Consider the following 57671-nt stretch of genomic DNA (forward strand, 5'->3'; position numbering starts at 1 on the left):
ACATACGTATTCTTTTCGGATTTATTTTAATTTAGAAGAAATGGACTTTTCTTTCTTGGATGATCTTTTGCATCTTTTGAAGGAACAAAGCCAGACACCAACGTTTAAATTGAGTCCAGCGGCAAATTGACTGAGTATCCTTCAATAAAAAAAGGTAAAATAAACAAAAGCCCGTAATTTATCGGGCTTTTTTTGTTATACTATTTTCAGACAACAGAAAGGATACGATTATGCTATTTACGAAACAATCATTTGATGCTTTTTCTTTAGAAACGTTAGACGAACGAATGGAAAAAATCCGTGCCGAGATTCAGCCGATTTTTCAAACGATCGGTGAGGCAGCGATCCCATTAATTGAAGAAAGCTGCCAAGAGCCTTTTTATTTGCATATTGCTCAGCACCGACGCAGAACCGTCTACCCTCCTGCCGAAACCTGGGCAGGGATCGGTCCGAACAAACGAGGCTATAAAATGGATGCCCACTTTCAAATTGGGATCAATCAAGCGTATGTCTTTGTTTGGCTCAGCGTGATCGATCAACCGAAAAATCAGGCAACGATCGCTGAATCCTGGTTGGCCCAAAAAGAATTATTCGATCAATTACCAGCTGACTTTACACTTTCTCCTGATCACACAAAATACGACCACCACCCTATCGCCATGTGGCCAACCTATCTGGAACGATTGAAGAAAGTCAAAAAAAGCGAGCTTCAAATTGGAAAGATTTTTCCGAAAGAAATGATCGAAGACGTTGAGATGGCGGATATTTTAGCAGTTTATCAAACGCTGTTGCCGCTTTATCATGCCCGTATGACGGCTTTGAAGGAGGAACAATAATATGTCAGAAAATCGGCGCTCTCGCAACGAAAAGCCAGCGAAAAAGCCCAAGCGCTTCGTCTGGTTGGCACTTCCTGCCGCCTTATTGGTACTAGGCGGCGGCTATTATGGTTATACCGTCTATCAGGATCGGCAAGAAGAAGCCGCTGCTAAAAAAGCCCTCACTTCCTTTATCGACGCTTTGGCCGATCAGAAGTACAGTGACTTGCCTGCCTTCGTGTCTGAAGACAGTTTAGCATCAACCGGCTTTACCGCAGACGAAGTCTCTGCAAAATACGAAGCGATCTTCACTGGTATCGGTGCTGAATCATTTAAAGCCTCTGGGATTGAGGTAACTCCTAATGACAAGGATTCCGATCAATTCAATTTCCAATACAACGGTTCCTTGACCACCTCGTTAGGTGAATTAACCGAGCTTTCTTATAGCGGCACGATCACTGTAGCTGATAACGAAGCCAAGATCGATTGGTCCCCTCAGTTGATCTTTCCAGGAATGGAGGGACAAGACAAAGTCAGTATTTCCGTAGATAATGCCACTCGCGGTGAGATTCTCGACCGAAACAACGAACCACTAGCAGAAAATGGCACGCTTTATCAGTTAGGCGTCGTTCCGGGGCAACTGGGCACGGGAGACGAAAAAAACGCCAATATCAAAGCGATCGCGGAACGTTTCGACCTGACAGAAGAAGCCATCAATCAAGCGTTGGGGCAATCTTGGGTTCAAGATGAGTTGTTCGTCCCCTTGAAGATCATCGAACCAACGGATGAGATGCCAACTGGAACAAGTTTAAAAGAAACGACTGGACGCACTTACCCACTTGGGGAAGCTGCCGCCCAACTGATTGGTTACTTAGGAAATGTAACAGCGGAAGATATCGAAAAAGATGAAACACTAGCAAGCAACGGACAAATTGGTCGTAGTGGTCTGGAAGCTGCCTTCGATAAAGAGTTGCGAGGAGAAAACGGCGGAAAAATCGCCATCACAGATGAAGATGGTGCTGAGAAAGCCGTCCTGTTAGAAAAAGAACGCGCAGATGGCAAGGATATCCACTTGACCATTGATGCCCAAGCCCAAAAGACGGCGTTTGACTCCTTACAAAACCAAGCAGGAGCAACGGTCGTTACCGAACCCAAAACTGGCGATCTGTTGGTACTTGCCAGCTCGCCAAGTTATGATCCCAATAAAATGACCCAAGGGATCTCACAAGAAGATTATGATGCGTATGAACAAAATGAAGACCTGCCTTTCATCAGCCGCTTTGCTACGGCCTATGCACCTGGTTCGACCTTTAAGGCCATCACTGGTGCGATCGGCTTGGAAAATGGCACGATCGATCCTACGCAGAGTATCGCGATCGATGGATTGAAATGGCAAAAAGATAGCTCGTGGGGCGACTACTTTGTGACGAGAGTTACTGATGTAGCTTCTGTGAATCTCAAGGATGCACTGGTATACTCTGATAATATTTACATGGCGCAACAAACCCTATCTATGGGCGAAGATGCCTTTCGTGACGGCTTGTCGAAGTTGATTTTTGGTGAAACATTGGATTTACCGATCGCGATGAATCCTGCTCAAATTTCAAATGAAGACTCCTTCAATTCGGACATTTTACTGGCAGATACCGGCTATGGCCAAGGAGAATTGTTAATGAATCCAATCCAGCAAGCGGCTATTTACTCCGTCTTTGCCAATCAAGGGAAGCTGGTCTATCCCCGTTTAGTGAAAGAGGCAGAGCAAAAAGACAAAGAAGTCTTTAAAGCAGAAACGATCGATCAAATCAATCAAGATTTGACCGCCGTTGTTTCCGATCCAAACGGAACTGCACATTCCTTGGCAGCATTAAACATTCCATTAGCTGCTAAGACAGGAACAGCTGAAATCAAAGAAAAGCAAGATGAAAAAGGCCAGGAAAACAGCTTCTTATTTGCCTTTGATTCGCAAGACCAAGGATTTCTGATGGTCTCCATGCTAGAAGATCGCCAGGAAAACCAATCAGCAACTGGTTTAGCACCTGAACTATTGACCTACTTAGCTGAACATTATTAAAAAAAAAGCTGCAACCTTCAGACAAGGATCTGAAGGTTGCGGCTTTTTTCTTATTCGGCTAAACCGACACGTTCAAAGATCGTGTCGACTTGTTTTAAGTGATGGTTGTAATCAAACGCATCGTCTAAGTCTGCTTTGGACAACACATCCGTAATGGCTGGATCAGCTTCTAATAGTGGACGGAAATCCGTTTGCTCATCCCAAGCTTGCGCTGTTTTTGGCTGAACCAAGTCATAGGCTTGCTCTCTTGTCATACCGTGATCGATCAATTTCAACATCACTCGTTGGCTGTAGATCAATCCAAAGGTCGCATTCATATTGCGCTTCATATTCTCTGGGAAAACAGTCAGATTTTTGACGATATTGCCAAAGCGATTCAGCATATAATCGATCAAAATCGTCGTATCCGGAATAATGATCCGTTCTGCCGATGAATGTGAGATATCCCTTTCATGCCACAGTGAGACATTTTCATAAGCTGTCACCATATGGCCGCGAACGACTCGTGCAAGTCCCGCCATATTTTCAGAACCGATTGGGTTACGCTTATGGGGCATGGCAGAAGAACCTTTTTGACCTTTTGCGAAGAATTCTTCAACTTCTCGGGTTTCTGATTTTTGTAAGCCCCGGATTTCGGTTGCAAATTTCTCAATGCTAGTTGCGATCAACGCCATTGCAGAGAAATACTCTGCATGCAAGTCACGAGGTAGTACTTGTGTGGAAATATCTTGCGCACGAATCCCTAATTTTTCACAGACATACTCTTCGACAAACGGTGGAATATTTGCAAAGGTTCCAACTGCTCCGCTGATCTTTCCTGCTTCGACCCCTTTTGCTGCTCGCTCAAAACGCTCGACATTGCGTTTCATTTCCGCATACCATAAGGCTAATTTCAAGCCAAAGGTCGTTGGTTCCGCATGTACACCATGGGTACGTCCCATCATTACGGTATGTTTGTATTCTTTGGCTTTTTCACCAATGATCGTCACAAAACGATTTAAATCTTCCCGAATCAAGTCGTTGGCTTGTTTCATCAAGTAGCCATACGCAGTATCAACAACATCCGTCGACGTCAAGCCGTAGTGGACCCATTTACTTTCATCACCTAAAGATTCAGAGACTGCTCGGGTAAAAGCAACCACATCATGTCGCGTTTGCGCTTCGATCTCTAAGATACGGTCGATATCGAAGGTTGCTTTTTCACGAATCAAAGCAACATCCTCTTTCGGTATCTCCCCTAGTTCCGCCCAAGCTTCATCCGCCAATATTTCTACTTCTAACCACGCTTGGTAACGGTTTTGATCGGTCCAAATAGCACCCATTTCTGGTCTTGTGTAACGCTCTAACATGTTATTATCTCCTTTAATCCCAAATATTGGTTTGATAGATTTCTTCAGTGGTCTCTGCGATATCTTCTGTCAAAACAGTGATATGACCCATTTTACGCCCGGTTTTCGCTTCTTCTTTGCCATAGTAATGGAATTGCCAAGCAGGTTTTGTGGCAATCAACTCATACGTTTCTGTCAATTCATCGCCTAAGACATTGACCATGACTGCTGGTGAAAGCAATGACACTTCTGGTAATGGCCAGCCACAGATCCCCCGGATATGGGCATCAAACTGACTCATGGAACAAGCTTCGATCGAATAGTGACCAGAATTATGTGGTCGCGGTGCCAACTCATTGACATACAAGCCGCCACTTTTAGTCAAGAACATTTCGATGGCTAAAACGCCTTGCAGATCCAAGGCCTTCGCAATAATATGAGCGATCCGTTTGGCTTCTTCGGCAACTTCTGGATCAATGCGCGCAGGAGCGATCGTTTGATGCAAAATATTGTTGCGGTGGATGTTTTCTACCACTGGGAAAGTGGTAAAGGTTTCTCCATTACCAGCAACTAAAATCGACAATTCTTTTTCAAAAGGAATCCACGCTTCTAATTCGCACGTCCCTTCACGCAGTAAGTTCATCGAAGGCGCTAAGTCCGCGGTACTGTATAACACGTGCTGCCCTTTTCCGTCATAACCGCCTCTAGTCGTTTTTAACACACAGGGATAACCGATACTGTCGATGGCATCTTGGATATCCGTTGGACTGATGATCGTGGCATAAGGTGCAATCACGATATTGTTAGCCTCTAGAAATGACTTTTCTAATAAACGGTCTTGAGTGATTGCTAACAGGTCAGTCCCTTGAGGGATATGGGAATAAGGCAAAATGGAATTCAATGCCTCGACACTGACATTTTCGAATTCATAGGTAATCACGTCGGCACGTCGAGCCATTTCTTCTAAAGCAAACACATCATCGTAGGCAGCAACAATATGCCAATCAGCGACTTGGGCTGTTGGACAATTGGCAGTAGGGTCTAAGACGCCAACCCGAAAGCCCATTTCTTTGGCACTCATTGCCATCATACGACCTAGCTGTCCTCCGCCAACGATTCCGATCGTTGCGTTGGGCATTAAAGGTTTAATCAAGTTGATCACTACTTTCCAATACAATTTCTTTTAATGTATTTCTTCGCGCGTTTAATTTCTCCGCTATCTCTAAATCATACATGGAAAGCATCTGCGCTGCAAGTAGTCCTGCGTTAGTTGCGCCAGCTTTTCCGATCGCTGTTGTTGCCACTGGTACCCCAGCTGGCATCTGCACGATCGATAGTAGGGAATCCAACCCGTTTAATGCGCGAGATTGTACAGGCACACCAATGACGGGCAACGTTGTTTTCGCTGCGACCATTCCTGGCAAATGAGCTGCTCCTCCTGCTCCTGCGACAATGACTTTGATTCCTTCTGCACGAGCAGTTTCGGCAAATTCGAACATCAAATCTGGTGTACGATGTGCCGAAACGACTTTTTTCTGATAAGGTATCGCTAACTCATCTAAAATCAAGCAGCACTCCTTCATTGTTTCCCAATCTGACTTGCTCCCCATAATCACTGCAACTGCTGGTTTCATTTGATTTTCCCTCCAACGATTTTTTACTAGTTTCTTCTGAAACAAGCTCAGAAGTATTTTCTCACGAAATTAGTTTGTTAGCAGCAGTTTGTCACTGCAACCCAACGCCCCTTGCATAACACGTTATGACTAACAATCACTTTCCCCTTTAAATAGTAACGAGTTGCCGGAGCAATGTCAAAATATTTTCGAACTATTTGCTAGTTTAACTTTGTATCGTTCGTTTTTATGGCTAAGAAAACTATTCAGTCTTTCTGTTTGGTAGGAAAAAGACAAATAAAGGAACAATACAAAAAATCCAGACGAATCCTCGTCTGGATCAAATCAACTTACTGTTGCAAGCTCAATTCCGTCACTTCGTCTGTTTCTTTCGGCAATCCGTTGAAGAACAGATTCAAAACAATGGCTGTCAAACTACTCATGACGATCCCATTGCCTGTAAACATTTGGACGGTTTCAGGCATCTGACTGAATAAGGTTGGCATCATATTGAACCCTAAACCAAAACCGATCGATACCGCAATCACTAACAAGTTCTTGTCATTCATAAAATCAACTTTGCTTAGCATTCGCATCCCTTGAACAGCGACCATGCCAAACATCACTAACATGCCGCCTCCCAGTACTGCTTCTGGAATGATTTGCGCAATGGCACCGACTTTTGGAAACAGCCCTAATACGATCAAAAAGATAGCTGAAAAGAAAATCGGGCGTCGCGTCTTAATACCTGAAAGTTGAACTAAACCTACATTTTGTGAAAATCCAGTATAAGGAAATGTATTGAAGATCCCCCCAAGGATCACCGCCAAGCCTTCCGCACGATAGCCGCGCTTTAAGTCATTGCCTGTAATCGGTTTTTCAGTAATATCTCCCAGCGCAAAATAAACACCAGTGGACTCTACCAGACTCACGATGGAAATAATGATCATCAAAACGATCGACCACAGATCAAAGGTTGGTAAGCCGAAATAAAAAGGCTGAGGCAAATGAAACACAGGCGCATGGGCGATGGCAGAAAGATCCACCAATCCTAAGAGCGCTGCTAAAATGGTCCCACCGATCAAACCGATCAAAACGGCAATCGAGCGAATAAAGCCTTTCCCAAAGACCTGCACCCCAATGATCAAGGCAATCGTCACAAAGCCTAACAATAAATTCGTTGGATCACCAAAGTTAGCAGCTGCAGCATCGCCGCCACCGATTTTAGTGATGGCGACTGGAATCAAGGTCAAGCCGATGACGGTAATCACGGTTCCCGTCACCAATGGGGGAAACAAGACTTTGATTTTCGAAAAAATGCCAGCGATCAGAACAATGAAAATCCCAGCGGCAATGATCGCTCCGTAAATCGCACTGATCCCTGATTTGGTGCCAATCAAAATCAATGGGGAGACAGCTTGAATGGCACAGCCTAAAACGACTGGTAGGCCGATCCCGAAAAAGCGGGTAACAACTAATTGCAAAAGCGTAGCGATTCCGCACATGAAAATATCGATCGAGATCAAATACGTCATCTGAGCTTCATTGAAGCCCAGACCTGTTCCAATCAACAAAGGAACGGCAACAGCTCCTGCATACATCGCTAGTAAATGTTGCAAGCCTAAAACTGCTGAACGGCTATTCGTTTCTTTCATTAGGCATCTCCTTCTAAAAAGCTGACTTGTCCCTCAGACAATGAGGCGATCCGTGCTAGTGAAACAACAGGAATCCCCATTTCTTCAAGTAATTGTCGACCACTTTGGAATGATTTTTCAATCACGATACCGATACCGACAACGTTGGCTCCTGCTTGTTGGCACAGTTCGATCAAGCCTTTTGCTGCTTGTCCGTTTGCTAAAAAATCATCAATAATCAAGACCGTATCCTCTGAAGACAAAAATTTCTTGGAAATCGATACTTGGCTGGTCACTTGCTTGGTAAAGGAATAGACAGATGCAGTCAGCAGCTCTTCATCCATTGTCAAACTCTTTGCTTTACGGGCAAAGATCATTGGTACTTGTAACTGTTCTGCAGTATAAAGGGCTGGTGCGATCCCTGAAGCTTCGATGGTCACTACTTTTGTGATGCCGCTTCCTTGAAACCGTTCCGCGAAGACTGCACCGATTTCTTTCATCAACTCATAATCCACTTGGTGGGTCAAAAATTGGTCCACTTTAAGAACCCCTTCGCCCAGCACATTTCCGTGTGTTTTGATACGCTCAACTAATTTTTCCATCCTAGCTCTCCTCGTTCCTTTCTATTCCATCCTGAAAAAAAAGACACTCTTTTTGCCAAAGCAAAAAAAGTGTCTAACAGGCACGATTTTTACTTATAGTCCGATATTTACGGTATCGGGTAGAGACTGTCGACCATATTTCGACGATATACAAGTAATTTTTAAATGATAGATTCGATTATGCCTGTCTTTGATTAAAAACACAAGCATGGAATGCCCTTTATAAATAAAAATATTCTCATTTGTGGATCATTTCCTACTCTGGCTTCTCCATATCGCGATAGTGTTCCATCTTTTTACTGAAAAGCTCCCCATTGGACGGCGGCGTGTAGGTGATGGCATTAGCGCCTGCTTCAATCGTTTCTAAGATGCTTTCATCGGTTGGTCCACCGGTTGCGATGATCGGCAGCTTCGGATATTTTTTACGGAAGAAAGCCACGGTATCTGCTGTGTCCTTGCCAGCACTGATATTGATGACTTTCACACCAGCTTCAAGCTTGGCATCAATTTCGGTATACTTACTCGTTACGGTACTGATAACGGGAATATCTACAACTTTACAGACTTGCTCCACAGTTTTCAGTGGCGTTGGTCCGTTTAAGACGACCCCGATCGACCCTTGGGCTTCAGCAAACATGCTCATATAAGACGAGCGAAATCCTTGGGTCAAGCCCCCGCCGACACCAGAAAACACTGGAATGTCCGCTGCTTCGATGATTGCTTTCGTAATTGCTGGGTGTGGTGTAAAGGGATAGACCGCAATCACAGCATCCGCATTTGTATTACGGATGATCGCAATATCCGTTGTGAAAATAATGGAGCGGATTTGTTTTCCAAATATTTGAATACCGCTAGCCTCTCGAATAACTTTAGGCACTTTCACGATATCTTTACGCAAATCAGTGGTGATTTTTGGCATATATTTTTCTTCCATAAGCAGCCAACTCTCTTTTCTTATTGATCAAATCGATTCAATTGGTAGGTTTCAATTACTTGAATGATTTTGCTGGCATAATCCGGATCTGTTGCATACCCTGCATCTTGTAATGCTTGTGCGGCACTGCGGTAGTCGTTTGCTGTCAAGACATTTACATAAAGTGCAGGATTCCAATCCACACCATTTACAAACAACATCGTATGATCATCCATTGATTCTTCCCAAGTATCATAGACACGAAAATCTCCTTGAATCGTGACCCATTCTCCATTATAAAACTCTTGGGTATCTAATGTCACCTTTTTTGAATGGCCAAACGACTTAATTCCAAATAAATTATTGTATTCACTGGCTAGAGAACTTTGACCCCAATCTGATTCAAGGATTGCCTGTCCAATAATGATACTTGGTAAAATCCCGTAGCCCTTTTGCAGTTCTTGTGCGTAAGGAGCGATGCGATCAATAAATTCTTCATGGGAGATGGCTTCCGTGTTTGTTTCTTCCTCTTTTGGAAGGGGGTCTGCCAAACTATTCAAGGAAAAAATAAAAGCAATCCCAATCAAGAATAACCCTAGAAAGACTAATGGGAAACGAGTCTTCTGTTTTTTTCGTCTTGCGCTCATTTTTTCACTTCCTTTGTCTGACTAAACACATTTTCAGAAAACAAATTGCCTCCATTCAGCAACAACTCATCTTGTGGAAGCTCACTGCTTTCCTGACTTTTAGCAAGAGACCCCTCATAGATCCAGTCCTCTGCCAAAGGATCTTCCCATTCGTGAGAGGACAGTTCTGCTTCTTTTCGAGCGATGTGTTCTTTTGCTTCTTCCAGAAACTCTTCAAAGGTCAACTCCTGCTCCTCAATGTAGGTTGCCACTTCAACCCCTACATATCGTAGATGCCAAGGCTCATAATCGATTTGCGTAATAGCATGTTTTCCTTTCGGGTAACGGATGATAAACCCATACTCCCTTGCATGAGCTTGTAGCCATTTTCCACCCTCAGTATCACCGAACCCCTCATTGAGCAGTTCTCCTGTATGATTTTGATACCAATCCTGATCCACAACATCAACAGCAAGCCCAGTATGGTGTTCGCTATAGCCAGGCTCAGTAAAGGTCAGTTTCGTGATCCGAATTGCTTCTTCTTTTGTATGACCTTGACTCATTAGGGTGTTGACATTGGCATTGAATATCTCCTCTTGATACGCGACTGAACGGTAGGCAGAGACCATCACCAAAGGATATCCTGCAGCTTTTGCGGCATCTGCCAGCTTTTCATAAGCTGAAACGATGCGTTGATCGACGAGATAGCCATTCGACAATTTCCCTAAATCTTTTTGGGCAATTTCGCTTTTGATTTTATTGTTTGGGCCTACCAAAACCAGTGACCAATCATCCAATGAAACAGTTGGAAAATCCTCTTCGTTCACTTCATCACTAGCACTTGCTTGTTCTTGTGACTCTTGCGTGTTCCCATTTGGGTCTTTTTCATTTGTTTCTGTTGTTTCACCCGTTGTTGCTTGATCTGTTGAACGAGCGATACTTGCACTCTTTGTTGGGGTGACTGCGGTCACTCGGTTCACTTGAATGGTTAAAAGAACCATAAACAAGAAGCCCGCCGCCGCAGCCATTCCATAATACTTTTTCAAAAAATATCCTACCTTTAGTTGTAAGTTTCTTCCAGATTTTCTTTGACCCACTCCAACAGTTCGATTTTTTCATTGCGAATTTGCTGCTGAACAAAAGCGGGCAATCGGAAGTTTAGTATATCATCATAACCCCACTCATCATACGTAATACTGACTCTCAAATCAAGGTATTGGGCTGTTTCTTCAGATTCTGTTAACAATTCGACTTTCGCTAAATCGCTTGCTAACCACGTTCTGGCGATTTGAGTCTTCATTTTTTTGAACTCGACGACCGCTTGATTGCGTTTTTCTGGATAAATGACGGTTTGCCGAATGATTTTTTGGATCAACATCCATTCATAATCTGAAAACAGCAGCTTCACTTTCTGATTTTCAGCAGGTGACAGACTCATTGTGCCATTTTTCCATGCCTCCCATTGCTCCTCGGTGATGCCTAATTGTGTTTCATAAAACTGTTTTTCTGATGCGTATTGCTCGATGATGGTATTTAAAATAATTGCAATTGATACATTATGCATATGTTATCCCTCCTCTTCTATATTTTACTGAAAGTCAGCCGTAATGGAAACTTTTTGCGATTGTTTTTGATTATTTTAAAGAATTGATTTCTTTTGTTATACTAAATACGAAGGAGATGATCAATGATGAAAAAATACCGTTGGGGAATGATTGGCCTCGGAGATATCGCAACGCAATTTGCTGCTGGCTTTTCTAATGAAGCAAGTGAACTATATGGGGTCAGTGCCCGGAGTTTCCCTAAAGTCCAAGCATTTGCTGAGAAACACTCTATTCCCCATGCCTATGAAAGCACAGATGCCATGTTAGAAGATCCGCAAATCGATATTGTTTATATTGCAGTACCTAATGATCTTCATCATGAATTTATTATGAAAGCTCTGATGGCAGGAAAACATGTCCTCTGCGAAAAAGCCATCACCACCAGTGCCGATGAGCTAGCGGAAGAACTAGCCTTAGCCAAAGAAAAAAACCTAATCTTAGAAGAAGCAATGACGATTTTCAATATGCCGGTTTATGCTCGGTTGAAAGAAGAGATCGATGCCGGACGCTTAGGAAAATTAAAAATGATCCAAGCACCATTTGGCAGCTACAAAGATCCAGACCCAAGCAATCGTTTCTTCAATCCAGATTTAGGTGGCGGTGCTTTATTGGATATCGGTACGTATGCTGTTTCATTTGCCCGCTTTTTCATGACGGATACACCAGAAGTGACGTTTAGCAGCATGAAGCCCTTCTCTACAGGTGTGGATGAACAATCAGTCACGATCCTACAAAATCCAGCCGATGAAATGGCTAGTGTCACACTGACTTTTCAAGCGAAAATGCCTAAAACCGGTATCGTCGCTTTCGAAGAAGGATACATTACCGTAGATGAATACCCTCGTGCGGACAAAGCCGTGATCCATTTCCGAGATGGAACAAATGAAGTGATTGAAGCTGGCGAAAGTAGTCAAGCCCTTAATTATGAAATTGCCAATATAATCAAAGCCATCGTTGGCGAGATCGCAGGATCGATCCATTTGACCACCGATGTCATTGACGTTCTTGATCAAATGCAAGCTTTTTGGGAACAGCAGTAAAATGAAAAAGACTCCTTTTTAGGAGTCTTTTTTTAGTGTGCCATTGTTTGCATTTGATCAGAAAAATCGGCTTTGATTTCAATAAAACTTTTAAAGGTTTGCAGAAACTGAAACAGCTGAGCGCGATTTTCAAACTCTGCTCTTGTTTGGGGCAATGGCTTTTGTCGATAATCTTCATAAAGCGCAGCAATTTTTGCCAAGATCTCTTTCCCATCGTTATTTTCGTGAAAGGACTCGGCAGTAAAGGATAGCAACTCTTGAAACGCATTTGTATAGGCTTCTTCTACCCAAAACAACTGCAATAAGTCAACCATTTCTAAGAGTAAGCGTGCCTGACTTTGGCGCATGGTAAAGTACTCTTCATAATAGGAGGCTTCTCCTCGCCATTGATTTTCACTATGCACCATTGCTTGTTGTTTGCCTTGCTTGATATCCCCCAAAAGCGTTTGGCAGACCTGGGGAAGCGTCGCCTTTTCTTTTTCAGTTAAGGCAATCGACATGTCTTTTAAAAGATTTTTAAACGTTTCTTCCACTACTTGCTGTCTTTCTTTCAATGCTCGTTCGCCATCTGGCATATATAAATTGAACAAAAGTGCAAAGCCAATGCCAATACTCATCAATAAAAAAGCATTCCCAATCAGTGGCCAATCAAACGAACGTTCCATCATATAATGGGTCACCAAGACAGAATTGACGACGATCCCATCGGTCAAATTGAAATAGACAGCGGTTGGGATAAAGAGAAAGAGAAAAAGAACAAATCCTATCGGCCCAAAGCCTAATAAATGGAAGCTGACAAAAGCTAAGAGCGTAGCGATCGCCAAAGAGATCAAACGCCCGATTCCCGTAAAAAGTGACGTTTTCTTTGTATTACCGACGCTTAAAATGGCGATGATCCCTGCGGCTGGCGCATACAAAAGACCGATCTGTTGTGCCAGAAACATTGATAAACCAGCAGCAATCGCCGTTTTCACGGTCCTCATTCCGATTTTCATTTTTGTCACCTCCTGTGAAAAGTATACTAAATTGTGAGGAATAAGACTAGAATTTCTCAACTGCTTTGGGTATGATTAAGTAAAGGGGGCATTTGACCATGAAACTGGGGCGTTTTCGCTTGGGTATGCGAACGATAAAAACAGCCATTGCTGTCATGCTTTGTATTCTGCTCTTTCATTTTCTTGATCGTGGCCAACCATTGATTGCTGCCTTGTCGGCTGTGTTTTCTTTGCGACAAGACCTGACCACAACGATCTCTTTTGGTAAGTCACGGGTATTAGGAAATACGATCGGCGGCGGTACAGCCATTTTTTACTTTTTGACGAAGCAATATTTTCAAAATGACTTTCTGATCGAATTGTTTGTCTTGCCAGCGCTAGTCATTTTTGTCATCGTTTTTTCAGATGGCATCAATAACAATTCTGGCATTATCTCTGCTATTGCGACGATGCTTTTGATCACTTCCAGTGTCCCTCAAGGGGAATCGATCATCTTCGCCTTAGACCGTGTATTGGACACCTTTATCGGCACGTTAGTTGCCCTATCGATCAATTTCGTCATTCGACCACCTGAGGAAGAGAAAAAGGATGAGATCCAAGAAGATCTGGTGGTGCTGAGGCAAAAAGAGCTTGAACTAAAAGCCATGCTAGAAGAAGTCCAAGGTGAGATTTCCGAACAAGAAAAACAAGAAAAATAAAAACAGCCTTTTTCCAGAATCATTCTGAGAAAAGGCTGTTTTTGTTACTCATTGGCTTTCAGTGCATCGATCATATTGACATGTTTCAGTTTGAAATACATTGCGATCCCTACCACGCTTGAAAATAAGCAGGTCAATCCAGCGGCATACACATAGCTCATTGGTTCGACTGTCGGTGAAAACATGGCGATATCGACTTCGATGGTCTGTAAGACAAATTGATGCTGAAGCACCCCTAATAATAAACCAAATGCAATGCCGAAGATCGTCAGAAAGATATTTTCACGAAAGACGTACATGGTCACTTCTCGATCATAAAAGCCCAATACTTTGATGGTCGACAACTCGCGAATGCGTTCCGCTATATTGATGTTGTTCAAGTTGTACAACACGATAAAGGCTAATGCCCCCGCAGACGAGATCAAGATCCAGATGACGATGTTCAAGGTTGCTGTCGTGTCATCTAAGGCATCCGCTGAAGCTGAGAGGAAGGAAACATTGATGACATTGTCTTGTGCCATCAAATCAGCCGCGATCGCTTCTTCCTCCGATTTCGTCAAACGCTGACTGAATTTCAATAACTCACTGTTGTAAGAAGGGGCAGCCTGAAAGATCTTTTGATACGCATCTGGGGTCAAATAAGCAAAATGCCCTGTGTAGTTTTCTGCGATTGCAGCCACATTCAGTTCAAATGCTTCGCCGCTTTCATTCGTCAACGTTATCGTATCACCCACCGATAATCCAAACAACTTAGCAAGCTTTTCATTGATGATGGCGCCCTCTCCTTCTAGCTCGTAAGCTTCTCCTGAAACCCGATCATTCAAGTGGACAAATCTCGATAAAGCCGCAGGATCTTCTGGCACGGTGACGGTTACTTCTTGCTGCGTGACCCCCGATTGAGCCAACGTCAGACTTTCCGTATGCAAGAATAACCCTGCTTCAAAGCCTTCAATATCTTCTGCGGCGGCTTTTGTTTCACTCATTGCTTCAGAATCCTCATCATCAAAGGTGATCACCGCCTGATACTGCCAGATTTTCTCAAACTGTAAAGGAATGATATTGCTGATGGAATCTCTTAGACCAAATCCAGTCAAGATCATGGAGGTACATCCCGCGATCCCTAAGATGGTCATGAGCATTCTGGACTTGTAGCGAAACAGGTTTCGCATTGTAACTTTTTGAATAAAACTTAAGTGCCGCCATATAACGGTGATTTTTTCTAAGAGAATTCGTTTTCCTGTTTTGGGTGCCTTTGGTCGTAACAATGAAGCCGATGACTGTCTTAAATCAAAACGTAAAACCAGCAGCGCGATACCGATGGTGCAAAGCAAGCTGACTCCCACAGCAATCAATGAAAGCCGCAAATACCATGGGGTGTCATACTCCGTGAGATTGTAAAGCGGTCCATAAGCTTGAATGATGATTGCTGGAAAAAAGGAAAAGCCGACCGCTAGACCCAATACAGCACCTGTGATGCCTGCTGCAGAGGAATAAAGCAAAAATTTCTGTCCAATCTCCCAGTTACGATAGCCTAATGCTTTCAATGTACCGATCTCACTACGTTTTTCATCGATCATCCGCGTCATGGTGGTTAGACTGACTAACGCTGCAATCAAAAAGAAGATAACTGGGAAAATCGTCGCTAACGAAGAAACCCGTTCCGCATTGTCTTGGTACTCTGAATAACCAGGATTCGCATCGCGGTTCGCGACACGATAAACTGCCGGTTTTAGATCCAATAATTCCTGCTCTTTTTCAGCAACTTCTTTTTTGGCATCTTCAAGTTTTTCGCGTTCTTTTGGTGCTTTTTCTTTAAATTCGTCAAGCATTTCTTGAAGGGTTGCTTCGTTTTCTCGATATTCTTGCCAACCAGCAGCTAATAAAGACTGACCCTTGGCTTTTTCAGAAGCTAAGGTCTCACGAGCGTCGCTCAGCTGCGTCTCTCCTTGGGTGATCTGGGTCTGCGCTTGTGCCAATTCTTGGCGCCCAGCTCTGATTTGGCTCCAGCCAGCATTGACTTGCTGTTGTGCCTGCTGAAGTTGCGCTTCTTGGTCATTGATCGCAGCCATTTGCCCAAGTAATTGCGCACGTTGTTGCTCACCTTCGGCAATGAGTGGACGCAATGTATCTTCAGCTGCCGTCAGCATAGTAGCAATCATCGTTTCATCGATTTCCTCCAGATCAGGAATCGGACCAAGGACATCTGTCGGCAGGTTCAACTGTGCCAGAGCGGCGGTTACTTGTGCATAGACGGTAGGCAGCTGGGCCATTTGCTCCTCTGCAGAAAGTTGACCCACACTTCTGATTTGATCCATGCCTTGGTATGCCAGCGCCAGTTGCTCCTCTACCTGCTGGATGCCCTTTTGTAGTTCAGGTCTTTGTGCCAAAACGGGTGCCAACTGAGCTTGGGCTGACTGTACTTGGGCTTCTTGCTGAATCAATGCTTGTTCATTTTGATCTAGCAGGCGTTGATTTTCGATCAATGCCTGTTTCCCCTCAGCTAATTTTTGCGCTTCTCCATTCAATTGCTCTTGGGCAGTTTGAATCTCTGTCTGAAAAGCTGCTTCTTGTTCCGTCAACTCCTGATGCGCCTGCGCCAATTTCTCTGTTGCGTCGTCAAGTTCCGCTTGCGCTTGCTGCAATGCTTCTTCGCCATCACGGATCTGTTCTTTGGCCTCATCAATGGCTGGTTGCGCTTCATCGATCAACTCTTGCCGCCGTCCTTGTGCCCGCGGAGCCAACCGTTCTTCTACTTCATCACTTACTTGATCCCTTTTTGTCTGATATGCTTCTGAATAGCTAGCCACTTGCGATAGCTCATCAAAACGAACTAACAATCTAGCATACGCAGTTTCTTTAAAATCTTCTTCTGGAATTACTGCAAAGTAATCGACCGTCCCATTCCCAACGGTACTATTGCCTCGATGAAAATTCTCAATAAATTCGGGACTATTGACAAAGCCAACGATCGTGTAAGTGTGCGTTTCTAGCTGGTTTTCACCGCTTTCTGGCAGTTCAAAAGTTTCATCTAGTGCAAACCCACCGCTGCTTTGTGCCGCTTGATCCAAAGCAATTTCCCCTGACTTTTGCGGCAATCGACCAGAAGTCACCTGATATTGATTGACTTGCCGCTCCTTCGAAAGGGAAAAGACACGGATCACGGCACGGTGATTTTCGGCATTGATATCGGCGATCTGCTCTGCATCAACAGACGTGACACCAGGCATTTCTTCAATGATTTCCCGATCGGCAGTCGACAACCCTAAAGTTGACGCAATCGTAAAGTCAGCTAATTTCTGGCGAGCAAAATAATCTTCAGCTGCTTGTTCCATATTCGGACCAGTTGCACTGATCCCCACAAAAAAAGCGACCCCTAAAAAGATAATGCCTAATATGGACAAAAACCGCCCGGGTGCTTGCCTGATTTCACGTAAACTGGAACGTAATAATGTTTTTTTCATAGGCATTTACCAAGAAATAGAGGCAATTGGAATCGGATGAGTATTTTTTTCCATCTTGCGGACCTTTGCATCATTGATATGGATCACACGATCAGCCATGGGAGCCAATGCGCTGTTATGTGTAATGATCAAAACGGTCGTCCCAGTCTCGCGAGCCGTTTTTTCTAGAATTGCTAGAATCTGTTTCCCCGTTTCATAGTCAAGTGCCCCTGTTGGTTCATCACAAAGCAGCAATTTGGGCTTCTTCGCAATAGCACGAGCGATCGTGACTCGCTGCTGCTCGCCACCAGACAATTGCGCTGGAAAGTGATCCAAGCGATCACCAAGCCCAACTTGGGTCAAGATCTCAGCTGCATCAAGTGCCTCTGGCACGATTTGTGCTGAGAGTTCAACGTTTTCTCTGGCTGTCAAATTAGGGACCAAATTATAAAACTGAAAGACAAAACCGACATCTTTGCGGCGATAGGTCGTCAATTGTTTGGCATCAAAGCCAGCAATATCTGTTCCATCAACGATCACTTTGCCACTATCACATTGATCCATTCCACCTAATATGTTCAAAACGGTGGACTTACCAGCGCCACTAGGACCAAGGATCAGTGCGATCTCTCCTTTTTCTATGGAAAACGAAACACCATCATTAGCAGCAATGACCGTGTCGCCCATTGTGTATTTCTTCACTTCTTTCACAACTTCGATATAACTCATTATGTTCCTCCAAGAATTCCAGCACCGCATGCGCTTTCTCGCTTAATAGTGTATCATACTTATTCCTGCGAAAGAAACAGCAAAAAAGCAGCTTATTTTATCAAATTAAAAAATCTGAGACAAAATGATGCTCATTCTGTCCCAGAATCGATTTTACACTTCCATCTAATTTGATTGACAAAGAACAAAAACCAATCATTGTGCTTGGTCGGCAATTCTTCGCTGGGTTTCTTCCCAAAGTTTTTGCGCTTGCTGCCGCTCATCAAGGATCTCCGTCGGCACTGCCTGCCGATCGACAAAGTAGCGCCCGCTAATGCCAGCCACCTCGGGGCTTAGTGCCAAATATATCGCTGTATCAGACCCTTCCTCTGGTGTTTTGAAAAAAGGCGTGAGCATTTTGTAGACAAATTGACCAAATCCTGTTTGTCGGCTGACCCCTAAGCTCGTCGCCACAGCTCCTGGATGCAAGGCATTGGCAGTAACGGTCGTATTGCGCAGTTGAAACGCAAGCGCATCTGTAAATAAAATCAGGGCTTTTTTTGAGCGGCCATATTCCCGCCAAGGCAAAAAATTCGGCACATCGAAAAAGCGCTGATCCTTTTTCTTTACAAATTTGTAAGCACCAGAAGCAACATTAACGATCCTACCAGCATCCGCACGTTTTATTAACGGCAATAACTGACGGGTCAGTTCAAAATGCCCCACGTAGTTTACGCCCAGCATTTGTTCAAATCCATCCGCTGTTCGCTCTTTTTTTAAATTGACGATGCCCGCATTATTGATCAGTACATCCAATTTCTCAAAGCGGGCGTTGATTTCAGCGGCTGACTTGCATACGCTAGCCAACGACCCCAAATCACCGATCACTAGATCGATGCTTGGATTGCCTGTCTCTTCCTTCAAACGTTGCTGTGCTGCTTGCCCTCGTTCGGCAGAACGGCAATACAAAATCACATGCATCCCCAATTCTGCCAATTGTTTGGCTGTTGCAAAGCCCATGCCAGCGTTGGCACCCGTAACTAAAATCGTCTTCAATTTGCCACCTTCCCCTTCTAAGAATACCGTTTTCTATCATCATAACTGAAAACAAAAAAATCTGCTCAAAAAACAGATCAAGAGAAGCTCTCTTCTTGTTTCTTGAAGCAGATTGTTTCATTTTATGCTTGGTAACGGCAAACACCATCTAAATAAGTGGCTGCTAAATTCATTTCTTGATCCAAAACAATGAAGTCAGCTGGACGACCTTGCTTGATCATACCGCAAGCGTGGTCGATCTTGCAGCTGATCGCTGGGATCAAGCTGGCCATCATGACCGCTTCTTGAGGAGTAGCAATTCCCCACTCTACAACATTTTTCACGGCTTCTTTTAGTTTCAAGATGCTGCCAGCAAGATTGCCTGTTTCCATTCGAGCCGTGCCATCTTTTACAACTACTGGAAATTCACCTAAAATGTAATCACCGTCTGGCATACCGCCAGCCATCATACAGTCGGTGATCAAGGCCACATGGTCGTGACCAGCTTTTTCCATCAAAATCTCAGCTGCTTGAGGATGTACATGGTGGCCATCACAAATCAACTCAGAAAAAACTTCTTTTAATGAAAGTAAGGCACCAACCATTCCAGGTTCACGATGGTTTAATCCGCGCATTCCGTTGAAGGCATGAACAAAGACACTGGCACCAGCTTCTACTGCTGTTTGCGCTTCTTGTAACGTTCCGTTACTATGCCCTAGTGCAACCACTACGCCTTCTTCCGTCACTTGCGAAACAAATTCCTTCACACCTTCGCGCTCAGGAGCCAAGGCGATTTTCTTGATAATTCCACCAGAAGCTTCTTGCCATTCATGGAAGGTATCAATATCAGGATCACCAAAATAGATCGGATTTTGTGCCCCTTTATGTTCTTCAGTAAAGAACGGTCCTTCAAAGTAGATCCCTTGGATCTTCGCTCCTGTAACTTCGTCTTTGACTTTCCCAACGGTTTCAGCAACATCCCGCAACCGTTCTTTGCTAGATGTTAAAGTTGTCGGTAAGAAAGATGTCACACCACAAGACAAAAGACCTTCTGACATGGCTTTAATGCCTTCTGCATCGTTATCCATCACATCATGGTTCATAAACCCGTGGATATGAGTATCCACAAGACCCGGTGCTACCCATTTGCCTGAATAATCTTCTACGTCTGCACCAGCAGGGACTTCATCGACGATCGCGCCGAATTTTCCCTCCTTGACCTCCAAGTAACCAGGGCCATGAACCGCTGATTTCAGAAAGAATTTGTCTGCGTAAATATATTTATTCATCTTGATCGCTCCTCTATTTCTTTTCTTCCTTAAAAGTACTCTTATTTGCAGCAGAAGTCAAGAAAGGTCTACACCACTTTGTCAGATTGGCGAATATCCATGACGGCACGATACAGTTGAAAACTTTTTTCAGCTGCTTTTTCTTCTTTTAGTCTTTGAAGCAATTGTCCTTTTAGTTCAAACAATTCTTCTAGAAAATATAAGCTATTTTTCTCTCTCGCTAGAGCAATGCCTTCGTTGGTTACTTTTAGCGCGCGGCAGTCTTCTTGTTGCTCTTTTAAAAAGACCGCATAGTTGTAATAAATTTTGGTCAGCGCTGTGGACAGTCGCTCTGGCGGCAAGGCATGCATGGCATCGTAGGCTTTTTCTAAGTAAAAACGCGCCTCACCCAGTTGCAGCAAATCACTATAGACACGACCCATGCAGCTCAGGATACGAATTTCCATCACCGAAACATTGGTCTTATCCTGTTGATAGGAATAGGCCAGTCCTTTTTTCAGCGCCTCAAGGGCGGCATCATAGTTTTGATCGAGGAAATAATCACAGCTGCCTAGATAGTAGTAATACATTTGCATATCTGAATCCAGATACAGATAATCCTTGATCGCCTTGTCTTCCATTTTTTCCCGCATTTCTTGAAATTGTTTATGGACAAAATGTGATTCGATTTCGGCAAAGATTTGATTGGTTTTGTTGATTTCTTCCGAATGAAGCATCATTACTTGATCTAAGGTGACGCCTAAGCGTTGGCAAATTTGATACATCACCCAGACATTGGGCAGCTCTTCGTTGTTTTCGATACGACTTAACACACTTTGCGAACAAATATCTTCCGCTAACATCTTCTGGGTCATCTTTCGTTTCAACCGAATTGAACGGATATTTTGACCAAAAGATTCATCTCTTTTTTTCATAATCGTCCTCCAGGGGGAATTCTAAAAAAATCGAACGTTTCTTGTCAAAAATGCGAATTCGCATTTTTAATTTTCTTTATTTTAGCACATAATGACAAAAAGGAAAGCAATTTCAAGAATGTCTTGTTATTTTTCCACAATTTCAAATGAGGTGTTAAGATGACGATCGACAGTACGATCTTTTTTACATGGGAAGGCAAAAAATACCAAGGGATCATCGAACGGGAATATGAAAATTCGGTCCTCGTTCAAGTGACCGATCCTAGTGCTGAAATGCTGGATAAGTTTACCAATCGGATGATTGTCAGCAAAAAAATTTGTCAACCAGTTACCGAATAAAAACATAAGCACCGCTCCCTCACGATCGCTGAAGGAGCGGTGCTTTTTCATGTACTTACTTCTGGCGATACGCTGCCAAGAATTCTGTCATTTTTTCAGCAGTCGTTTTTAAATCTTCCATATTAGGAAGGTAGACGATACGGAAATGATCGGGCTGTTGCCAATTGAACCCACCGCCGTGCACCAACAAAATATGGTGTTCATGTAAAAAGTCGAGAACAAATTGTTCATCATTGGTAATGTTAAAGCGCTGAATATCAATTTTAGGAAAAATATAAAAGGCTGCTTTCGGTTTCACTGCTGACAATCCAGGAATATCATTGATTGCCTTGTAGATAAACTCTCTTTGTTCATAGATTCGACCACCTGGCAGCAGCAGCTCATCGGAGCTTTGATAGCCGCCTAATGCAGTCTGGACGATTTGTTGCGATAAAACATTGGAACACAGCCGCATCGATGACAACATATTCAAGCCTTCGATATAGTCTTTGACATTGGACTTATCCCCGCTGAGAACCATCCAGCCAACGCGGAAGCCTGCCACTCGGTGAGACTTAGACAAACCGCCTAGCGTCACAACGAAGCGATCTGGTGCTAGTGTAGCAATCGGTACATGGACATAATCATCCATGACTAAACGGTCATAGATCTCATCGGAGAAAATGATCAAGTCATGCTCACGAGCAACCTCGACGATTTGTTGCAAAACTTCTTTCGGATAAACGGCGCCGGTGGGATTATTTGGATTAATAATGACGATGGCCTTCGTCTTGCTGGTTACTTTGGCTTTGATATCCTCGATATCAGGATTCCAATCTGCTTGTTCATCACAAATATAATGGACGGGTTTTCCGCCAGCTAATGAGATCGAAGCAGTCCACAAGGGATAGTCTGGCATCGGCACGAGCACTTCGTCCCCATTGTTACATAACCCTTGCATACACATCGTGATCAGCTCGGAAACACCATTACCTGTGTAAATATCATTGATGGTCACATCAGGAAATTTTTGTAATTGATAATATTGCTCGATCGCTTTACGTGCCGAGAAAATCCCTTTTGAATCAGAATAGCCTTCCGACTCTCGCACATTCATAATCAAATCTCTAACGATTTCATTTGGGGCTTCAAAGCCAAAGGGCGCGGGATTCCCAGTATTTAATTTTAAGATACTGATGCCTTCTTCTTGCATCCGATCAGCTTCTTCTAAAACAGGGCCGCGCACATCATAACTGACCCCTTCAAGTTTTGACGACTTTGAAAATTTCTTCATATTCCATTTCTCCTTTAACCATAGGTCAACGTCAGGTTATTGGTTCTCGTCGTTGATCTCTTTTCAGATTGAACCTATTATAGCAAAAAAATTTTAACTGTGGCGAAAATTTTTCACCTCTCGGTCGAGAGGGCTTGCCCTGCGTTCATCCACTGAATTTGGTTCATTCAGGAATTTTCAGGAAAATACTTCAAGTACAATTCATTTAACGCCAAATGCCCCACCGAAAAATCAGTGATTCCTGCTGCGATAAAACGTTGCGGCAACTGCGGATCGCTGATTTCTACTAGATAGATTCGCCCTTGCAGATCGATAGTCACTGTCGTTAACTCTGGAAAAGCCACCAAGAAATCCGCCGAGTCCGTCTTTACATACAACGGTTCATTGACTAACGACTTGCGGCCAAGGTATTCGTGAATGATCTTACCGTCTTTTAAAAACAAGACCCGATCCGCGTAAGAATCTAAATTCGTCAAAATATGCGAAGCGATCACAATCGCTTTCTTTTGCTCCCGCAAGGCTTTCAACACGTTGGAGATCAATTCGACATTTGTCGGATCTAAGCCATTCATCACCTCATCCATCAGCATGTATGGCGTATCTGTCACGATCTGCATCGCAAAACACAGACGTTGCCGCATCCCCAGCGAATAGGTTCCCACTGGGCGTTTGATATAATCGCTCATTCGCAAACGAGCAATCGTTTCTTCCACCAAGCGTTCCTCTGAACGCCACATTCGCTGATACAGTTTCAAATGCTCGAGTCCGCTTAAATCATTGTACAAATCATTTTGGTCAGGAAAAAATGAAATTTGTTGATGCGCTGCCACTTCTGATTTTTTGGTCACATATACTTGACTGCCGTTTAAAAATACTGCGCCTTCATTCGGCTGGATGAAATTCATCACCACATTCAATAGTGTGGATTTCCCAGTGCCGTTAGGGGCGACTAACCCGACGATCTCCCCGGGAGAAAAAGCAACGGAAAGTTGATCCAATACTTTTCTCGTATACGTGACAGTCACATTTTTCAGTTCTAACATATCGTTCCTCCTATGCCAAATGAAATTTTTTGCGTTGGATCGTCAAAAAGAAACACATTTCGATCAGAAGCCAAACGCCGCCTAATAAAAGTAATCCTTTCTCAATCGTAAATCCTGCAGAACCAAAGTAAAAGCGTGTCCAGCCTGAAAGGACTTGTCCCACATTTTGATACAGATAGACATACAGCGTTTTATCAAGGTAGGCACTAAACCAGCGTCGTTGGAAAAGAAAGGGCGAAAGCAAACAAAAACCAGCCACAAGCAGATTAATCAGTTCTGAACGAAACAGGGCACTGAACAGCAAGATGCCGCGACAATAAAGAAACTGCAAGAAAAGCGTTGCAAGAAAACATTGGCTTAAAAAAAGACCGATGGCTTGTGTTTCAAAAGCATTGAAATCTGTGATCGGGTAGCGGGCATCAAAGGACGATGATAAAATCGTGACTGGCAGTTCCAAGGAGCCAAAGCCGAATTGAATACCAGAGCCAAACCAGATAAAGAACATGGTTCCTAGCGTTGCGATTGCAGAACCAACCATCAACGCTGCCGTTTTGCTCCAAAGGATCTCTTCTGCCGATAATGGCAGTGAAAGAAACAGGGATTTATGTCTTCGTTCTTTTGGTAAACAATCGATCGCCAAAAATAAAGAAACAGCAATTAATAGAATCGGTAAATATTCAGTAAAGCTTCGCTGTAATGCTTGCACCCCCGTTTTTTGCTCCATGACTGCTTGAGAGAGTTTGCTATTGGGCAGCTGGCTAAAAGCTTCCATCAGTTTTGCGGTTGATGCATAGCCGAAGCGCCCGTCATACCCAGCATAGTAATTTCGAAACGTGTAATAATCAGGGGTATAAAAAATATTTCGTTCATCGGTAAATTGCAAAGCGAGATGGTACCAAGTACTTGTGCTTTGTGCGTATGCTTGCCAGTCTTTCTCGGCTAGCGCGTCGAGCCGTTGTTTTTCTGCTTCATTCCATGGGGTAAACATTTCGACTGCCATGAATGCCGACCAATGGTCAGAGGGATTGGCTGCTTGTTGATCAAGAAAATCTTGTCGCACGGTATAGCGTTGTTGCATTTCTGTTTTATCTACTCGTTCAATCGGGCGAAAGTCTCTTTGCCAAAAACTGTAAACGCCGCTGTAGATCAGCAGCAAGCAAAAAAGGCCAATGGTTTTCTTGCTTTTTAACAGCTGGCGTAATTCAAAGAAAAAATAGTCTTTCATCCTTTACCTCCTCTCAACAAGCGATTCTGTTTATCCGCAACAAGCATGATGCTTAAACAAAGGAAGATCCACACTAGCGTCAGCAGCCAACTGGCATAGACGCCCCAAGAAGTGCCAGAGCCCAAAGCAAAGGCACCCGAATAAAATTTCTCCATAGCAGCTAGATGAACTGGTAATATAGGAATCTTTTGCAGCATCGGAATCAAACCGAATCCATAAAAAAGCACCAGTAAAAAGAAAGAGACGTATCGATTGGCTGCGACCATGTTCATGACAAAACCTAAGCATTCGATCAAACCAATCAGCAAGGCAAAAGAAACCATACTAAATAAAACGCTCTGCCAAAAAGGTAAGGCTGCCCAATCCCCACTGAGATAGACGGCTACTGGATACTGCCAATCCCCGAACTCCCCCAGAAGGCTCATGGACAGAAAGACTCCTAAGAAAAACACGAGCAAGATTCCTAAATTGGTAATCGTTTTGATAAAAACCTTACTGACCATCCGAATCGGGAAAATCTGTGGGTATGAGCGGATCAAGGAGAAATGTTCTCTTTCTTCTAATAGATTGTCACTAGCAAAAAAAGCCCAGAAGAAGAACCCAAAATTCAGTAAAAACGTTATTGCCAAAGCGACAGCCGTCTGGGTATTAGCAGCCGTGAGAACCGGATCTTTTTCTTGCTCGGCTAAGGCTTGATAGACCGTCTGCTCTTGTTCGATCGACCACATCGGCGGTAAAAAGGCTTTGTCATCAACTGCAGACGCCCAAACCTGCTTTTTTAGCTCCGCCATTTGAATACTCGTTTGATTAAATCGTTCATATTCCTCCATAATCAAGTCGGACAGCTGCCGTGAGGTCAGAGTATTGTTATCAAGTAATAGCTGATATACCTCTTGCTCATCCGGTGAACCAGATTGATTGGCTTGGTAGCGATCAACAAGCCGTGAAGCCTCCGCTTTTTCTGCGGTAATGGTAGCGGGCAAGTTGACAGGTTCCATTAGTTTCAAATAAATGGAAAAACAGCAGCCTAAACTAAAGGCCCCAATGAGCAGGAAGATGAATGTTTTCTGCTTAACAGCTTTTGCCAGTTGGTTTTTAAAATAGTTCATTTGCTCTCCTCTCAAAAAAATAATTATTCATTCTTTTAGCATACCTTTTATAGAAAAAAATGCAATCTAAAGTCTGAAAATTCTTTCAAATAGCATTTGGAAAAGTTATTGACAAACCTGCTGAAAATCAGGTAAGATATTTTCTAGACGCGGCGTGACAGAACTACCTCAGCCTGCGTTTCCTTCTATAGTATTTGCGGAAATGACGGAATGGCAGACGTGCAAGATTGAGGGTCTTGTGAGCAATCGCTCGTGTGGGTTCAAATCCCATTTTCCGCATCCTTACAGCTTCCCCATTGTGGGAAGCTTTTTTTTGTTTGCACAAAAGATCCCCCCTTGGTGATCCTTCAATGAATTCCCTCGATCGCTTTGATCTTGAGTACCTACTCCTCAAAAGTTGAGAGTAACCTTCCTTTCCCCAAAGATAAAAAATCCAATAAAAATCCTTTTATCGTTGCATTTAGTGATATTTTTCATATAAAATGAATAATATAACGACTATTCATAAAATTTAGTTCAATGTTCCGTCTTTTCTTATTAGCGTATCAGAAACAATTGCTTGAATGAACTTGTGATGGAAATCTTTTCAACATTTTTTCCATTCACCTGCCCTCCTCCTTCCCCCAGATGAACCAACCTCTGCCGACCGTTTTCTCAGTTACTTTCGATAGAAAGAAGGAGTCTAATGAAAAAAAGAATACTGATCACCCTATTGTCATTCGTTATTTTGCTTATCGGCTGCACGAAGGCAGATGAAGAACTGTCAGAGACCGTTGCGCTTGGCATCGACGCACGACTGGAATATACAAACCAGTCTGGAACGGGTTGGGCCTATTATCAACCAGCGACCTTAGAATTGCTGATTGCAGGCAGCCAAGCCGAACTGGCTATTTTGGAAGAACTTGATTCTTCCGACGAAGACCTTCAGCAATTGATCAGCCACACGATTGATTTGATGGCAACCGCTGAACGAGCGTTAGTGGAGCGTCGGATCGATGTCCCTGCTTGGTTTGCCGCTCGCATTGGTTATAGCCAGGCTCTGGCTGCGATTCATGAACGGAGCCCTATCATTCTCAGTAATCAAGACAACCTCAACAGTCTACTAGAGGTAGCAAACGAAACGATTCCTGAAGCCGATCCGCGGGAAAAGCTGGGGCTTTTGGCAGACGATATCGAGCAGCTTCAGCAGCTCACAGAAGATGCGCTTACTCTTCATCGCACAATCGAACTTGACGATGGACTCACTGCCACTGTTTACCACACAAGCGAAACGAATGTTGACGTCTTCGTTTTTGCGATACCCGATGAGGAGTACGCATCTGGGTTTACTGTTCTGAATCGGGAAACTGCCGACGAGCAAAAAGCTGCTTTCTATGAAACGATTTTACGAGCGCTCGCCGTAAATATTCCTCGTGAATCAATGATGTTTATGAATCGATTCGATCAATCTTCTGATGAACATCAGCTGGCGGTGATGACCTATGGCTTTGATCATGACATTGATCAAGACATGGTCACTACCGTGTATCAACAGCTTCAAGAAGCAAACGCCAAACAAGAAGTAGCTACGGCTTTGCAGCAAGAGCAAAACAAGGACGAACAAACTCAGACCGAGAATGAAGGATCTTCAGAACAAAGACGAGCGATCGCTCGTGCCGAATCCTATACGAACCTCATGGCTTTCTCACGTGCACGATTGATACAACAATTAGAATTTGAAGGGTTTACCCATAATGATGCACAATGGGCAGTTGATCAGCTCACGATTGATTGGAACGAGCAGGCGTTGAAGAAAGCAAATAGTTACCATTCCTTGATGAGTCTTCCTCCTGACAACATTCGCCGGTTATTGACTTTTGAAGACTTTTCAGAAGAACAAATCGACTACGCGATGACAAACATAGGTAACTAAAAGCTAGCGAAGAAAAGGGCATCACGATGCCCATATGCTGTTGTAGTGACCCCAAAAAGTTAGGTTTTTTGGTCTAACTTTGGGGGTCAGTTGATGTCCCTTATATTGTGACTATGTTTATACCCAAGAAAGTGCTCGATCTGATGCGTTCATTCGTACAAATTGGCGAGGTTTACTAGAGTCTCACGAGGAGGAGAAAAATGAAAAAACAAGTTTTGTTGCCTTTATTACTAATACTGTCCCTGATTTCAGGATGTGGGACGATAAATTCAGCAAGTCCTGAGGAACTTTCTGAGCGCATCGGGGCAGCTTTAGATGCTGGTTGGGAACATACCTATCATGCAGAAAACCTTACTTATGATTTAAGTATTGAAAATCTCGAACTGATGATTCGAGGCAAAGAAGCAGAATTGGCCTTTCTAGACCAGGTCAATAGCAACTCAAAACACAAGGCAGCATTCATTGAAAACACGGAAACAATGATCGCACTCGCTCAAGAAGCGATCGAAGCTCGCTATCTGGATATGCCCAGTTGGGTTGCCGCTCGCAATGGCCGTATCGAAGCCTTACTTGCCATCCATGAAGAGAGCCCGATCATCGTCAGTAGACGAGCAAGATTGCAAGAATTATTCAACGAATACGAAGAGGATTTGGCACTAGTGACCGCTGGAGCAAACAATCCACTTGCCGATGAAGAAGGAATTAATGAAGATACACGAGAAAAGCTTGGTTTGACACCTGATACACTTGAGCACTTACACCAACAAAGCGAAGACCAAGAAATCGAGTGGCAGAGTGCGATTGATTTGGCGAACGGTGTGACCATGAATGTCTTTTCAACAAAACATGAGCCAGTGGGGATTCTCACATTTACGAATGCTGGTGAGACCTACCCTTCCGCAATCACTTTGTTTAATGAACAAACGACGGAAATCGTTCCCGAGATAATGACTCCTTACGAAGCCGTTTCCGCTTATTTTTACGAAATTGCCGATGCTGTTTATGAAACGATTCCATACGGTTATCGATTTCTGGTTGAATCACTATGGCTTGAACTGGAAAACGACAATCGTTTTCAATTCAGAACCTACGTGTTTGATAACGAAGTGACCGAGGAAACGATTTTAGCAGGGTTTCATCTCGCCCCGACTGTAGCAGCACGCTATGAGCGCGAAAACAATGCGACAGAACGAGAACGTGAAGCCTTTTTCCTCGTTAGAGCGCAAGGAAATCGTCGCTTTTATTCAAAACAAGAGATGGCAGAACTGTTAGAAACAGAAGGTTTTACTGCGGAGGAAACACAATGGGCACTAGAAACCCTAGATGTAGATTGGTATCGCCATGCTTTAGGACGCGCCAATCAATCCCGTCGGGTGTTAGGGATCCGTCAAAGAAATATGGCTGCTCATCTTGAAGGGAACGGCTTCTCACCTGATGAGATCGAATTTGCGATTGAAAACATGGAAAATTAATCTGTAGGGGACGAGACCCCATTTCCCATTTTGTCTTAGCTTAAACAAAAAACCGACCAATCTTCCTGTTTAAGATTGGTCGGTTTCTTTATTTTTTGGTTTTGATTGGTACCATGGCTTTGCGCCGATGCTGCTTCATTATTGCTTGAAGACCATAGACACCAACTCCGATAATTCCTGCAAAAGCCGAAAAAGCAATAAAAATCACAGGAGACGCCCCACTTTCTATTAATTGTTTCCCTTGGACAAAGAAAAATAAGCCCATGCTGATCAATAATGCTAGAAATAGTGATTGTCCCGCCCCGTTTTTTTTCATGCTTGCTCTCCTTTTACTTGATTATAGGTTATTCTCTCATTTCATGAATGAAAAAACCTCCATCTTAAGGCTGATTCTTTCTTTCGATGATCAGATTGATCCCATTCGGATCAGTCAAATGCAAGCGGCTGTATGTTTCTAACTCATACGAAACGCCTCTTGCCTTGAGATGACTTCGTAACGTAGAAAAAGCCAAAGCTGGCAAAACGATCGTAAAGTACGCTAAGCCTAGATCCAGTTCTTCCATAGCTGGAACATTTCTTCCCATCCAAATATTCGATCCGATATGGTGATGATACGAACCAGCAGCAAAAAACTTTGCTTGGCTACCAAAATCTGAGGTCAAACGCATGCCTAAAACTTCGGTGTAGAATTCTTCTGTTTTTGCCAAGTCCGCCACTTTCAAATGGACATGCCCCACCGTGGTGCCAACTGGAAAGGTCGTTTGAGATCGGTCAGCGGCTCCCAGCACGCCTTGCGCGTCCATTTCGATCGTAACGCCTACGATCTCACCATCTGCTCGAATATCCCATTCACTCATCGGTTTGTCACGATACACTTCGATCCCGTTTCCTTCTGGGTCGGTCAGGTATAACGCTTCACTATATCCATGATCGCTGGCACCATCCAGGGGAGCTTTGGCTTCCAAATAATGAATCAGCATATTTCCTAGGTCTTTACGGCTAGGCAAAAGAAACGCCGTATGGAAAAGGCCTGTTTTCCGTGTCAAAGGCAACGGATCACTCACCTTCTCTAGAACTAAAAGCTCTTGCGCTCCCACGCCTAATCGCGCGTGATCTACACTTTGCTCCAATAAAGTCAGACCGATCACGTCCGAATAAAACTGGCTCATTTTTTCTATGTTTGCTACTTTTAAAACGACTTTGCCAATTGCGGCTGCTGCATCGATTTGATAGGTTGATTGAATCATTTTCATCGCTATTTCCTCTTTTCTAAACAGTTAAATTCACTTGTACCTTTAAGTATAACACTAACTTTTAGTAAGTAAATAAATCTGCTTGTTGAGGAAAGGACTCCGTTATCTTCCGTGATTCCTAGAAACAAAGCATTTCCGCATCAGTCACAATCAAAGACAACTCGCTCACTTTTTCAGTGCTTCAATCAGTGAAATGGCTGGCTGCATCGCTTCTTCGGTCGTCCCTTCTAACACAACATAACAATATGGCTTGTATTCAGCGGTGATGGCCAATAGTTGTTGATAATCAATCATTCCTTCTCCCAATGGGACTACCTTGATTTTCCCATCGATTACTTGATAATCTTTCAAGTGCAAGCAAACGATGGCATCGCCAAAGCGAGAAAAAGCTTCCCTTGTCAAAGCGACTTGCTCTTGATAGTTCTTCGCAGTAATCAGATTGGTTGGATCAAAGATGATCCCTAAATAGTCAGAGGGTACCCGTTCCAGCAATTCTTCGATTCGGTCGATCGATGATAGTGGATGATTCAAGCCTGCTTCAATTCCTAGCATCACTTGATGTCTCTTAGCCACTTGGACCAAACGCTTGATCACCTGAACCAAATCATCGAAAACGACGTCACTAAAATTTTCCTCGGTATACCCCATATTTGGCAAAACCGAACCAGTTTCACTTGCGACCATAGCTGCATCAAAATATTTGGCATGTGCGAGATAGGTCTCGAATCTGGATAAAATCGTTTCCCGTTTTTCCAGATCAGGATGGATCAGATTACAATAACAACTTAATAAAGCGACCTGAACGTGAGATTGACCAAAAACTCGTTTGAAAAAGCGGCCTAAACCAGGGCTTAATTGCTCTGGCTCTGCCCATTGCGGGAAGGATTTATTTAATGCAAATTGAATGTTATGAATGTTTTGGGCGGCAATTTTTTGCGCTAATTCTTCTGGGGACCCATAATTCTTTAAATCATGCCCCCGAACAGTTAGTTGAAACATAGCTTCTCCTTTCTTCACTGCTTTTGAAGCAAAAAGAAGACCAAGCAGCGAATCACTTCAACTGGTCTTGGTCTTCAAATCTTTCAGCAGTAGCGGCTCCTCACTTCATCTATTTCTTCTCAATAGATGATCAGAACCTTTTGTGACCTTTATTGTTGTGAACGATAGTCTTCCGTGAACTCGTCAATGATTTGCTGTCCACCATTTCTTAAGAAGGTTTCGATCGCTGTATCAAACCCATCGATCTCGATTTCCCCAGTCATATATTGGTAGTAAGCGTCTGAGATTCCTTCAATCAAGCTTGACCATGAACGATCATAGGTTTCAGAGGTCAGCGATTGTGCAGGATTGATCACCGCAAACTCTTCATTTTCGCGAATCTTTTCATTGGCTAAGTTGACATATGGGTTGCTTGAAGGGAAAACTGTTACTAATTCTGATGGACGAGACGAAGAAAATGGTTGTACTTCTTGTTGCCACTTCGTATCATCTAAACGGACATAGACACCCTCATCATCAATTTCATAATGAACCCCTTCGATCCCTTGCGTCATCAACGTAAACGGCTCTTCGTCCATCAAATCATTGATAAATTTCAAAACAACACGTAAGTCTTCTTCGGTTTCAACATTGTTTTTCGGAATGGCTAACCAGCCGCCCATTCCACCATTGGTATCAGAAAGGATACGACGTTCCACATTTTCATGGACGATATCATTGATCAAGACCCATTCCATATGCTCTTCATCAGTACCAGCTGCATCATCAATGTAGTTACGTACTTCTTGCAAACCACTCAATACGATCCCACCACGACCTTGAACGATATAGTTCTTCTGATCATTTTTCGCCATTACCGCAAAATCAGAATTCATCCAGCCATTATCATAGATATTACGGAACCATTCCATTGCTTCTTTGTATTCTGGTTGCATAAAGGATGGCATCACTTCATCATCATCCGTGATCGTAAACCAATTGTCTGCACCAAAGTAACCTGAAAGCGAACGGAACCCAACGTTAAAGGACTCATCACGCTCTACGAAACCAACCGTATCATCCGCACCGTTTCCATCTGGATCATCTTCCGTAAAGGCTTGGGCGACAGCAGCTAATTCTTCTAATGTCGATGGCACGTCCAAGCCTAAATTATCCAACCAATCTTTTCTGACAAGGACGCCATAACGAGCGATCGGTTTTAAAAACGGAACACCATAGATTCGACCATCAATTCGAGAAGACTCTAACCGATCTTCGGAAATTTCTGCCAAATTCGGGAACTCTTCTAAATAGGGTTCCACATCCCAGAACATTCCAGATGCGAGTGAGCTGCGGACGGTTGTGTTATTGATTTCTGTCAGACTAACGATATCTGCTAAAGAATTCGACGCCAATGCTGCATTCAAGCGCTCTGTTTTTGAAGCATCTGGCACCCACGTAAAGTCGATCTCGACCCCTGTGTATTCTTCTAGCTTTTGCGTGACATCTCCAGATGGTGGGGAAGCAGTATGTAGCATCGCCATCCAAGAAATACTTGATTTCCCTTCGCTTTCTGGTCCTTCAGGTGAACCTCCACCATCGCCGCAGCCTGCTAAAAACAGTCCAGCACATAATAATAAACTTGCAACTTTCAATTTTTTCATTTGTTAACCTTCTTTCTCTATTTTTAGGGAGCCATCATCGAGCGGATCTTTCCCTTGATACGTAAAATATTCAAAATCGGCATAGCTTTTGCCAAAGTGATCTAAATCATGGGCACTGATTCCAATGAAATTCCCCGTAAAACCACCAGACAAGAACTGGATGTTTTGCTTTTTAAAGGGATGCCACGTTTGTGATTGCCGATAGAACCATTGGGCTTCTAGATAAGAACCGACTACTTTCAATCCAATCGGCTCACTTGCAGCAGCGAGGGGCAATTTATCTGGGAACAAGTGAAATTCTCCTTCACAACACCGCAGCAACCGAAGGACCTTGTCTTCTTTTTCATCATAGGTTACGTAGAAAAACAAATAGTTTTCTTCATTTAAGAAAAGCGACAATCCAGCCATCTGATTGAACGATTGGGGGTGGTATTCCATCACTGTTTCAGCTTCAAAACAAACGTCTTGTTGACGAATCGCCAATAAGTGCTTATGAAAGTTCGATTGCATCGATTCTCCGCCGATCAATCGCAAATACCCTGGTCGCTCACTCAGATTGCACCACTCTTCATTGGGCAGCAATCGTCTACCGTTCCATGCTTTTTGCAACGATCCTTTAAAGTCATCAATAAAAACAGCAGGTGATGCCCTTTGCTTCTGAGCATCGCTAGCGAGCCTGATGGTTTGATCTGGGATCGTATCGTTATTGCTAAGACGCAGCCATCCTTCGTGATCCCAATAGACAGTTTGGAGTGCTGTCTCTCGTCCAAGGATCGCTGCCCCTTCTACTGGCCGAGTCATCAAATAGCTCATGACCCATTCTCCTGATGGCGCAATCGTCAAACTGCCATGACCTGTACATTGAAAAGGGGAATCTTCGCGCTGATAGGCACGCATCATGGGAAAATGCGGATCTACTTCATAAGGTCCAGTGATGGTTTTACTACGACAAACTGTTACCGCATGACCTGCACCCGTTCCTCCTTCTGCCGTCAGTAAGTAATAACACTCATTGTGGTAATAAAGATGCGGTGCTTCAGTCTTCGCCAGCTGGGTTCCAGAAAAAATTGGCACTCTGTCACCGATCAAGCACCCTTGTGCTTCAGAGTATTCTTGGAGCACGATCCCCACCGATTTATTTGGTGTATCCTTACGATAATCCCAAAGCGCATTCAATAACCAGATACGCCCCTCTTGATCATGAAACAAGGACGGATCAAAGCCACTACCATTTAAGTAAATGGGCTCACTCCATGGCCCATGAATGGTAGGAGCCGTGATGAGATAGTTTCGACAGTCTTTGAAGGGGCGTGTCGTGTTGCGAACATTTGTATAGACACAATAGTATTGTCCGTTTGCGTAACTGATTTGCGGTGCCCAAATGCTGCAATTTGCTGCGTTGCCTAATAAATCCACTTGATTGGTCAGAATATCTGTTTCATGGGACCAATTGACTAGATCTTGAGAACAGTAGACCCGAATTCCTGGCAACCACTCAAAGGAAGAAACCGCTAAATAATACGTATCCTCGACTTTTAAAATACTCGGATCAGGATGAAACCCTCTTAAAATCGGATTATTGATTATTGCCTTCATGCAACCCCTCCTTGTTTGCTGACTGCGTCCGTTGTTTTTTTCTTGTGTCCGTCATCGCGATGGAGAAAACAAAAACCCGCCGCTAAAAAGAAACAAAAGGCAATCGGAAAAGCGATCATTTGACTACCAATCAATGTCACGACACCAGTCAAAAAATAAATAGCACAAGATTGCTTTCGATAATTACGATAGCGAACAAGCATCGTCGCCACTGAAACCAACATCAGGAGTGCCAACAGCGTGAAGCCAAACCAAGCGCCGAGTGTTTGAAATTGCGCCAATGCTGCTTCTTCCGTCATTTGATTCAGTATAGTGGGAAACGCACGTTGAAAGATCTCTTCGAACTGCTGGACAGTCATTTGATTGATCGCCAAGGAAAAGCCGCCCATAAACACCAGAGCGAGAACCATCCCGATCCAGCCAGACCATTTTGCCTTGCTCATTTTTCTATCACTCCTTCAAGAGTCACCCATTCAGGACGTTGGGGACTTCTTTGGTAACAACACATTCGCTCCGTGAATGTGACCGTTTGGTGGCTTGCTGTTTTTCCCCAATCAGACCATCCGCAAGGGGCGAGCTGTTGATCAAAGCAGCAGGATAAAAAGGTGACTTTGGCGTCATTACGCCAAGGACGGCCTAAATAATAGGCTTTGTCCCCTGTCACTCGGCACCGATCGAAGGTTAACCCGCTTGCTTGTTTGCTGGTTGAGGCAGCAGTAATGTAGTTCGTTTGTGGTGTATTTTTACAATGCAAGTGACACTCTTCAAAGGTGGCGGAACCACCGCCAAAAATAAAATCGACTGTTCCACTGATCCTGCAATGCAAAAACAAACTCTGTTGTTGGTCAAAGATTGTCTTTCGCCAAGGACTGATCATTGGTTCGCCTTCTTTGGTATATTTTGGCAATGGACCCAGGCACAAGGTATCTTGAAAAGCATCGAGATGACAGCGTTCGAAGCGAATGTCATCCCCTTCGATATAGACGGCAACTGCTTGCCCGACTGCTCGCCCATACCCTGCGTCATTGATGATGGTCAGGTTTTTTACAAAGACTTCTTGGCTATTGATAAAGAGCGTCGCTGTTTGAAACGTTCCTCTTTTTTGCCCATTTTCATCGGTTTGCTCGGCAGCCAAGTGGTAGCATAAGAACGTGTTAGGTTCCGCGATCAACGTAAGCTGGTTTTTATAAATTTTCACCTGTTCTTGATACACGCCAGAGGCGATCGTGATTTCACAAGGTGCTTTTAAGGCTTCAGCAGCCAGCACGGCTGCTTGGATACTCGTAAAATCACCCTTTTGCGGCTCTTTACTAACCTTTAGCTTGATAGGAGGTGCTGTTTTAAAAATTCGATCCACTGCGCTCTCATCTCCTTGGTTTCTTCATGACCGCCTGGCAAGCAACACGCCTGCCAATGCTCCTTATAGCCTATTGCTTCATAATGCTGCCCAATCTGCTGATCCAAACGAGCGACGCCGCTTGAGGGGCAGCCACGATCCTCTTTGCCAACCAAACTCAAACGCGGGCGTGGTGCGATCTGTTTTTGGATCGCCACAGTCGTAAAGTCTTTCAACACATTAGGAACATAATAGTAAAACCCATGTTTGCTTAGACAGTCCTCTTCGATCAATGCTTGATAGTCCACTTGTGCTGCCATGTCCACCACCACTGATATCCGTTCATCAAGCGCTGCCAACCACCAGCTCATCAAGCCGCCCATAGAAAGTCCCAATGTGGCGATAGCGGAATGTTTCACTTCTTTGCGGGAAGCAAGATAGGTCAAAAACTGTTGGTTGTCATAGATTCGTTGTCCCCATAATGTTTTGCCATGCAACAGAAACCGCTTGTAGCTATCATTCTCACCGTTTTTTCGTTCGCCAAAGCCCCACATGTCGATCACCCCAACGGCGACGCCCAACTTCATAAATGTCGCGAATAGGCTTTCTTTTTGCATATAACACGGACTTTGTCGTAGTTCTTCTTTCCCCATCGTGAAGTCGCCGCCATGAGAATGATTGAACAAAACGAGTGGAACAGGTTGCTGAGAGCTAGGATAAGCAAAGTATGCAGGGACATCCTCTTCTTGATTTAATCGTAGAAGTAAATGTTCCAAGGTATAATTTTGCACTTGCTCTTTTGTTTGCTGAACCACTTGTGGTGCAACTTTCATATCAGGACCTAGCAGCTGTAGTAACTGAGGATCCCTCACAAAAAATCTCCTTGAAATGCCAGAGGCTGACGATTCTCAAATGATTGTGTGACGGTGATTTCCCGACTATTCTCGATATGGAACGCTTCAGTTACGCCTTCCAAATTGATACGATCAAACTGAATATTCCTTCCACAGCCAATATAAAAGCCTTGTTTTGTCATCTCTTCAATACCTGTCATCATTGCAGGCTTTCCTGGAATTGGGTGTTCAGCCATAGAGACAGCAATATCTTGGAAAGTGATATCTGAAATAAATTGTTCAGCCAAGCCATAAACAAACCCAGCGGCCGCATGAACATTCCGAGCCGAGATATTTGCAAAATGGATTCTCCGAAAATGAGGGGTTTCCTCGGTGATCGGGTACGGATTTTTATCCCAAACATACTTTTCTTTGCCTTTCGGTCCACAGAAATAGTAAAGATTTAAAGTGAATGGACAGATAACATTATCCATCACAATGTTATTCACTCGAATATCTTCGATCGTTCCGCCACGTCCCCGACGGGATTTCAACCGAATCCCACGATCGGTATCTTGAAAAATACAGTTACTGATGGTGACATTACGAATATCGCCGCTCATCTCACTACCTAGAACGACTGCCCCATGCCCATGAAGCATATGGCAATTTACGATCGTGATATTCTCACAAGCGACCCGTTCTTTGGTGTCCTCCGTTCCTGATTTGATGGCGATACAATCATCACCAACATCGATATGACAGTTACTGATGCGGACATTTTTACAAGATTCAGGATCGATCCCATCCGTATTTGGCGAATCCGCTGGATTTTTGATGCGAAGATTATCGATCGTTAGATCTTGGCAAAGAATCGGATTGACGGTCCAACTTGGTGAATCGACAAGACGGATATCTTTCAACGTAATTTGCTGGCAAGAGTCAAAACTGATTAATTTTGGTCGTGGATAAGCAAGCTGTTCACGGTTTTCCCGAAAGGTGTTCCACCATCTTTGCCCTTGTCCATCAAGCATTCCTAGTCCTGTGACAGCGATATTTTCCGCATTCTCGGCATATAAACAAGAGGCATAAACTTCCCGTTTGACCCCTTCCCAGCGAGACACAACGACGGGATAGTCTTTGGGATCATCAGAAAATACTAGGGTCGCCCCCAATAGTAGGTGCAGTTCAATATTACTTTTTAAAAAGAGCGCTCCTGTCGGGTAGCGTCCTGCGGAAAAAGTGATTCTGCCTCCTCCTTGTTGATGCAATTCATCAATTTTTTCTTGAATCGCTTCTGTCAACAGACCTTCTTTTTCTTGTAAATCAGCTGTAGTCAATTGGATATTCATTTCTTGCTTCCTTCCTCCATTAGTGGTTGCAGCAGTAAACTCGCTTGTAAAAAGGCACCGTATCCTTTGAAATCATTTGTGATAACGGGTTCACTGATATAGTAAACAAACGTACCATCCCGATCATCTGGGCCACCAAGACCAGCAACTTCACAGTTTCTGATCAGATTCAACCAGCCTTCTTTTGTTAAAAAGACAAACTCATCAAGCAATCCTTGATAGGTCTCTTGGGCAAACACTTGCCATTTTTGATCGATGATCCCTGCTTTGACTGCTTTCGCTGTTGCGTAACAAATCATTGAAGAAGCGGATGCTTCTAAATAATTCCCACGCTCACTGCCTTTATCTAAGACTTGATACCACACTTTTTTCTGGGGATCTCTTACTTTAGCAAGAGCTTCTAGACAAGAGACAAACATTTTTTCTAATGGATTCTTCTGCTCTGATTCCCCTAATAGCACCATCGTATCTGCGAGAGCCATCATGAACCATCCCATTGATCGTCCCCAGAAATTTTTTGAACAACCGGTCTCAGGATCTGCCCACGGCTGGACTTTTTGTTCATCCCACGCGTGATACAAAAGACCCGTTTTTGGATCTAGGGTATGAGTAAAGCATAAGGTGAATTGCTTGATTACATCTTCCAATGCTTCTTCTTTCTCAAATGTCAGTGCGTATTCTGTTAGAAATGGGGCCCCCATATATAAGCCATCTAACCACATTTGATAAGGATAGATTTTTTTATGCCAGAACCCGCCTTCGCTTGTTCTTGGCATCTGCTGTAATTGTTGATACAGCGTGTCCAAGGCGATCTTGTATTTTGAAGCACCTGTTTCTTTGTATAGTAAGAATAAACATTTGCCATTATTGATGTAATCGATATTCATCGCATCCATCTGATAGTTTTTGATACAACCGTCTTCGTCAATATAAAAATCCATCGTATTTTGGATATAGTCGAAATAGCGTCTGTCACCAGTTTGCTCATAGGCTTCTTTTACGCCTTGTAAAACGACCCCGATGTCATAGGACCATTTTCCATGATAAATTTTTTCTTTGCATAAGTAGTCATAGCGCTCAAATAACGTGTTCAAAGCAATTTCCGAATAGTTCTTCATGTACGATACTTCCTTTTATTGTAGTCTCCTCAATTCATAGAGCTGTTTCAATGAATTCGTTTTACTGGCTATATTTCTTGAGGGTTCAGCTTGTTTTGCTATTTCCAGGTGTTCTCTAGTGACCGTTTTGTTCACGGACTAGTAAAAGTCTTTGAGCCGTTTTCTTTAGATAATGACCTCATCTCCTTTACTGGCAACGGTTTGCTCCGTAGTCGATGCCGTTTTTGAAACCACCTGATCTGTATCAATTGGGTGGATATCTTGAAGAATTTTTTTACCAGCAAGGGCAAAAACACCACCAACTAAGCTGCTACCCATCAAAAAGAGGCCGATCAAGAAATAACTGCCCAGGACTAAATAGCCAACGATCAAAATCGTCCAACTTATGATCGAATAATGCAGATAGCCTAAACCTAACAACGCACTCCCCCGCAGGATCTCAAACACGGTCACAAAGTTGGTGGCTGCCATGACGGTATACACGTGCATGAATAAAAAGAGAAACGCAATCAAAAAGAGGACATTCGCTACTTGGATAAACCATGGAAATGGCGCAAATATGTTGGTGATCACGATCGCTGCAATGATCAGAAACAACCAACTGATCAGCACCGATTGTCGGAACCGTTCTTTACTATAGTAGAAAAAACTTTTGATCAAAGGTGGTCGTTCATGAAGACGAAGCCAGCGATCATAATATTTCATCATGGCATACGACGCAGGACCAATGCCAAAGAGGACCCCTCCCAGGAGAGTCACACTGAGCCAAAGAAAGTGAAGTGCGATCAGCGTCAAAAATGCGAGTAATCCTTCGTTGATTTTCGTGATCTTTTCGATCGTCATGTGATCCCTTCTTTCTTAATAAATCCCGTCTTCGCCAATTTTTTTCGCCAAACGATTCGCAAAGATAACGAGGATCAAGCCAACAAGTCCTTTAAACAGCCCAACAGCTGTCGAGTAACTCAATTGACCATTTTGAATCCCGGCGGTATAGACAAAGGTATCAAAGATTTGGGCAACTTCACGGTTCATTGAGTTCATCAACAAGAACATATGCTCAAAGCCCATATCTAAGATCGAACCGATCTTTAAAATCAATAAGGTTACGATCGTTGGACGAATACAAGGCAATGTGATATGCCACATTTTTCGTAGCTTGCCAGCCCCATCCATATCCGCAGCTTCATAAAGCTGTTCATCAACATTGGTAATAGCGGCTAGATAGACGATCGTCCCCCAACCGGCACCTTTCCAAAGATCTTGGAAAATGTACATTGGACGCAACCACGTGCGGCTTGTTAGAAACGGGATACGTTCGCCACCAAGACTTTCGATCATGTTATTGATTACACCACCTTCTGTCGTTAATAAAACATAGAAGATGGAAACAACGATGACCCACGACATAAAATGAGGCAAATAAATGATGGTTTGAATCCCTTTTTTCAAACGGCGATTGTTTACTTCATTTAGCATAAGTGCCAATAATATAGGAAAAGGGAAAGAAATCGTGATATTTAAGAAAAACATGATCAGTGTATTGCGCATCAACATCACGAAGGTATCTTCAGTAAAGAGCCGAATAAAATGAGTGAAGCCAACAAAGGGGCTTCCTAGGATCCCCAAGAATGGTTGGTAGTCTTGAAAAGCGATGACCAAACCGCCCATCGGTATGTAACGGAAAATAAGAAAATATAAAATCCCCGGCAATACCATAATATAGAGGGCACGATTTTTTCTGATTTGCGCCCATTTTTTCTTTTTCAGCCGCAGCCGCTGTTCTTCTTCATTAAGTGGTGAGAAGTAATTATCAACTTTTGTTTCCATACTTGTTCCTCCGAATTTTTTTGATTTGATAGTCCCATGGTAGCGTGAAAAAAAGATAACGTATATAATCATTTTCTCAGCTTTGAAAAGGCATACATTTTTTAGGATTATTTCTCAATCGAATTGGAAAACCCTTGATTTATCAACGTTTATCACTTTTGTGAATTTTTTAACATGTAAAAGTGATTATATACGTTGTCCCCGCCTCATGATACGTTGGAAGTACCTATTTAAGTAAAAAAAGATGGAGGTTTTTTCTATGCAACAAACCCTGAAAAAAACGAACCGCCCGAAAAGTGAACGGGTCGTTCAAGGATTTATTATTGGCTTTCTACTACTCTTCACCTTAACGTGTCTCTTACCTTTTCTAAACATTCTCGGAAGCTCCTTTGCTTCTTCTTCTGAGATCGCGACACGAACATTTATCATTATCCCACGTGAATTTAGCTTAAATGCTTACCGGTATATTCTCTCGACACCCACGATTTTTACGAGTATTGGTGTTTCCCTTTTCGTGACCATCGTCGGAACGGTTCTTTCAATGATCTTGACCTCTTTTATGGCCTATGCTCTTTCGAGAAAATATTTGCATGGACGCGGCATCTTCAACTTTATTGTCGTATTTACCATGTTGTTTAGCGGTGGGATGATCCCAAGTTTTATTTTGGTACAAAGCCTCGGCTTGATCGATTCTCTCTGGGCATTGATCTTACCGAGCGCCATCAGTGCATATAATATGATCATTATGAGAAACTTTTTCCAAGGGATTCCTGATAGTTTAGAGGAATCCGCAAAAATGGATGGTTGCTCTGATTGGGGCGTCTTTTTCCGTATCATCTTACCCCTTTCCTTACCATCGATTGCGACGATCTCTTTGTTCTACGCTGTTAGTTATTGGAATACTTATCAATCAGCGATCTTGTACATCAATGATTCAGCGAAATGGCCGATCCAAGTGCTCCTTCGACAAATCGTGATCGTCTCTAGCGGGATGAACGCTGATGCCGCTAGTGTCGATGTTGTCCCCCCAGCACAATCCGTAAAAATGGCCGTGATCGTCGTTGCGACTCTGCCAATGTTGATCGCCTATCCATTTGTCCAGAAGTATTTCGTGAAAGGTGCAATGGTTGGTTCCGTCAAAGGGTAACCAACAGGCAGCAAAGAAAAAAGCGCTTTTGATCAACGATCAAAAAGCGCTTTTTTCTTTTAGTCTTTGGATCGTTTGCGATACTCTCCAGGGGTCATCTGTTCTTTCTTTTTGAAAAAGCGGATGAAGTTTTGAGAGTTGGTATATTGAAGGTTGGCTGCGATTTCCTTGATCGTCATATCCGTTTCCCGCAACCATTTTTTGGCGATTTGCAACCGATAGTTTTGTAAGTAATCGGCAAAATTGATGGATAATTCCTTTTTAAACACATTACTTAAGTAATTGGCATTATAATGCAACTGTTCAGCAATGCTATCTAAGGAGAGATCTTGATCGTATTGTTGGTGTACGATCAAGACCATCTTTTCAGACAAGGAGCGAATTTCTCGATCTGTTTTGGCTTGTGTCGTTTCAACGATAGGTAAAACTAACTCATGATAGATGATTTGCTCAACTTTGAACAAACTAGTTTGATTGAGCACGGATTGATAAACTTTACGACTATTCTGCAAGCTGGTATGATCCGCTCCTAAGAGTTGCCCTAGCTGAACGATACTGTTGATCAACTTAAACAAGGCACTTTCAATCGTCAACGGATTTTTGTTTTCATGAATGATTTCCCGTACGACTTCCGTGTAACTCGCTTTGATGGTCGCTAGTTCCCCACTACGCATCGCATCCAAAAAGGTGCTTTCTGCTTCTCTAGGGTATTGAACGATCGCGTTATTGTCTAATTGTGCTGCAATGTCGTCAAAAAAGATAATGACTTCTTCCCCTAAATTCATTCGATAGTGCAAGGCTTCTTTGGCGTTATCAACCGCTAATTTGGTTTCTACGAGGCGGTCATAGGATTGTGAGACCCCACAACTTATTTTGATTTTCAAGTAATCTTTTGCCGCTTGATGGATCTTTTGACAATAGGTCAATACTTGTTTTTGGTCAACTGATTCAGGAAGCTTTAAAATCGTTCCTTGGGTTTCTTGACTGGAGATGATTGGTTGAAAACGCAAATTTGCTGGAATGATCTCAGAAACGAGATTCTCGATGGCAAGCAAGAAAATATCAATAGTCGCTGTTTCTCGTCCACACAAATCATCGATTTGAATCAGTAATACGGCAAAGTGTTCTGTTTTGGATACTTCATACCCAAATTGTGACAGTTTTAAGTGAATATCTTCTTCTGAGATACAGCCGCGAAACAAGTTTAATAGAAACAAGGATTCTAATTCGGGCTTTTGATGCTCGACTTTGACGGCGAGATCGTGGTTTTGATGTAAGACCTGGTCGATATCGGAAATCAATTGATTTACTTCTAATTTCTGACCTTGTTTTTTGGGCTTTAAAAGCTCACCGATCCGATTGATGGGTGAGGTAGCCACGATCGCAATGCGATAGGATACTAATAAAAAGAGGATGATCAAAAGACTGCCAATCACGATCAAACCGCTTCTTAATTCACGGATTGCTTGTGAAACGCTAGCAGGCGCCAGGCGGATCACATGATACCACTGATTGTAATCCGATTGTGTGACCACATACTTATTGTTTTCTTTGTCAGTGAAGATGCCATCGCCGTGGGCTGCTGCAATCATTGTTTCTTGTAAGGCAGAATCGATCACTTCACCATTATCGAAAAGCAGTTGTCCGTCTGCATGAAAAATATTCAAAAAGGAATCGTCATGATCTGCCACCAACTGCGCAATAGTATGGTCTTGGATTTCAGCAATCCCCAAAGCAGTGGTTTCCTGTCGAAACACAGGCAGCGTCATCACCATTTTTAAATAGCCATCTTCTGGCAACCAATACAAGTAGCGTTGGTTGTCGATCAACGCTTGAAAAGCAGCAAATTCAGTATCATCGATCTGTTTTAAGGAGCCTTCTTCGATTTTCCACTGCTGATTCAAATTCACCAATTGGTAGCTGGCGTTTTCAATCCCCATCACACCAATGTAAGCCAGTTGTGAATTGATCTCTCGCACTTGTCGATAATTCGTCACGGAAAACGGCTGTTCCATCGTATCGGAAAAGCTTTGTGTGCTACTGTATGTAGAAAAGGCATACTCCACCATCTGAATTTTTTGATCCAGATTTTCTTTGACTTGGTTGACCAAATTATGTTGACTTTGCAAAAATGTTTCTTGAATGTTTTGATACGTTCGATGATAAATGACCCCACTAAAACCAATGATTAAAGCGCTACCAATTAGAAAAATCAAAATAAATATTTTATAAAACAAGTTGGACGTTTGATGATAGCTTAAAAAGAATTTCATAGACTCCCTCCCATTACCTAACTATCTTCTTTTATACTAGCACATCCCAGAAAAAGTTCCTATGTTATTTTGAAAAATGTTTCACGTGTGCATCCTTGGTGTATTGACATTCTCGTGGGAACAAGCTATGCTTGAATCAAGCAAAAAGGAAGAAGGTTTTCTATGGTCACGATCAAAGATATCGCCAAAGTCGCTGGTGTTTCACATACAACTGTTTCTCGTGCGCTAAACGATAGCCCATTAATTAAGCCAGAAACAAAAAAGAAGATCGCAGCCATAGCTGAATCTTTACACTATGTGCCCAATGTCAATGCCAAAAGTCTGGTGAATCAAAAATCCTATATCATTGGTCTTTATTTTTCTCATCTATCCATTGGTACTTCCGATAGCTTTTTAGTCGAAGTGATCAAAGGAATCAGTGATACCCTACCATCCGAATATACTTTGGCGGTTCATGAATTATTGCAATCCGATACATTTGATGAAGAGCCGAATCGCCTCGATGGAGCGATCGTGATGAGTCAAAGCGATCGTGATGACGGTTTTATCGCTGCTCTTTCAAAGAAAAACATTCCCATCGTCGTTTTGAATCGTCAATTGCAGGATGCAACCTTGATGAATGTCACTAGTAATGATGCCCAAGGGGTCTATCAAATGATCACCTATGTGCTTGAACAAGGCTTTCGAAAGATCGCCATGATCGAAGGGATCGCTTCCTTTGGTTCCTCTAGAGAGCGCCGCAAAGGATTTATGAAAGCGATTCAAGAAAAGCAGCTTGTCTGCCCGAAAGAATACTTCGTAGCTGGCGACTACTCGTTGGAAAGCGGTCAGCTGGGTGCCCAGCAACTACTCGCTTTACCTGAACCACCTGAAGTGATTTTTTGCGCCAATGATGACATGGCGATCGGTGCGATCAATGCCTGTCATCAAGCAGGACGAAAGATCCCTGAGGAGATCGGTATCATCGGTTTTGATGATAGTTCTTTTTCTCCCTATACGTATCCCCCATTAACAACGATCCGCAAACCAGTCTATGAAATGAGTCAATTGGCAGCAACCCTGCTGTTGCAAGCATTTGCCAATCAAGTAGTTGAGAAACAACATTTCTTTGATACCTCGTTAATCATTCGTCAATCGTTGTAAGCCTCTTGTTTTCAAGAGCGCTTACGCAAAAAATGTTAACGTGTGCATAACTATTTTTTAAGGAGGATTCTATGAAAAAAATTACCGAACAACCCCATCAAACCTATCCAGCCCGAGTGATTCAATTCGGGGAAGGCAATTTTATGCGGGGCTTTTTTAACTGGCAGCTGCAGCAAATGAACAAGAACGGTCTTTTTAACGGCAGTGCCGTTGTGGTACAGCCGATTGATCACGGCTTGAAAGAGCTGTTGGCACAACAAGAAAATCTCTACACCGTTATCTTAGAAGGACTTGTCGATGGCGCTATATCTCAAACATTTGAAGTCGTCTCCACCATTGATCAAGTGCTGAATCCTTATCAGCAATGGGAAGACTATCTTGCTTTAGCCGAAGACGAGCAACTTGAGATTATCGTTTCTAATACGACGGAAGCAGGTATTGCGTTTCACCCAGAGGATACCTTACACGATACCCCTCCCCAAAGTTTTCCCGCAAAACTGACCGCTCTTTTGTATCGTCGTTTTCAACTACGAAAAAAGGGATTTTTGATCATTCCTTGTGAATTGATCGATCGGAATGGGGAAAAACTAAAAGAGATCGTCTTACAATATGCCGCATTATGGTCTTTGGAATCAGACTTCGTCAACTGGTTAGAAAAAGAAAACACCTTCTGCTGCAGCTTAGTCGATCGGATCGTTCCAGGATATCCTCGCGACAAAGTGGCACAATACCAAGAGGTTCTTGGCTATGAGGATGCCGTAATGGTCACTGCGGAACCCTTTATGCTATGGGTGATCGAAGGAAACGGCGTAGCCGAAAAGCTCCCTTTGCAAGAAGCTGGGTTGAATGTGATCGTGACAGAAGATATGACTCCTTACCGTGAACAAAAAGTACATTTATTAAATGGTCCTCATACGGCGATGGTTCCACTCGGTCTTTTAGCGGGTTTAGAAACCGTTGAAGAAGTAATGAACGACCGTGAATTTGCAGCCTTTTTGGATGGTCTTTTTCAGGAAGAGTTGATTCCAATGCTTGATTTGCCTAAAGCACAGCTTGCAGCTTATGCGGACCAAATCAAAGAGCGCTTCAGAAATCCTTATGTGAAGCATCAGCTGCAATCGATCGCTTTAAACAGCGTCTCAAAATTCCGTGCGCGTCTTCAACCAGTCTTAAGTCGTTATGTCCAACAAAACCAGCAGGTACCAAAACGAATCACTGCCGCACTGGCAGGATTGCTGACTTTCTATCTCACAGGACCCTTTCAAGATGATGAGCTAGTGACAACCATATTTCAGCAAGTGAAACAATTACCAGCAGAAGAACAGATCGCAGCTCTATTAAAAAATGAGCAACTTTGGCATGCAGACCTGAGCTTTATGACAGAGACAATCAATGAAATGTGCGCATGCCTAAAACAAGACGGACCCCGCCAGTTACTTGCGTCGATTGACACCCCTGAGCCAAGTTTGAAATAAAGGAGAATCTTTATGTCCAGCACATTAACAGAAACACCCGCGCAACTATTGAAATTGCACCCTAAAGACAATGTCGCAGTCGCATTAAAACCACTAGCTGCTAAAACGACCCTTGCATTTGAAGGCAAAACGATCACCCTTTTTGAGGATATTCCACAAGGACACAAAATCGCCCTCAAAGACCTAGCACAATCACAAGACGTGATCAAATATGGCTATCCCATTGGACATCTCTTAGCTGACGTGAAAACTGGCCAATGGTTGCATACCCACAATGTCAAAACCAACCTTTCTGGCACCTTAACATACACCTATGCTCCCGATTTGCATCCCGTCCGTTATCCAAAAAGGGCTGCGACGTTCCAAGGGTACCGTCGAGCAAACGGCAAAGTTGGAATTCGTAATGATTTACTGATCGTGCCAACAGTTGGTTGTATCAATGGCATCGCAGAGATCATTGTTGAAAACTTCAAGAAGAATCATCCAGATCTTGGCACTTTTGATCATATTACGATCCTTAAACATCCCTACGGCTGCTCTCAGTTAGGCCAAGATCATCAAAACACTCGTCAAATTTTAATTGATGCGGTGCATCATCCAAATGCCGGTGGCGTCTTGGTCTTTGGCTTAGGTTGTGAGAACAACACCGTTCCCGAGTTTAAGAAAAACCTGGGTGACTACGATCCAAAGCGCGTCAAATTTATGGTGGCACAGGAAAGCGACGATGAAATTGCGGTCGGCGAAAGCTTATTAGAAGAATTACTGGAAGCAGCAAAAGAGGATCAACGAGAAGCCGTTCCCTTGAGTGAGCTAAAGATCGGGTTAAAATGTGGGGGTTCCGACGGGTTTTCTGGGATCACCGCCAACCCTTTGTTGGGGGCATTTTCTGACTTTTTAGTTTCTCAAGGTGGCAGTACAGTCTTGACGGAAGTACCCGAAATGTTTGGCGCTGAACAAGTCTTGATGGCGCGTGCACAAGATGAAGCCACCTTTGAAAAAATTCTCCATCTAATCAACGACTTTAAAGATTATTTCCTTGCATACGGTGAACCAGTCTATGAAAATCCTTCTCCTGGCAATAAGGCAGGCGGTATCACTACGCTAGAAGATAAGTCATTAGGCTGTACCCAAAAATCTGGGACTTCCGCTGTCGTCGATGTCTTAAAATATGGGGAAAAACTCCGTAAGCCAGGCTTGAGCCTGCTGGAAGGTCCAGGAAACGACCTTGTTGCCGCTTCTGCACTGGCTTCTGCCGATTGCCAACTCGTCTTATTTACCACTGGTCGCGGCACGCCATTTGGTGCCTATGTGCCGACCATGAAAGTTGCCACGAATCAAGAGATTTATCAGAAGAAACCCCACTGGATGGATTTCAACGCCGGTCGCTTGTTGGAAGAGCCGATGGAGGTCGTGCTGGAAGACTTTATTCAAGCGATCATCGATACTGCCAGTGGAAAACCGACTCGTAATGAAGCCAATAACGTTCGTGAGATCGCCATCTTTAAAAATGGTGTGACACTATAATCAAAGAAAAGAGGTTCGACATGTTTTTAAATGAAAACTATTTACTGCCAAATGAAATTGCTCAAACACTTTACCATGAATATGCCAAAGATCTGCCGATCATTGATTACCACTGCCACTTAGACCCGAAAGAAATCTATGAGGATCGGCCCTTTAAAACTATCACCGAGGCATGGCTAAGTGGCGATCATTACAAGTGGCGGTTGATGCGCGCTTGTGGCGTACCAGAAGAAGCGATTACGGGCAATGCCAGTGATTATGAAAAATTTTTGGCATGGTGTCAAACAGTGCCAAAATTGGTGGGAAATCCCCTTTACAGTTGGACCCATTTAGAATTAAAGCGATTTTTTGAGATCGATCTTCCCGTTACTGAAGAAAACGCCGAAACTTTGTGGAGGCTATGCAACGAAAAATTGCAGCAAAAAGACTTTACCCGAAGAGCTTTGATTGCTCGCAGTAACGTCGAGATCGTTTGCACCACAGATGATCCAGTCGATGATCTTCACTATCATCACCAATTAAGCCAAACAGAACAACGTTTTCGGGTCTTGCCGACCTTTCGATCTGACAAAGCGTTACAAATCGACCATCCGAATTTTCTTACCTATGTTACCAAACTCGAAAAGAGTGTCGAAAACGCGATCACTACCTACGATGCTTTCTTGAGAGCCTTGCGGGACCGTGTAACCTACTTTCACCAGCATCACTGCCGCTTGTCTGACCATGCGCTGGATACTTTAGTGTATGCTGCAGACGAACAGTTATCCCTTGAAGCAATTTTTGCCAAAGCATTAGCTGGAGAATCTTTGGAGGAAAACGAAGTCTCGTTCTTCAAAACCAATGTTCTAGTTGAACTGATGAAGCTGTATCACGAACATGGTTGGACGATGCAACTGCATGTCCATGCGTACCGTAACTGCAATCAACGAATGTTTGAGCGCTTGGGACCAGATACGGGCTACGATGGCATCAATGATCAACCACTGACTCAAAGCTTGCAGAAATTATTGAACGCTGCTGATGCGCAGGACCATTTGCCTCAAACGATTCTCTACTCCTTAAATCCCAATGACTATGATGCACTCGTCGCTTTGATGGGGTGCTTCCAGCAAGAAGGCAATAATAAATTGCAGTTAGGATCTGGCTGGTGGTATAACGACACCCGCGCAGGCATGCGTCACCAATTGACGAAATTCGCAGACGGCAGTGTGATCTTTAACTTTGTCGGCATGCTGACGGATTCAAGAAGCTTTTTGTCTTACACCCGTCATGAATATTTCCGACGCGTCTTTTGTGAATGGCTTGCTGAGATCGTTGTACGTGGTGAAGCACCTGCTGATCTTCATCAGCTAAAACCATTAGTAGAAAATGTCTGTTATCAAAACGCCAACAACTACTTCAAATTTTAGGAGAAAGACAATGGAAAAAATCGTCATCGTCGGTGATTCCACCGCATCGATCAAAAAGCCTAGCGCTCGTCCAGAAACGGGCTGGGGTGAAAAGATCTCACGCTATCTCCCCCAGCATCAAATCGTCAACTTGGCAAAAAATGGGCGTTCCTCCAAAAGCTTCATTGAAGAAGGACGCTTGTTGCAGGCAAAAAAAGAACTACATGCTGGTGATTATCTCTTGATTCAATTTGGACACAATGATCAAAAAACAGATAGTCGCGGCACGACACCTGTTGTATATCAGCATAATTTAGCAACCTTCGTGCAAACGGCACGCCAGCAGCAAGCGACACCGATACTATTGACCTCGATCACTCGTTTGCATTACGTGGACCAACAGCAACTTGATCCTTTGGCAGTCGGTCCTTACCCAGAAGCAATGCGTGCTTTGGCTACCTCCTTGGATGTGGTCTGTCTGGATCTTTTTGCCGCAACACAACGGTTCTTTTCAGCACTGGAACCGCAACAGGCGAAAACCTATTTTCTTCATTTAGAAAAAAACCAGCACCCCAATTATCCAGCCGGCATTACGGATAACACGCATTTGAATGACCAAGGTGCTACAGCCGTCGCCAAATTAGTTGCCAAATGTTTGTCAAATGCTCCCTTACCGCTTGCACAACAAGTTTTGTTAGATTGAAACTCATTGTTCGTGTTGAATCTTCCCCTAACATAAATACGCTACCTGATTTGAAAAAGAGCTACTCAAGCAAAACGCTGCGAAGAACATTTTCCTTCACAGCGTTTTGCTTTTCACTCTTTCTAAAAGATTTGTTTGCCATTCCTTTGCTTCAACCCATTTATTTTTAAAGCCCTGCATTTCTTGGGTGTTGGACCATAAAAATGGGAACGATTGCAATCGTCCCCATCCTTACTACTGATTGTTTTATTCAGGTTGTTTCCCGATATACGCCAAGATACCGCCGTCTACATATAAGACATGGCCATTGACAAAGTTGGATGCCTCAGAAGCTAAGAAAACCGTTGGTCCTGCTAAATCTTCTGGCTCACCCCAACGGGCAGCAGGTGTTTTCGCTACGATAAATTGATCAAATGGGTGACGAGAACCGTCTGGTTGGATTTCTCGTAATGGTGCGGTTTGCGGTGTTGCAATATAACCAGGTCCGATCCCATTACATTGAATGTTAGCTGAACCAAATTCAGCACAAATGTTTTTCGTCAACATTTTCAAGCCGCCTTTAGCCGCTGCGTAACCAGCCACCGTTTCTCTTCCCAATTCACTCATCATTGAGCAAATGTTGATGATTTTTCCATGTCCTTTTTTGATCATTGACGGTAAGACTGCTTTTGAAACGATAAATGGAGCGTTCAAGTCCACGTCAACGACTTGGCGGAAGTCTTCAGCAGACATCTCCAACATCGGAATTCGTTTGATGATCCCAGCATTATTGACTAAGATATCGATCACGCCAACTTCTTCTTCGATCTGCTTGACCATTTCGTTGACTGCTTTTTCATCCGTTACATCACAGACATAGCCGTGGGCTTCGATCCCTGCTTCACGATAGTTTGCTAATCCTTTATCCACTGATTCTTGATCCAAGTTGTTAAAAACGATCGTTGCTCCTGCTGCTGCTAATGAACGAGCGATCGTAAAACCGATCCCATAGACAGCTCCTGTCACTAATGCGATCTTACCATCTAAACGAAATTGATCCATTGAAAAATCCATAATTGATAAACCCTCTTTCTTTTTATTTTAAGTCGTCCATTGCCACCATATCCATGTCGGTATAGGTGATATTTTCGCCACACATTGCCCAGATAAATGAGTAGTTACTGGTTCCAACACCCGAATGGATCGACCAGCTTGGAGAAATAACTGCTTGTTCTTCACTAACGACTAAATGCTTCGTTTCATCTGGTTTGCCCATCATATGGAACACTTTTGTGTCTTCGTTGGCAAAATCAAAATACACATATGCTTCCATCCGACGTTCATGTGTATGACTTGGCATCGTATTCCAAGCACTGCCTGGTTCTAAGATCGTGTACCCCATTTGTAATTGACAGCTTTCACAAACATTTGGGTGAATGTATTGATAAATTTTCCGTTCATTTAATGTCAAGCCCTCGCCTGTCTCCATTGGTGTGACTTGATCGATACTGATTTTTACATTTGGGTATTTCTTATGTGCTGGCACGCAAGATAGATAGAATTTCGCTGGATTTGCTGGATCATCTGAGTGGAACAAGACTTGTTTGGTTTCCTTGCCGATATAGTAGCCGTCTTGTTTTTTCATTGGTTCTTTTTGGCCATCGATCGTGATCGCACCAGGTCCTCCAATATTGATGACACCTAATTCGCGACGTTCTAAGAAGTATTCCACCCCTAATTCGCTGCTTAATTGCACTTCTAACGCTTCTTCTGTCGGTGTCACTCCGCCAAAGATCATCCGATCATTGTGGGTATAGGTCAGCATGATTTGTCCTGGTGTGAAAATTTTCTCTACCAAAAATTCTCTGCGTAATTCCTCGGTACTATAGTGACGAATATCAAGTGGACTATGGGTATAGCGTGTTTCCATGTGTTGCATGTTTTATTCCTCCTATCGGATAATTTTTCCTGAACCTGTTGCAATAAATTCTTGTATCTCATTGGCGCTAAACTGATTACAGTCGCCATGGATCGTATGTTTCAAAGCAGATGCTGCAGTGGCAAAATCAATGATTTCTTGGTCTTGTTTCTTCGTGACAAGACCATGTAGGATACCAGCTGAAAAGGCATCGCCGCCTCCGACGCGATCAACGATTGGATTGATCTCATGGGTAGCAGAAACGACATAATTGCCGTTGTGCCATAGGCTTCCTGTCAATTGATTGTGACTTGCTGAGAGCACCTGACGACTAGTTGAATAAAAGAGCTGGATATTTGGGTATTTCCGATGCATTTCTTGATAATAGTAGTCATCTTCGACTTCCTCTGTTGGAGCTGATACATCCATAAAGACTTGGGCATCTAACTGTCCTGCCGAGCAATAATCGACATAGGGGAGCACTTCTTGCAAAAAGACGCGTGCTTCAGCGGTCGTCCACAGCTTTCCACGATAATTGATATCGAAACTGATTTTACAACCAGCTGCTTTCGCTTCTTTGATCAACGTCAGCAAAAGTGTCTGCCAAGTCGTTGAAAGAGCGGGCGTGATCCCTGAAAGGTGAACAATATCAACCCCATCAAAAAGGTCAGATTTCCACTCATTTTCTTTCATTTGAGCAAAGCTAGAGCCTGCGCGATCATAAACCACTCGCGCTGCTCGTTCCCCGATACCGGTTTCAATATAGTAAGTACCTAGTCGGGAACCGCCACGAAGCACGTGGCGACAATCGACGCCATAGCTTCGTAAATGATGAAAAACGGCATCTCCTAAAGCATTCTCAGGCACTTTACTAGCAAAAGAAACGCGATGACCAAAATTCGCTAAGGAGATCGCAACATTGGCTTCTCCACCGCCATAATGGGCAGCAAACATCGAACTATGGGCGATTCGGTCGCCTAACGTTGTCGATAGACGCAACATGATTTCTCCTAGTGTCAGAATGTTTGCCATCTTACTTTCCTCGAATCTCTTTTAATTTTGCCGCATATTGTTTCGCTACTTCTGTTACTTTGTCAAAATCCCCACTTGCTGCTGGCGCTAACAAATTCCCCCCTACACCAACGGCTACGACACCCGCCGCAAACCATTCTTGCATGTTGTCTAAGCTGACACCACCGGTCGGCATAATGTTTAATTGTGGCAATGGCGCTTTGAAGGCCGAGATGATACTTGGTCCATACGCACTACCCGGGAATAGTTTAATGATATCTGCGCCTGCTTTTAAGGCGTCCTTCATTTCTGAAATGGTCATGCAACCAGGCAGATAAGGAATTTGATATAAATTACATAATTCAGCTGTTTCTTGATCAAAGGTTGGGCTTACCACATATTGTGCTCCTGCCATGATCGCTAAGCGAGCGGTCACTGCATCAAGAACGGTCCCCGCACCAACGACTACCTCTGGATTATCTTTGAAGGTTGCTACTAATTCAGCGATTACATCCGCCGCTTGAGGCACTGTAAAAGTCAACTCAATGCCAGTGATCCCCCCTGCAACGATCGCTTTACTTGCTTGTAGTGCTTCTTCTTTAGAAGCGCCACGCACAACAGCGATCACGCCGCTTTCTTTTAGTTTCATTAAATTCGCTACTTTTTTCATTGAGACCCTCCATTTATTTCCTATTTGGAAAATGGTATTTATTATAAAGAAACCTACACGTTTATTATACCGTTCTCGTTTTTATTTGCAAGGGCTTTCCACTAAAAAGTTTATAATGCTTGTTCAATTTGTTGTTTTGTCGCAATAATCGCATCGATCAATGTTGATTTGTATTCTGGGGTCAAGCGGTATTTCGGTAGGCTGATAGAAAACGCCCCAACGATCTCCTGATCCTTTATCAGTGAGGCGCCGATGCAATAGATTTCTTGTTCCATTTCTTCATCATCAAACGCTACTTGGTTTTCTTTTGCCTGTTCCAATTCTTTCTTCAATTTCAACTGATTCGTAATGGTGTTTTCGGTATAAGCGGTTAAAGGCGTTGCTGCCAAATATTCTTCCACTTGAGGGGCATCAAACTCCGCTAAAACGGCTTTCCCCATGGCAGAGCTATACAACGGTCTTGTGATCCCTACTTTTGAAGACATGCGGATCGTTTGATTGTGGGGCTCCAATTTATTGACATAAAGAATCTCATTGGCGGTCAAGACCCCTAAGTGGATCGTTTCATCCGCCGTTTTCTGCAATGCTTCCAAGTAAGGCAAGCTGATTTCCACTAAATCAAGCTCTTGAATGTTTTGATTGGCATACTTGATCAGCTTAGACCCTAAGCGATAATTCTTCTCTTTGTCGCGTTTGACATAGCCGATCATTTGCAGCGTTTCTAATATTTTCAAAGCTGTGGATGGGGTTAGTTTCGTTGCTTCTGAAATTTCTTGCAATGGTTTACTTGGCGCTTCTGCGAGATAATCTAAAATGGTTGCTGCTTTTAGTAGTACGGTTCCATATGGTTTTTGCGTCATCATTTCTCCACCTTTATTTTCTATATAAGAAATTATAATATCTTTTTAGGAAATGCACAATCCTTTTTCCTATATATCAGCATGAGGCGATTCCCATTTTACTTTCTGTCGTTATTCATTGTATGATGAAGACAAGACAAAGGAGTGCCGAACAATGGACTTAAATGTATTGATCAAAGGAAAAAAATTGACTGACAATGAGCTGCAAATCCTTGATTATTTGCTTGCAAATACCGCTGCGATCGATGGATTGCCCTTAAGAGAAATCGCTAAAGCGATCTACACTTCTCCCGCAACCATCGTGCGGCTTGCGCAAAAATTGGGTTTTTCTGGCTATCTAGAGCTACTTTACTTCTTAAAGAATCGCTTGAAAAATCAGACGATCACTGAAGCCGCCATCGATTACCAAATTGACGCTGCCAGTATTGCAGATACGATCGACGCGATCAAAGAAATCTATGGACGAAACAAGGACAAGTTTATTACGATTTATGCAACAGGTTTTTCTGGGATCGTGGCAGAATACCTCCACAAAAAAATGCTTGTCAACGGCATCAAAACCTTATTAGTCAGTGCTTCTGACTCAGGTGGGATCATTAGTAACAACATCGAGAACATCAGTATGCTGATCACCATCTCTAAATCTGGCGAAACACAAAAAGTGCTGGAAAAGATGGCATTAGCCAATGAACATCACATACCAACTGTTTTGTTTTGCGGGAACGGTGATCATCGCGCCAATCAACTAGCGACCTTTTCCTTTGAAGTGACCGATGAACGTCCCTACGACACCCAAAACATCCAGTACACTAGCTTCTTTGGTAAACTGCTCTTATTGATGGAATATATCGTCGACGCTTTTACCCATGTTGAAAAAGAAAACCAGCAACCCTAGTGGATTGCTGGTTTTTGCTTATGCTTGAAAATAGGTTTTTGCCAATTCTTGATAGAGCGCTTGGTTCTGCGGATCAGGAACAAATTTTTCATCTGGCTGATCTTGCCGCACAACAGAGCTTTTGTATAAATCATACAAGCCGAATATCGGTTCGTTTTCATCGGAAAGATAACAGGTCAGCCCCAACACATCCGCGGTCATTTGACCTAAAAGTTTTGTTTGAAAGAAACCACCACTTACAGTGACTGCCCCTTCCAACTGCGCCATTTGCTTTAATAAATCGATGTTCATCAGCATGCCTTCGATGACTGCCCGCAACATGTCTGAGCGATTGTGTTTCAAGGTCAAACCAGAAAAGCCGCCTGTGATCTCATTTGTCCAAAAGGGTGCCCGCTCCCCGTTTAAATAGGGAAAAAAACGTAAGCCGTTACTGCCAATCGGCGACTCCTCCATGACTTGAGGCAGATAATGATAAAACGCATCAGGATCTTCTGATAAGGTCTCTTTTGCCCAAGCAAGGACACAGCCACCATTGTTTGAAGGTGCCCCTACGACATAGAGGTCATCTTGCAGATAGTAGCAAAAATTTTGTTTTTGGCGATCAAAGACGGTGGTCTCACTTACTTTACGAACCGCCGCACTGGTTCCGATCGTCAAGCTGTTGCGGATCCCTGTAGAAATATAGCCAGCATATGCTGCTAAACACCCATCACTAGCCCCACACATCACTTCTACCTCAGGCTTCAAGCCACACCGCTGCGCCATCTCCTCGGTAATCAAAAAACGATCAGTCGGTGCACATAAAGGCGCTAACTGGGCTTTTGAAAGGGATAAATAGTTGAGAATCTTTTGACTCCATTGCTTTTCTTTCAAAGAAAAAAGACCGGTCGCTGATGCGGTACTATAATCGATCCGTGCTTGTCCAGTAAACAACGCCATTGCTAGTTCTTTTAAGCCAAACCATTTCGTCTCTTTGGAATATGAACCATTCGTTTGAAAATAAGCCAGTTTCGCAAAGGGAGACATCGCA

At 43.4% G+C, this 57671-nt stretch carries 53 protein-coding genes, 1 tRNA gene and 1 riboswitch (2 of these 55 running past the window's edge); of the genes, 16 read left to right on the plus strand and 38 right to left on the minus strand.

Annotated elements, in window-relative coordinates:
* From A5867_RS11155 to A5867_RS11165, 3 genes are all read left to right on the plus strand, one after another.
* A protein-coding gene (locus A5867_RS11155; RefSeq protein ID WP_087627619.1) for a hypothetical protein crosses the window boundary here: on the plus strand, positions 1-130 show its 3' end. Its footprint begins 305 nt before the window's first position; 130 of the gene's 435 nt are visible here — the last part of the coding sequence; the start codon falls outside the window, past its left edge; the stop codon is at positions 128-130.
* Positions 131-230: 100 nt separating this feature from the next.
* The gene (locus tag A5867_RS11160; RefSeq protein WP_016611021.1) at positions 231-836 is read left to right on the plus strand and encodes a DUF1054 domain-containing protein; all 606 of its coding nucleotides are present in this window, start codon (positions 231-233) and stop codon (positions 834-836) included.
* A gap of 1 nt (position 837) precedes the next feature.
* The gene (locus tag A5867_RS11165) at positions 838-2886 is read left to right on the plus strand and encodes a penicillin-binding transpeptidase domain-containing protein (protein WP_087627620.1); all 2049 of its coding nucleotides are present in this window, start codon (positions 838-840) and stop codon (positions 2884-2886) included.
* Between the two features lie 50 nt (positions 2887-2936).
* Here A5867_RS11165 and purB read toward each other — a convergent pair whose 3' ends face one another.
* The 9 genes from purB to A5867_RS11210 all read right to left on the minus strand — a co-directional run bounded on the left by purB (position 2937) and on the right by A5867_RS11210 (position 11166).
* A complete protein-coding gene (gene purB, locus A5867_RS11170; protein WP_005231933.1) occupies positions 2937-4235 on the minus strand; it encodes an adenylosuccinate lyase in 1299 nt (432 codons plus the stop codon).
* 13 nt (positions 4236-4248) lie between these two features.
* The gene (gene purK / locus A5867_RS11175; RefSeq protein ID WP_015509893.1) at positions 4249-5376 is read right to left on the minus strand and encodes a 5-(carboxyamino)imidazole ribonucleotide synthase; all 1128 of its coding nucleotides are present in this window, start codon (positions 5374-5376) and stop codon (positions 4249-4251) included.
* On the minus strand, positions 5360-5848 hold the full coding sequence (purE, locus tag A5867_RS11180) for a 5-(carboxyamino)imidazole ribonucleotide mutase (RefSeq protein WP_010749580.1): 489 nt from the start codon (positions 5846-5848) through the stop codon (positions 5360-5362). The genes purK and purE overlap by 17 nt, the downstream gene beginning before the upstream one ends.
* Positions 5849-6177: 329 nt before the next feature.
* On the minus strand, positions 6178-7482 hold the full coding sequence (locus A5867_RS11185; RefSeq protein ID WP_010749579.1) for a nucleobase:cation symporter-2 family protein: 1305 nt from the start codon (positions 7480-7482) through the stop codon (positions 6178-6180).
* Positions 7482-8063 (minus strand): xanthine phosphoribosyltransferase, encoded by a 582-nt coding sequence (locus A5867_RS11190; protein ID WP_010749578.1) that lies wholly within the window; start codon positions 8061-8063, stop codon positions 7482-7484. Before A5867_RS11190 ends, A5867_RS11185 begins: the two co-directional genes overlap by 1 nt.
* 76 nt (positions 8064-8139) lie before the next feature.
* Positions 8140-8237, minus strand: a riboswitch (purine riboswitch).
* Between the two features lie 82 nt (positions 8238-8319).
* Positions 8320-8997: a hypothetical protein gene (locus A5867_RS11195; RefSeq protein ID WP_010749577.1), complete on the minus strand. Its 678-nt coding sequence runs from the start codon at positions 8995-8997 to the stop codon at positions 8320-8322.
* A 20-nt stretch (positions 8998-9017) separates the two neighbouring features.
* On the minus strand, positions 9018-9623 hold the full coding sequence (locus A5867_RS11200; RefSeq protein ID WP_005229997.1) for a glycoside hydrolase family 73 protein: 606 nt from the start codon (positions 9621-9623) through the stop codon (positions 9018-9020).
* Entirely contained in the window at positions 9620-10630 is a 1011-nt protein-coding gene (locus tag A5867_RS11205) for a M15 family metallopeptidase (protein WP_087628176.1), read from the minus strand. The genes A5867_RS11200 and A5867_RS11205 overlap by 4 nt, the downstream gene beginning before the upstream one ends.
* A gap of 32 nt (positions 10631-10662) precedes the next feature.
* Positions 10663-11166 (minus strand): hypothetical protein, encoded by a 504-nt coding sequence (locus tag A5867_RS11210; RefSeq protein WP_005229993.1) that lies wholly within the window; start codon positions 11164-11166, stop codon positions 10663-10665.
* 123 nt (positions 11167-11289) lie between these two features.
* Here A5867_RS11210 and A5867_RS11215 point away from each other — a divergent pair, with 123 nt between their 5' ends.
* Positions 11290-12246: a Gfo/Idh/MocA family oxidoreductase gene (locus A5867_RS11215; RefSeq protein ID WP_087627621.1), complete on the plus strand. Its 957-nt coding sequence runs from the start codon at positions 11290-11292 to the stop codon at positions 12244-12246.
* A 32-nt stretch (positions 12247-12278) separates the two neighbouring features.
* Here A5867_RS11215 and A5867_RS11220 read toward each other — a convergent pair whose 3' ends face one another.
* Positions 12279-13241 carry an aromatic acid exporter family protein gene (locus tag A5867_RS11220; protein ID WP_087627622.1) on the minus strand — a complete coding sequence of 321 codons (963 nt, stop codon included), beginning with the start codon at positions 13239-13241 and terminating at the stop codon, positions 12279-12281.
* Between the two features lie 98 nt (positions 13242-13339).
* Between A5867_RS11220 and A5867_RS11225 the strand changes: the two genes are divergently transcribed.
* The gene (locus A5867_RS11225) at positions 13340-13939 is read left to right on the plus strand and encodes an aromatic acid exporter family protein (protein ID WP_005231932.1); all 600 of its coding nucleotides are present in this window, start codon (positions 13340-13342) and stop codon (positions 13937-13939) included.
* A 44-nt stretch (positions 13940-13983) separates the two neighbouring features.
* Here the strand turns inward: A5867_RS11225 and A5867_RS11230 are convergent, their stop codons facing one another.
* The 5 genes from A5867_RS11230 to A5867_RS11250 all read right to left on the minus strand — a co-directional run bounded on the left by A5867_RS11230 (position 13984) and on the right by A5867_RS11250 (position 21325).
* Positions 13984-17406: an FtsX-like permease family protein gene (locus tag A5867_RS11230; protein WP_087627623.1), complete on the minus strand. Its 3423-nt coding sequence runs from the start codon at positions 17404-17406 to the stop codon at positions 13984-13986.
* On the minus strand, positions 17407-18108 hold the full coding sequence (locus A5867_RS11235) for an ABC transporter ATP-binding protein (RefSeq protein ID WP_087627624.1): 702 nt from the start codon (positions 18106-18108) through the stop codon (positions 17407-17409).
* Between the two features lie 195 nt (positions 18109-18303).
* The gene (locus tag A5867_RS11240; RefSeq protein WP_087627625.1) at positions 18304-19143 is read right to left on the minus strand and encodes an SDR family oxidoreductase; all 840 of its coding nucleotides are present in this window, start codon (positions 19141-19143) and stop codon (positions 18304-18306) included.
* 122 nt (positions 19144-19265) lie between these two features.
* A complete protein-coding gene (gene nagA, locus A5867_RS11245; protein ID WP_087627626.1) occupies positions 19266-20411 on the minus strand; it encodes an N-acetylglucosamine-6-phosphate deacetylase in 1146 nt (381 codons plus the stop codon).
* 68 nt (positions 20412-20479) lie between these two features.
* Complete coding sequence (locus A5867_RS11250) at positions 20480-21325, minus strand: helix-turn-helix domain-containing protein (protein ID WP_015509901.1); 846 nt, start codon at positions 21323-21325, stop codon at positions 20480-20482.
* 159 nt (positions 21326-21484) lie between these two features.
* On the opposite strand from A5867_RS11250, the gene A5867_RS11255 reads away from it, so the two are divergent.
* A complete protein-coding gene (locus tag A5867_RS11255) occupies positions 21485-21664 on the plus strand; it encodes a hypothetical protein (protein ID WP_005229977.1) in 180 nt (59 codons plus the stop codon).
* A 55-nt stretch (positions 21665-21719) separates the two neighbouring features.
* Here A5867_RS11255 and A5867_RS11260 read toward each other — a convergent pair whose 3' ends face one another.
* The 4 genes from A5867_RS11260 to A5867_RS11275 form a co-directional block, all read right to left on the minus strand.
* Positions 21720-22937 (minus strand): pyridoxal phosphate-dependent aminotransferase, encoded by a 1218-nt coding sequence (locus A5867_RS11260; protein ID WP_005229975.1) that lies wholly within the window; start codon positions 22935-22937, stop codon positions 21720-21722.
* Positions 22938-23104: 167 nt separating this feature from the next.
* Positions 23105-23980 (minus strand): ABC transporter ATP-binding protein, encoded by an 876-nt coding sequence (locus A5867_RS11265; RefSeq protein ID WP_074535217.1) that lies wholly within the window; start codon positions 23978-23980, stop codon positions 23105-23107.
* A 10-nt stretch (positions 23981-23990) separates the two neighbouring features.
* Positions 23991-25205, minus strand: a complete 1215-nt coding sequence (locus tag A5867_RS11270) for an ABC transporter permease subunit (protein WP_087627627.1) — start codon at positions 25203-25205, stop codon at positions 23991-23993.
* Positions 25202-26314 carry a hypothetical protein gene (locus A5867_RS11275; protein WP_087627628.1) on the minus strand — a complete coding sequence of 371 codons (1113 nt, stop codon included), beginning with the start codon at positions 26312-26314 and terminating at the stop codon, positions 25202-25204. The genes A5867_RS11270 and A5867_RS11275 overlap by 4 nt, the downstream gene beginning before the upstream one ends.
* A 196-nt stretch (positions 26315-26510) precedes the next feature.
* Between A5867_RS11275 and A5867_RS11280 the strand changes: the two genes are divergently transcribed.
* The 3 genes from A5867_RS11280 to A5867_RS11295 all read left to right on the plus strand — a co-directional run bounded on the left by A5867_RS11280 (position 26511) and on the right by A5867_RS11295 (position 29698).
* Positions 26511-26593, plus strand: a tRNA-Leu gene (locus tag A5867_RS11280).
* 406 nt (positions 26594-26999) lie between these two features.
* Entirely contained in the window at positions 27000-28226 is a 1227-nt protein-coding gene (locus A5867_RS11290) for an Ltp family lipoprotein (RefSeq protein ID WP_087627629.1), read from the plus strand.
* 200 nt (positions 28227-28426) lie between these two features.
* On the plus strand, positions 28427-29698 hold the full coding sequence (locus tag A5867_RS11295; RefSeq protein WP_087627630.1) for a hypothetical protein: 1272 nt from the start codon (positions 28427-28429) through the stop codon (positions 29696-29698).
* Between the two features lie 88 nt (positions 29699-29786).
* Here A5867_RS11295 and A5867_RS11300 read toward each other — a convergent pair whose 3' ends face one another.
* The 12 genes from A5867_RS11300 to A5867_RS11355 form a co-directional block, all read right to left on the minus strand.
* Positions 29787-30014, minus strand: a complete 228-nt coding sequence (locus tag A5867_RS11300; RefSeq protein WP_005229963.1) for a hypothetical protein — start codon at positions 30012-30014, stop codon at positions 29787-29789.
* Between the two features lie 64 nt (positions 30015-30078).
* A complete protein-coding gene (locus A5867_RS11305) occupies positions 30079-30951 on the minus strand; it encodes a VOC family protein (protein WP_087627631.1) in 873 nt (290 codons plus the stop codon).
* A gap of 165 nt (positions 30952-31116) precedes the next feature.
* Positions 31117-31950 carry a sugar phosphate isomerase/epimerase family protein gene (locus tag A5867_RS11310; protein WP_074535211.1) on the minus strand — a complete coding sequence of 278 codons (834 nt, stop codon included), beginning with the start codon at positions 31948-31950 and terminating at the stop codon, positions 31117-31119.
* A gap of 149 nt (positions 31951-32099) precedes the next feature.
* Positions 32100-33593: an extracellular solute-binding protein gene (locus A5867_RS11315; protein ID WP_015509909.1), complete on the minus strand. Its 1494-nt coding sequence runs from the start codon at positions 33591-33593 to the stop codon at positions 32100-32102.
* A 3-nt stretch (positions 33594-33596) separates the two neighbouring features.
* Complete coding sequence (locus A5867_RS11320) at positions 33597-35189, minus strand: glycoside hydrolase family 43 protein (RefSeq protein WP_087627632.1); 1593 nt, start codon at positions 35187-35189, stop codon at positions 33597-33599.
* Entirely contained in the window at positions 35186-35632 is a 447-nt protein-coding gene (locus tag A5867_RS11325; RefSeq protein ID WP_087627633.1) for a DUF4064 domain-containing protein, read from the minus strand. Before A5867_RS11325 ends, A5867_RS11320 begins: the two co-directional genes overlap by 4 nt.
* A complete protein-coding gene (locus A5867_RS11330) occupies positions 35629-36546 on the minus strand; it encodes a pectinesterase family protein (protein WP_087627634.1) in 918 nt (305 codons plus the stop codon). Before A5867_RS11330 ends, A5867_RS11325 begins: the two co-directional genes overlap by 4 nt.
* Positions 36507-37397 carry a hypothetical protein gene (locus A5867_RS11335; RefSeq protein ID WP_005229942.1) on the minus strand — a complete coding sequence of 297 codons (891 nt, stop codon included), beginning with the start codon at positions 37395-37397 and terminating at the stop codon, positions 36507-36509. Before A5867_RS11335 ends, A5867_RS11330 begins: the two co-directional genes overlap by 40 nt.
* Positions 37394-38710, minus strand: coding sequence for a glycoside hydrolase family 28 protein (locus A5867_RS11340; protein ID WP_074932712.1), 1317 nt, complete (start codon positions 38708-38710; stop codon positions 37394-37396). The genes A5867_RS11335 and A5867_RS11340 overlap by 4 nt, the downstream gene beginning before the upstream one ends.
* Entirely contained in the window at positions 38707-39828 is a 1122-nt protein-coding gene (locus A5867_RS11345) for a glycoside hydrolase family 88 protein (RefSeq protein WP_087627635.1), read from the minus strand. The genes A5867_RS11340 and A5867_RS11345 overlap by 4 nt, the downstream gene beginning before the upstream one ends.
* 165 nt (positions 39829-39993) lie before the next feature.
* Entirely contained in the window at positions 39994-40671 is a 678-nt protein-coding gene (locus A5867_RS11350) for a YesL family protein (protein ID WP_087627636.1), read from the minus strand.
* Positions 40672-40686: 15 nt separating this feature from the next.
* A complete protein-coding gene (locus A5867_RS11355; RefSeq protein ID WP_005229934.1) occupies positions 40687-41655 on the minus strand; it encodes a sugar ABC transporter permease in 969 nt (322 codons plus the stop codon).
* 259 nt (positions 41656-41914) lie between these two features.
* Between A5867_RS11355 and A5867_RS11360 the strand changes: the two genes are divergently transcribed.
* Positions 41915-42802, plus strand: a complete 888-nt coding sequence (locus tag A5867_RS11360) for a carbohydrate ABC transporter permease (protein WP_015509917.1) — start codon at positions 41915-41917, stop codon at positions 42800-42802.
* A gap of 59 nt (positions 42803-42861) precedes the next feature.
* On the opposite strand, the gene A5867_RS11365 is transcribed toward A5867_RS11360, so the two are convergent.
* A complete protein-coding gene (locus tag A5867_RS11365) occupies positions 42862-45075 on the minus strand; it encodes a helix-turn-helix domain-containing protein (RefSeq protein ID WP_087627637.1) in 2214 nt (737 codons plus the stop codon).
* 162 nt (positions 45076-45237) lie between these two features.
* On the opposite strand from A5867_RS11365, the gene A5867_RS11370 reads away from it, so the two are divergent.
* The 5 genes from A5867_RS11370 to A5867_RS11390 all read left to right on the plus strand — a co-directional run bounded on the left by A5867_RS11370 (position 45238) and on the right by A5867_RS11390 (position 51308).
* Entirely contained in the window at positions 45238-46218 is a 981-nt protein-coding gene (locus A5867_RS11370; RefSeq protein ID WP_087627638.1) for a LacI family DNA-binding transcriptional regulator, read from the plus strand.
* 71 nt (positions 46219-46289) lie between these two features.
* Complete coding sequence (locus tag A5867_RS11375; protein ID WP_087627639.1) at positions 46290-47693, plus strand: tagaturonate reductase; 1404 nt, start codon at positions 46290-46292, stop codon at positions 47691-47693.
* Positions 47694-47705: 12 nt separating this feature from the next.
* On the plus strand, positions 47706-49217 hold the full coding sequence (locus A5867_RS11380; RefSeq protein ID WP_087627640.1) for an altronate dehydratase family protein: 1512 nt from the start codon (positions 47706-47708) through the stop codon (positions 49215-49217).
* Between the two features lie 20 nt (positions 49218-49237).
* Positions 49238-50626 (plus strand): glucuronate isomerase, encoded by a 1389-nt coding sequence (uxaC, locus tag A5867_RS11385; RefSeq protein WP_087627641.1) that lies wholly within the window; start codon positions 49238-49240, stop codon positions 50624-50626.
* A 10-nt stretch (positions 50627-50636) separates the two neighbouring features.
* Entirely contained in the window at positions 50637-51308 is a 672-nt protein-coding gene (locus A5867_RS11390; RefSeq protein WP_087627642.1) for a rhamnogalacturonan acetylesterase, read from the plus strand.
* 246 nt (positions 51309-51554) lie between these two features.
* On the opposite strand, the gene A5867_RS11395 is transcribed toward A5867_RS11390, so the two are convergent.
* The 5 genes from A5867_RS11395 to A5867_RS11415 all read right to left on the minus strand — a co-directional run bounded on the left by A5867_RS11395 (position 51555) and on the right by A5867_RS11415 (position 55749).
* Positions 51555-52361, minus strand: a complete 807-nt coding sequence (locus A5867_RS11395) for a gluconate 5-dehydrogenase (protein WP_005229917.1) — start codon at positions 52359-52361, stop codon at positions 51555-51557.
* Between the two features lie 22 nt (positions 52362-52383).
* Positions 52384-53226, minus strand: coding sequence for a 5-dehydro-4-deoxy-D-glucuronate isomerase (gene kduI, locus A5867_RS11400; protein ID WP_005229915.1), 843 nt, complete (start codon positions 53224-53226; stop codon positions 52384-52386).
* A 12-nt stretch (positions 53227-53238) separates the two neighbouring features.
* Positions 53239-54237 carry a sugar kinase gene (locus A5867_RS11405; RefSeq protein ID WP_087627643.1) on the minus strand — a complete coding sequence of 333 codons (999 nt, stop codon included), beginning with the start codon at positions 54235-54237 and terminating at the stop codon, positions 53239-53241.
* Position 54238: 1 nt separating this feature from the next.
* Complete coding sequence (locus A5867_RS11410; RefSeq protein WP_005229908.1) at positions 54239-54886, minus strand: bifunctional 4-hydroxy-2-oxoglutarate aldolase/2-dehydro-3-deoxy-phosphogluconate aldolase; 648 nt, start codon at positions 54884-54886, stop codon at positions 54239-54241.
* Between the two features lie 110 nt (positions 54887-54996).
* Positions 54997-55749 carry an IclR family transcriptional regulator gene (locus A5867_RS11415; RefSeq protein WP_026008086.1) on the minus strand — a complete coding sequence of 251 codons (753 nt, stop codon included), beginning with the start codon at positions 55747-55749 and terminating at the stop codon, positions 54997-54999.
* A gap of 151 nt (positions 55750-55900) precedes the next feature.
* Here A5867_RS11415 and A5867_RS11420 point away from each other — a divergent pair, with 151 nt between their 5' ends.
* The gene (locus A5867_RS11420) at positions 55901-56641 is read left to right on the plus strand and encodes a MurR/RpiR family transcriptional regulator (RefSeq protein WP_060792114.1); all 741 of its coding nucleotides are present in this window, start codon (positions 55901-55903) and stop codon (positions 56639-56641) included.
* 18 nt (positions 56642-56659) lie between these two features.
* Here the strand turns inward: A5867_RS11420 and A5867_RS11425 are convergent, their stop codons facing one another.
* A protein-coding gene (locus tag A5867_RS11425; RefSeq protein ID WP_230319136.1) for an FGGY family carbohydrate kinase crosses the window boundary here: on the minus strand, positions 56660-57671 show its 3' portion. It continues 362 nt past the right edge of the window; the window shows 1012 of its 1374 coding nt (coding positions 363-1374); the start codon falls outside the window, past its right edge; it ends in the stop codon at positions 56660-56662.

The sequence above is a fragment of the Enterococcus sp. 6D12_DIV0197 genome, from assembly GCF_002174385.1.
GTDB lineage: Bacteria > Bacillota > Bacilli > Lactobacillales > Enterococcaceae > Enterococcus_D > Enterococcus_D casseliflavus.

Excerpts from the sequence above, each read along its gene's own strand:
- A5867_RS11160 (WP_016611021.1), top strand. The coding sequence starts at position 231 with ATGCTATTTACGAAACAATCATTTGATGCTTTTTCTTTAGAAACGTTA.
- A5867_RS11370 (WP_087627638.1), top strand. The coding sequence starts at position 45,238 with ATGGTCACGATCAAAGATATCGCCAAAGTCGCTGGTGTTTCACATACA.
- A5867_RS11205 (WP_087628176.1), bottom strand. The coding sequence starts at position 10,630 with ATGGCTGCGGCGGCGGGCTTCTTGTTTATGGTTCTTTTAACCATTCAA.
- A5867_RS11260 (WP_005229975.1), bottom strand. The coding sequence starts at position 22,937 with ATGAAGAAATTTTCAAAGTCGTCAAAACTTGAAGGGGTCAGTTATGAT.
- A5867_RS11290 (WP_087627629.1), top strand. The coding sequence starts at position 27,000 with ATGAAAAAAAGAATACTGATCACCCTATTGTCATTCGTTATTTTGCTT.
- nagA (WP_087627626.1), bottom strand. The coding sequence starts at position 20,411 with ATGAATAAATATATTTACGCAGACAAATTCTTTCTGAAATCAGCGGTT.
- A5867_RS11345 (WP_087627635.1), bottom strand. The coding sequence starts at position 39,828 with ATGAAGAACTATTCGGAAATTGCTTTGAACACGTTATTTGAGCGCTAT.
- A5867_RS11325 (WP_087627633.1), bottom strand. The coding sequence starts at position 35,632 with ATGAGCAAGGCAAAATGGTCTGGCTGGATCGGGATGGTTCTCGCTCTG.
- A5867_RS11225 (WP_005231932.1), top strand. The coding sequence starts at position 13,340 with ATGAAACTGGGGCGTTTTCGCTTGGGTATGCGAACGATAAAAACAGCC.
- A5867_RS11415 (WP_026008086.1), bottom strand. The coding sequence starts at position 55,749 with ATGATGACGCAAAAACCATATGGAACCGTACTACTAAAAGCAGCAACC.
- A5867_RS11420 (WP_060792114.1), top strand. The coding sequence starts at position 55,901 with ATGGACTTAAATGTATTGATCAAAGGAAAAAAATTGACTGACAATGAG.
- purB (WP_005231933.1), bottom strand. The coding sequence starts at position 4,235 with ATGTTAGAGCGTTACACAAGACCAGAAATGGGTGCTATTTGGACCGAT.
- A5867_RS11300 (WP_005229963.1), bottom strand. The coding sequence starts at position 30,014 with ATGAAAAAAAACGGGGCGGGACAATCACTATTTCTAGCATTATTGATC.
- A5867_RS11195 (WP_010749577.1), bottom strand. The coding sequence starts at position 8,997 with ATGGAAGAAAAATATATGCCAAAAATCACCACTGATTTGCGTAAAGAT.
- uxaC (WP_087627641.1), top strand. The coding sequence starts at position 49,238 with ATGTTTTTAAATGAAAACTATTTACTGCCAAATGAAATTGCTCAAACA.
- A5867_RS11390 (WP_087627642.1), top strand. The coding sequence starts at position 50,637 with ATGGAAAAAATCGTCATCGTCGGTGATTCCACCGCATCGATCAAAAAG.
- A5867_RS11410 (WP_005229908.1), bottom strand. The coding sequence starts at position 54,886 with ATGAAAAAAGTAGCGAATTTAATGAAACTAAAAGAAAGCGGCGTGATC.
- purE (WP_010749580.1), bottom strand. The coding sequence starts at position 5,848 with ATGAAACCAGCAGTTGCAGTGATTATGGGGAGCAAGTCAGATTGGGAA.
- A5867_RS11340 (WP_074932712.1), bottom strand. The coding sequence starts at position 38,710 with ATGAATATCCAATTGACTACAGCTGATTTACAAGAAAAAGAAGGTCTG.
- A5867_RS11355 (WP_005229934.1), bottom strand. The coding sequence starts at position 41,655 with ATGGAAACAAAAGTTGATAATTACTTCTCACCACTTAATGAAGAAGAA.
- A5867_RS11305 (WP_087627631.1), bottom strand. The coding sequence starts at position 30,951 with ATGAAAATGATTCAATCAACCTATCAAATCGATGCAGCAGCCGCAATT.
- A5867_RS11220 (WP_087627622.1), bottom strand. The coding sequence starts at position 13,241 with ATGAAAATCGGAATGAGGACCGTGAAAACGGCGATTGCTGCTGGTTTA.
- A5867_RS11380 (WP_087627640.1), top strand. The coding sequence starts at position 47,706 with ATGTCCAGCACATTAACAGAAACACCCGCGCAACTATTGAAATTGCAC.
- kduI (WP_005229915.1), bottom strand. The coding sequence starts at position 53,226 with ATGCAACACATGGAAACACGCTATACCCATAGTCCACTTGATATTCGT.
- A5867_RS11265 (WP_074535217.1), bottom strand. The coding sequence starts at position 23,980 with ATGTTAGAACTGAAAAATGTGACTGTCACGTATACGAGAAAAGTATTG.
- A5867_RS11320 (WP_087627632.1), bottom strand. The coding sequence starts at position 35,189 with ATGAAGGCAATAATCAATAATCCGATTTTAAGAGGGTTTCATCCTGAT.
- A5867_RS11360 (WP_015509917.1), top strand. The coding sequence starts at position 41,915 with ATGCAACAAACCCTGAAAAAAACGAACCGCCCGAAAAGTGAACGGGTC.
- A5867_RS11165 (WP_087627620.1), top strand. The coding sequence starts at position 838 with ATGTCAGAAAATCGGCGCTCTCGCAACGAAAAGCCAGCGAAAAAGCCC.
- A5867_RS11230 (WP_087627623.1), bottom strand. The coding sequence starts at position 17,406 with ATGCCTATGAAAAAAACATTATTACGTTCCAGTTTACGTGAAATCAGG.
- A5867_RS11405 (WP_087627643.1), bottom strand. The coding sequence starts at position 54,237 with ATGGCAAACATTCTGACACTAGGAGAAATCATGTTGCGTCTATCGACA.
- A5867_RS11275 (WP_087627628.1), bottom strand. The coding sequence starts at position 26,314 with ATGAACTATTTTAAAAACCAACTGGCAAAAGCTGTTAAGCAGAAAACA.
- A5867_RS11190 (WP_010749578.1), bottom strand. The coding sequence starts at position 8,063 with ATGGAAAAATTAGTTGAGCGTATCAAAACACACGGAAATGTGCTGGGC.
- A5867_RS11315 (WP_015509909.1), bottom strand. The coding sequence starts at position 33,593 with ATGAAAAAATTGAAAGTTGCAAGTTTATTATTATGTGCTGGACTGTTT.
- A5867_RS11295 (WP_087627630.1), top strand. The coding sequence starts at position 28,427 with ATGAAAAAACAAGTTTTGTTGCCTTTATTACTAATACTGTCCCTGATT.
- A5867_RS11365 (WP_087627637.1), bottom strand. The coding sequence starts at position 45,075 with ATGAAATTCTTTTTAAGCTATCATCAAACGTCCAACTTGTTTTATAAA.
- A5867_RS11185 (WP_010749579.1), bottom strand. The coding sequence starts at position 7,482 with ATGAAAGAAACGAATAGCCGTTCAGCAGTTTTAGGCTTGCAACATTTA.
- A5867_RS11270 (WP_087627627.1), bottom strand. The coding sequence starts at position 25,205 with ATGAAAGACTATTTTTTCTTTGAATTACGCCAGCTGTTAAAAAGCAAG.
- A5867_RS11200 (WP_005229997.1), bottom strand. The coding sequence starts at position 9,623 with ATGAGCGCAAGACGAAAAAAACAGAAGACTCGTTTCCCATTAGTCTTT.
- A5867_RS11395 (WP_005229917.1), bottom strand. The coding sequence starts at position 52,361 with ATGGATTTTTCAATGGATCAATTTCGTTTAGATGGTAAGATCGCATTA.
- A5867_RS11255 (WP_005229977.1), top strand. The coding sequence starts at position 21,485 with ATGACGATCGACAGTACGATCTTTTTTACATGGGAAGGCAAAAAATAC.
- A5867_RS11250 (WP_015509901.1), bottom strand. The coding sequence starts at position 21,325 with ATGAAAAAAAGAGATGAATCTTTTGGTCAAAATATCCGTTCAATTCGG.
- A5867_RS11235 (WP_087627624.1), bottom strand. The coding sequence starts at position 18,108 with ATGAGTTATATCGAAGTTGTGAAAGAAGTGAAGAAATACACAATGGGC.
- A5867_RS11215 (WP_087627621.1), top strand. The coding sequence starts at position 11,290 with ATGATGAAAAAATACCGTTGGGGAATGATTGGCCTCGGAGATATCGCA.
- A5867_RS11350 (WP_087627636.1), bottom strand. The coding sequence starts at position 40,671 with ATGACGATCGAAAAGATCACGAAAATCAACGAAGGATTACTCGCATTT.
- A5867_RS11310 (WP_074535211.1), bottom strand. The coding sequence starts at position 31,950 with ATGTTTCAACTAACTGTTCGGGGGCATGATTTAAAGAATTATGGGTCC.
- A5867_RS11375 (WP_087627639.1), top strand. The coding sequence starts at position 46,290 with ATGAAAAAAATTACCGAACAACCCCATCAAACCTATCCAGCCCGAGTG.
- A5867_RS11210 (WP_005229993.1), bottom strand. The coding sequence starts at position 11,166 with ATGCATAATGTATCAATTGCAATTATTTTAAATACCATCATCGAGCAA.